Raw genomic sequence first — 56261 nt, forward strand, 5'->3', positions numbered from 1 at the left:
CGCAGACCCAGCACGAGGTGCGCGGTTATCAGCGCACGGCCCATGCCAACGCGCTTCAGGGTGTGCAGACCGAATTTATCGGGCCGGAACGTGTCAAGGAATTGGTGCCGATCATCAATATCGACGGGCCGCGGTATCCGGTGCTCGGCGGTCTCTGGCAGGCGCGCGGCGGCACGGGCCGTCACGATGCAGTGGCCTGGGGCTATGCGCGGGCCTGCTCGGATATGGGCATGGATATCATCCAGAAATGCGAAGTCACCGGCGTGCGCCAGGAAGGCGGCAAGGTCAAAGGCGTGGATACCACCAAGGGTCCGATCGACTGTGACAAGCTCGGCCTCGTGGTCGCGGGCAATTCCGGCGATCTCGCCAATATGGCGGGCTTCCGTCTGCCGATGGAATCCGTGGCGCTTCAGGCGCTGGTCTCCGAGCCGATCAAGCCCTGCATGGACGTGGTCGTCATGGCGAACACGGTGCATGGCTATATGAGCCAGTCCGACAAGGGCGAGATGGTCATTGGCGGCGGCACCGACGGGTTCAACAACTACACGCAGCGCGGCTCGTTCCACCATGTGGAAGAAACTGTACGCGCGCTTTGCGAGACCTTCCCAATCGTGTCGCGCCTGAAGATGCTGCGTCAGTGGGGCGGGATCGTGGACGTGACCGGCGACCGTTCGCCCGTCATCGGCAAGACGCCGCTTGGCAATTGCTTCATCAATGCGGGTTGGGGCACCGGCGGGTTCAAGGCGATCCCGGGCGGTGGCTGGGCCACGGCGGATCTCATCGCCAAGGGCGAGCCCGGTCCGCTTTGTGCCGAATTTGGCATGGAACGTTTCATCGAAGGCCGCTTTATCGACGAGAGCGTCGCGGCCGGTGTGGCACACTAAGGAGAGGGCAAGGACATGTTGACACTTCAATGCCCCTATTGCGGCGTTTGGGCCGAGGAAACGGAGCTTCATGCCGAGGGCGAGGCGCATCTGAAGCGCTTTGGGCCCGGCTCGGAAGACGAGGCTTTCGAAGGCTATCTCTTCATGCGCGAAAACCCCAAGGGGGTGCATTTCGAGCGCTGGCGCCATTCGAACGGCTGCGGCAAGTTTTTTCACGCCGCGCGCTCGACCACGACGCTTGAGGTCTTTGGCACCTATTCGGCACAGACTTTGGAGCCGCCGCAGGAGATCAAGGACAAGATTTCGGCCAAATATCCCGGCTGGAGCTGGAGGGAATTCGCATGAGCACGCGTCTCGCACAAGGCGGCCGTCTGCTGAACAAGGGCAAACAGCTCCACTTCAGCTTTAACGGCAAGCAGTTTACCGGCTACGAGGGCGACACGCTCGCCTCGGCGCTTCTCGCCAATGATCAGCTCATGATGGGCCGGTCGTTCAAATATCATCGTCCGCGCGGGCCGGTGGCGAGCGGGGCCGAAGAGCCCAACGCGCTCGTAAACCTCGGCAAGGGCGGCAACTTCGAGCCGAACCAGCGCGCCACGACGACCGAGCTTTTCAATGGTCTGACCTGCGAAAGCCAGAACCACTGGCCGAGCCTCGAATTCGATGTCGGCGCGGTCAACAACTATATGACCCGGTTCTTCCCGGCGGGGTTCTACTACAAGACCTTCATGTTCCCGCGCGCAGCGTGGAAACACGTCTTTGAACCCATCGTGCGCCAGTCTGCGGGCCTCGGCAAAGCGCCGAAGGATCGCGACGCGGATACCTATGAGCACTTCTATGCCTATGTGGACGTGGTCGTCATGGGCGGCGGTGTTGCCGGTCTTCAGGCGGCGAAGGCCGCAGGTCTTTCTGGGGCCAAGGTTCTCCTGATGGAGCAGACGGCGCATTGGGGCGGCCGCTCTATGGTCGATGGCGGTGAGGTCGATGGTCAGCCGGTGGCGGACTATGTCGATGCTCTCGTGGCCGAGCTTGAGGCAATGGAAAACGTCACCCTGCGCAACCGTATGATGGGCGCGGGCGTCTATGATCACGGCTATGTGCTCGGCTATGAGCGGGTGCGCGATCATGCACCGCTCGAGGCTGGGCCGCGTCATCGCCTGTGGCGCATCCGTGCCAAGCAGATCGTCACCGCAACCGGCGCCATCGAACGGCCGCTTTCTTTTGCGGGCAACGATATTCCGGGCGTGATGCTCGCCTCGGCGATCCGCGATTACGTGGTGGACTATGGCGTGTCCGTTGGGGATCGCACCGTGGTCGTGACCAACAATGATGATGCCTATCGCACCGCGATTGCCATCAAGCAGGCGGGCCTCGAAGTGCCGGTCATCCTTGATGCGCGCGCCGGTGGCGGCGGGGCGCTGGCCGATGAGGCACGGGCGCTTGGCATCCGGGTTGAGAACGGTAAAGGCATTGCCAAGGTCAAAGGCGGCAAGCGCGTCACGGGCGTGGCGATCTGTGCCCAGGCCGGGGAAGGCGCTGTGCTTGAAGAGATCAAATGCGATGCGGTCGCCATGTCGGGCGGCTGGTCGCCGGTGGTGCACCTGTGGTCCCATTGTGGCGGTAAGCTCACCTGGGACGAAGCGCAGGCGCATTTCCGCCCCGACCCTTCGCGCGCGCCGACGAGCCATGATGGCGAGGCCTTCGTGACCGTGGCCGGGTCGGCCAATGGCTATCTCGATCTCGCGCAAGGGGTGAAAGACGCCCATGATGCGGGCAAGGCCGCGGCCAAGGCGGCGGGCTTTACCGCGACGCGCAAGGCGGCACCGAAAGCCGCAGAGGCGCCCGAAGCCGCGATGGAGCCGGTCTGGCTCATGCCGCAGGGTGCAGGCCCGGAGCTTCGCATCAAGGCATGGCTCGACTATCAGAACGACGTGAAGGTCTCGGACGTGCGGCTTGCCGCGCAAGAGGGCTATGAGAGCGTTGAGCACACTAAGCGTTACACCACGCTCGGCATGGCCTCGGATCAGGGGAAACTCAGCAACATCAACGGTCTGGCGACGCTCGCCGGTCAGTTGAACGCGCCGATCCCGTCGGTGGGCACGACCACGTTCCGCCCGCCCTATACGCCGATTTCCATGGGATCGATCGCGGGCGAGGCACGGGGCGACGTGTTCCAACCGCTGCGCCGCACGCCGATCCACGCATGGCACGAAGAACAGAAAGCGTTCTTCGAGCCGGTGGGCCATTGGCGCCGTCCGTACTGTTATCCGCGCACTGGCGAGAGCCACGGCGAGGCGGTCAAACGCGAGATCCTGCAAACCCGCAACAGCGTGGGCATGCTCGACGCCTCGACCCTCGGCAAGATCATTGTCAAAGGGCCGGATGCGGGCAAGTTCCTCGACATGCTCTACACCAACATGATGAGCACGCTGAAACCGGGGCGCTGTCGCTATGGTCTGATGTGTAACGAGAACGGCTTTCTGATCGACGACGGCGTTGTCGCCCGGATCGACGAGGACACCTTCCTCTGCCACACCACCACCGGCGGTGCGGAACGTATCCACGGCTGGATGGAAGACTGGCTCCAGTGCGAATGGTGGGACTGGAAGGTCTTTACCGCCAACGTGACCGAGCAATATGCGCAGATCGCCATCGTGGGTCCGAATGCGCGCAAGGTGCTTGAGAAACTCGGCGGGGATATGGACATCTCGAAAGAGGGCCTGACCTTCATGGGCTGGAAAGACGGCAAGATCGGCGATTTCGATGCGCGGGCCTACCGGATTTCCTTCTCGGGCGAGCTTTCTTACGAGATTGCCGTCCCGGCAAGCCAGGGCCGCGCCTTCTGGGATGCGATCCTAGAGGCCGGCGAAGAGTTCGGGATTATGCCTTACGGCACCGAAGCGCTGCACGTGATGCGAGCTGAGAAGGGCTTTATCATGATCGGGGACGAGACCGACGGGACGGTGATCCCGCAGGATCTCAACATGCAGTGGGCGATCTCCAAGAAGAAGGAAGACTTCCTTGGCAAGCGCGCGCAGGAACGCCCCCACATGGCGAGCCCGGAACGTTGGAAACTCGTCGGCCTCGAGACGCTCGACGGATCGGTCATTCCCGACGGGGCCTATGCGATTGCCGAAGGCGAGAACGCCAACGGCCAGCGCAACACCCAAGGGCGCGTGACTTCGACCTACTATTCACCGACGCTTGACCGGGGCATCGCGATGGCGCTTGTCCATCACGGGACGGATCGGATGGGCGAGGTGATCGAACTCAACAAGGTCGATGGCAGCACCGTGAAAGCGAAAATCGTCGATCCGATCTTCTTCGACAAAGATGGAGAGAAGCAAAATGTCTAATGTCGTCAGTGCATTGAATGGCGTCTCCCAGTCGGGGATCGCTTTGGTCGAGGAAACCGGCCTGCGGGGCATGATCACGGTGCGGGGCGATCTCGCATCCAAGCCGATGGCCAAGGCCCTGAAAGACGTGCTTGGCGCGTCGGTGCCGGAACAGCGCCAGATCGCCAGTGGCGAGAAGGGCGCGGTGGCCTGGATGTCGCCGGATGAGCTTCTCGTGATCTGCGATCACGGGGCCGCCGAGGACATCATCGCGGCGCTCAACGCGGCGCTGGCGGGCGAGCATGTGCTTGTTGTCAACGTCTCGGATGCGCGGGCGGTGTTCAAGGTTTCGGGCGAGTGCGCGCGCGAAGTCATCGCCAAACTCGCGCCGGTCGATCTTGCGCCGGGCGCGTTCGAGCCGGGCATGATGCGTCGCACGCGGTTTGCGCAGGTCGCGGCGGCATTCTGGATGAATGATGATGGCTCTTTCGAGATCATCTGTTTCCGCTCGGTGGCGCGGTATGTATTCGACCTGCTTTGCGTCGCCAGTGTGGACGGCAGCGAGGTTGGCTTTTTCGGCTAGGTCTCTCCCTGTAAGACTTGGAGAAAACGCCGCCTCAGATCGAGGCGGCGTTTTGCGTTGCGGGAGGATCACGAATTCGCCATTCGGCCTGTGTTCTGCGCGAACTGGTTGAGAAGTGCGGGCGGGGCGGGTAGGTCTTTGACGTGTAATTTCTAGAAGGACCGTTCCCCGTGTTCACATCCAAACCTCACTCGTTTCTCGTCGCAGGGGGGCTGAGCCTTCTTCTGATGACACCGGCGCTGGCGCAGACGTATGAGTGCGAGATTCGCCAGCGGAGCTGGGCCGGGTTGATCTCGGAGAGCTACCGTTTCGAAATTGAGGCTGAGAAGGGCCGGGTTCTGGTGCTTGACCCGATTATCCGCTTTGCCGAGGGCAAACCCGTCAAAGGGGCGTTTGAAAGCCTGTCGGATACGGAGACGCGGGTCATGTGGTCGGTCGAGGATGTGCCGATCGCGCCGGAAGGCGGACCGACGGATGCCACGTTTGAAGCGGTTCTGACCAAAGACGAAACCACCACCGTGCAAGTCAAGGCGGTTTGGTCCGATGAGAGCGATGCGGGCAACGGCAAGGGGCGTTGTGTGCTGGCGCAGTAAGGGGTTTGGGGTTTTTCGGTTGAAAACCCGGGCTTTTAGGGCGCTTTGGGGTTGACCTTCCGGGGGTGACGGACCCATTTGTTGTGCAGAACAACCGCACGAACACGAAGGAACCTTACAATGGCTTTTGAACTTCCCGATCTTCCCTACGCTCATGACGCGCTGGCCGATTTCGGCATGTCGGCGGAAACGCTCGAGTATCACCACGACCTGCACCACAAGGCCTATGTCGACAACGGCAACAAGCTGATTGCTGGCACCGAATGGGAAGGCAAGTCGCTCGAGGACATCGTAAAGGGCACCTACGATGCAGGCGCCGTGGCGCAGAACGGTATCTTCAACAACGCGTCGCAGCACTGGAACCACATGCAGTTCTGGGAAATGATGGGGCCGGGCAAAGGTGCGATGCCGGGCGCGCTTGAGAAAGCGATCGTTGAGAGCTTTGGCTCGGTCGACGAGTTCAAATCGCAGTTCTCCGCAGCAGGTGCTGGTCAGTTCGGCTCGGGCTGGTGCTGGCTCGTGAAGAACGCGGACGGCTCGCTGGCCGTGACCAAGACCGAGAACGGTGTGAACCCGCTCTGCTTTGACCAAACCGCGCTTCTGGGCTGCGACGTGTGGGAGCACAGCTACTACATTGACTTCCGCAACAAGCGTCCGGCGTACCTCACGAACTTCCTCGACAACCTCGTGAACTGGGAAAACGTGGCGTCGCGCCTCTGATCGTTTTTCAATCGCATTTCAGAAGACCCCGCAGCCCCGCGCTGCGGGGTTTTCTTTTTGTCCCTTGCCATTCCCGCTGCGCCTCGTCAGCAATGGATCTGTGAGACGAGGGAATTGCGCGATGAATGAGACACGGGCCGGTGTTCTGGCGATGGTGACGGCCTGCGTGGTGTGGGGTTTGTCGCCGCTCTACTACAAGCTCTTGGCGCATATACCGCCGATCGAAGTTCTTGCGCATCGCACCTTCTGGTCCGCAGTGATCTTTACCGGTGTGTTGCTGCTACAGGGGCGTCTTGGCCTATTACGCAGGGCCCTGGGCACGTGGCGCTCTTTCGGGATCGTTGCGGCGGCGGCACTGGCGATCTCGACCAATTGGTTCGTCTTTATCTGGTCGATTGGGGCGGGGCATGCGACCGAAGCCTCGCTTGGCTACTTCCTCTTTCCGCTTGTTGCGGTGTTGATCGGGCGGCTTGTCTTTGGCGAAAGCATGGTCGGTCTGCAGGGCGCGGCGATTCTCATTGCCGGGGCGGCTGTGGCGCTCTTGACCTTTGGCCTTGGCGTGGCGCCGTGGATTGCGCTTGTCCTTGCGTTTAGCTTTGGCATGTATGGGCTCGTGAAGAAGCGCCTTGAGGTCGGGCCGGTGGTCTCGGTGACGGGCGAGGTCGTGGTCTTGGCGCCGATCGCGCTTGTGGTATTCTGGTGGCGCTATAGCGCGGGCGAAGCCGCCTTCGGCGCCAATACACAGGACACGGCGCTTCTCGTCTTCTCCGGCGTGCTCACCGCGACTCCGCTTATCCTGTTTAGCTTTGCGGCCAAGCGGGTTGCCTTGGCGACCGTCGGGCTCATCCAATACCTGAACCCGACGTTACAGTTTTTCTGCGCCGTGTTGGTCTTTGGCGAGCCATTCGGCCTCTGGCACGGGATTGCCTTCCCGATGATCTGGACCGCGCTTGCGCTTTACACGCTTGCCTCGTGGCGTCAGGAAAAAGCGCGTTCGAGCGCGGCTTCCAATGTCGCGAGATCGCCAACCACCTGAAGGAAGTCTTTCAAAGAGGCATCGGCAAAGCCCTGTTCGATCACATGATCGACGAGGCCCACGAGCGGATCCCAATAGCCATTGATATTGGCAAGGATGATCGGCTTTTCATGCAAGCCGAGTTGGCGCCAGGTGAGAACTTCGAAAAGCTCGTCAAGCGATCCCGCCCCACCGGGCAGGACAACGATGGCGTCAGAGTTCATGAACATGACCTTCTTACGTTCATGCATGTTTTCCGTGACGATGAAGCGGGACAGGTCAAGCTTGCCGACTTCACGCTGCATCAGGTGCACAGGGATAACGCCGAAGGTCTCGCCGCCGGCCGATTGCGTTGCATTGGCCACTGCTCCCATCAGGCCGACATCGCCCGCACCATAGACAAGGCGCCAGTTCCGTGCAGCCAAACGCGTCCCGAGATCGGTTGCGAAGCGATGATATGCCGGGTCTTGCCCCGAACGTGAGCCGCAAAAGACACAGATCGATGGGTTGGACATGGCGTGCTCCAGAAAGTTCAATGCTGTTTTGACCAGTGTTAGCGGGGTTGATATGGTCGCTCAACCGGAATGGCGGGCTGAACCTGGGGAAAGGCTGGCATGAGCAAATTTGCATCGCTCCTGAGTGGGAATATCGTTGCTGTGGGGGGCGCTGCTGCAGTTGTGGTCGCGGGCGTCGCAGCGGCTATTATCGGAGGGGTCTTTGAGAAGGATGCTGTTGCGCCTGAACCGAATGCCCCTGTCGTCGAGGCTCCTGTGGTCGAAGAGGCACCGATTGCCGCCGCGCCGGACCCAGAGCCCGTCGTCGAGACGATCTTACCCGCGTTTGACGTGGTGCGCGCCGAGGTGGACGGGACGACGTTGATTGCCGGAAACGGTGCTCCGAAAAGCGAGATCACCGTTCTGATGGACGAGGCAGAGCTTGTCGTCGCCAAGACGGATGCAGCCGGGAAATTCGCCACCTTTACCACCATTGCCCCGAGCGACGCGCCGCGCGTTCTTCAGCTTGTGCAGCGGCGCGCAGAGGGAGACCTGTTTTCCGACGCCAAGGTGATCCTTGCGCCCACACCCGAGCCCGAACAGGAGGTCGTGGCGGAGGCCGCGCCTGAGCCCATCGAGGAGGCCCCAAAGACACCGCGCGCGCCGACCGTGCTTGTTCAGACCAAAGACGGTGTGAGCGTCATGCAGTCTTCTGCGACGCTGGACGCCGCGCCGGACGTGATGGCAAGCGTAGCCCTTGATGCGATCAGTTACTCCGATAGTGGTGAGGTCGAACTTTCTGGGCGCGGCAGGGAGGACCGGTTTGTGCGGGTCTATCTCGACAATAGCCCGATCACGACTTCACGCATCATGGAAGGCGGGAGCTGGCAGATGCAACTGCCGCAAGTGGATACCGGGATCTATACGCTGCGCGTCGATGAGGTGGATGATGACGGCACCGTGGTGTCGCGCATCGAGACACCGTTCAAGCGCGAAGATCAGGCGGTTTTGCAGGCGGCCCCGAAACCGGATGTGCCAGCCAAGGTGGTGACAGTGCAACCGGGATCGACACTCTGGGCGATTGCTGCGGAGCGCTATGGCAGCGGTACGATGTATGTGCGCGTCTTCGAGGCGAACAAGGACCGGATACGTGATCCCGACATGATTTTCCCCGGTCAGGTCTTTGACATCCCCGAGTGATCGACGCACCGCCGGGCGGAAAAGTGGCGGCTGACTCTGGTCTTTCAGCGGGGGCGGGGTTACCTCCAGTGCAAAGACATCCGAAAGGCTTTGCATGAGTAGTTGGCACACGGCATCCGCCGAGGAACTGGCGCGACAGGAACAGCGCTCGGGTATGCGCACGATCCGCAAGGTTCTTCCTTATCTCTGGAATGATGATGAGCCATGGGTGAAACGGCGCGTGGTGCTGGCGCTCGTGGCGCTCATGTTTTCCAAGCTGATCGCGGTCGGCGTGCCGATGATCTATAAGGCAGCCGTGGATAGCCTTGCGGGCGAAGGTGTGTCGCCGATGCTTCTCGGGGCGGTGGGGCTGACCGTGGCCTATGGCATGGCCCGGCTGATGACCGTTGGGTTTCAGCAATTGCGCGATGCGATTTTTGCGCGGGTTGGGCAGCGGGCCTTGCGGTCTCTCGCGCTCGAGACCTTTGAGCATATCCACCGCCTTTCCATGCGTTACCACATTACCCGCAAGACCGGTGGCCTTAGCCGGATCATCGAACGCGGGGTGAAAGGCGTCGATTTCCTGTTGCGCTTCATGCTGTTTTCAATTGGGCCGCTTGTGCTTGAGCTTTTGCTTGTCGCGGTGATCCTGTTCTGGCTCTTTGACGCTTGGTATCTTGCGGCTGTGGCGCTCACCATTGCGCTCTATATCTGGTTTACCTTCAAGGTTACGGAATGGCGCGTGCGTCTGCGGCGCGAGATGAACGATCAGGATACGGATGCAAACCAGAAAGCGATCGACAGCCTTCTGAACTTTGAAACGGTCAAGTATTTCGGCGCCGAGGCTCGCGAGGCGAAACGCTACGATGAGTCGATGGAAGGCTATGAGAGCGCCGCGTTGAAGACCTCTTATTCGCTGGCCTTTCTCAACTTCGGCCAGTCCTTCCTCATCACCAGCGGCCTTGTCGCGGTGATGGTGATGGCGGCGATGGGCGTGCAGGCGGGAGAGCTTACCGTGGGCGATTTCGTCATGGTCAATGCTTACATGGTGCAGATCACCATCCCGCTCAACTTTCTTGGCACGGTCTATCGCGAAATCCGCCAGAGCCTTGTGGATATGGGCGAGATGTTCGACCTACTCGAACAGCCGAGCGAAGTCAGCGACAAGCCGGGTGCGCCCGATCTCAAGGTCGACGGTGGGGCCATCCGCTTTGACAAGGTGTCTTTCGGCTATGATAGCGCGCGGCCGATCCTACACGGTGTCAGCCTCGATGTGCCAGCGGGGCATAACGTGGCCATCGTGGGCGCGTCGGGGTCGGGGAAATCGACCATCGCGCGGCTTTTGTTCCGCTTCTATGACGTGAGCGGCGGCGGCATCGCGATAGACGGGCAAGATCTCCGCGACGTGACACAGGTCAGCCTGCATGATGCAATCGGGGTCGTGCCGCAGGATACGGTCCTGTTCAATGACACAATCCGCTACAACATCGCCTATGGGCGTGACACGGCAAGCGAAGCGGACGTCGTCGCGGCGGCCAAGGCGGCGCGGATTCACGATTTCATCCTGAGCCTGCCGGAAGGATATGACACGATGGTGGGCGAACGGGGGCTGAAACTCTCGGGCGGCGAGAAGCAGAGGGTCGGCATCGCGCGGACACTTCTGAAGAACCCGCCAATCCTGCTTCTCGATGAGGCCACCTCGGCGCTTGATACGCAGACCGAAGGCGAGATCAAGGAAGCGCTTGCACGGGCAGGGCAGGGGCGCACGGTCATCACCATTGCGCACCGTCTGTCGACGATTGCCGAAGCCGACCGGATCATCGTGCTCGACAAGGGCGAGATCGTCGAGGAAGGCACGCATGAGGCGCTCTTGGCCGAACGTGGACGGTATGCGGCGATGTGGACGCGTCAGGCAGCGGCAGAGGATGAGCTCGACGGAGCAGAAGGCGCGGCGTAACGATTGGCGTCAGACATAGAAAAGGGCGGCCTATTGCGGGGCCGCCCTTTTTGGTTTGTCCTTGGCACCAGTTATTCAGCGGCGCGCAGATCCTTGTCGAGAACGGTGCCGTCTGCAAGCACCTCGGGCGCATCGTCGGGGGCGCCTTCGTCATCCCACATCAAGAGCGGTGCCTTGACCTTCTTGGCCTCGCGGCGCAGTGCCCAATCGCGGGCGGCCTTGCTGCCACGGCCCATCGAGAGGCGCGCAAGCACCGACGCGATCCAGTGCACATAGGTGCTCAACCAGACCCGCAAAGCGAGCATCGAAGGCGTGAAGACAAGGGTCAGCACAGTTGCGATCCCGAGGCCGAAGACCACGGCGGTCGCAAGTTGTTTCCACCAAAGCGAGGTCGGGCTGTCTATGGCGTAGCCGCCGTCGATGAAATCGAGCGACAGGCCGAACATCATCGGAGCGAGACCCGCCATCGTCGTTACGGTTGTCAGGAAAACCGGGCGAATACGAGCCTGTGCGGTGCGGGTGATCGCCTCGAGCCGGGGCATGTATTGCGAGTATTCCTGATAGGTGTCGATCAGAACAATGTTGTTGTTCACCACGATCCCGGCAAGCGCCACGATCCCTGTCCCGGTCATGATGATCGAGAAGGCCTGATCCATGACGATCATGCCGATCAGCACCCCTGTTGTCGAAAGGACAACCGCCAGAAGCACAAGCACCGAGTTGTAAATGCTGTTGAACTGGGCCAGCAGGATAATGAACATCAACCCAAGCGCCCCGGCAAAGGCGCTTCCAAGGAAGGCTTGGCTTTCGGCCTGATCTTCCTGATCACCGGTCCATTGCCATTCGATCCCAGCCGGGAATGGTTCGGTCTCGAGCCACTGGGTCAGGGCCTCGATGCGCTCATTGGGGTTAAGGGGCTTGGCGCTAAAGCCCTGCGCGATCAGGTCTTGTTTCTGGGACACATCATTGGTCCAGGTCTCGGTCGAGATAAGCCGCGTTTCTCCGGTTTCGCCATTGGTGAGGATCATCTGACCACTCATGACGTTGGCCTTGACGTCGAAATAGCGTTTCTGGTTGGTGCGGTTGATCTCGGCGAGCTTTTCGACCGGTGTGCGGGTGATGAAGTTCGACAGGGGAACAAGCCCGTCTTGTGTCCGAACCTTGAGGGTGTCGAGCGTCGAGAGTACGCGGTCGTCCTCGGGAAGGCGGACGCGGATCTCGATTTCCTCGTCGGAACTATCAACGCGCATCGTGTCGAGCAGGATACCTCGCGTCACGAGTTGCACCATCGCGCCGACGGTGGCGACGTTGGCGCCATAGCGACCGGCTTTCTCCACGTCGACATTGATTTGCCAGTCGATACCGGGAAGCGGGCGGGTGTCTTCGATCAAGGTCAGCCCGGGGGAGGCGTCAAATTTCTCGCGTGCAACGCGGGTGGCGTCGATCAGCGATTCCCAATCGTCCCCCAACAGGCGCAGGTGCACCGGCTTGGCCGAGGCGGGGCCGCGGCTGGCCTCGAAAATCTCGATCTTCGCGCCGGGAATGCGGGAAAGGGCGACCTCAAGCTCGTCAATGACTGTATTGCCGTCAAATGCCGGGTCTTTGACGTGCCGTGTGACCTCGTAGCCAATCAGCGGCACCGTGAACCAAGCTTCGTCGATGTCCGGGCGATCTTCCCACGGGATGGTTTCGAGGTTGATCTGGCCGATGGCGTCCTTGGGAGCCTGCGCGCCGCCAGTGTTCTGATTGAGACCGCCTTCGCCGGCAAAAGCAAAGGCTGTGTCAACGCCGGGGTGGGCGAGGACGATATCCTCGGCCTGATGCATGAGGTGGTCTTTTTGTTCCAGCGAGAGGTTTCCGCGTGCCAGCACGTAGACAATCGCCTGCTCCGGTTCGGATTCGACGAAGAATTCGGTGCCTTTGTTGTTCTGGCCGTAGTAGGCAAAGACCGAAACCACGAGGAAGATCACGCCGCCTACGGTGACGAGGGGGAGGATCGGGTTGCCTGTGATGAGGTGGATCAGGCGACCGAAGGGCGAATAGCCGCTCTCGGTTTCGATCTTGGTTTTCACGCGTTCGATGCGTGCGGCGTCCAGCGTGATCGAGGCCGCAAAGGCCCCGAGGACGAAGAGGACAAAGCCCGGCAGGAAGCCCATGAGACCACCGCTCGGTGCGGCAGGCCCAAGCAGTAGCGCCGGGTTCAGCGCGACCATGATGCCGAAGAACAAGAGCGCAATGGAAGGCAGTACCAGCACGGCACGAAGCCACCACGAGGTCCGGGCGCGCAACCATTCAGAGGCGAGATGGAATTTGCGGCTCAGTCGGCCCGAGACGCCGCCCATGACGGGCAGGTAGATCAGCGCCACGACGAGCGAAGCCGACAGCACAAAGATCAGCGTGACGGGCAACATACCCATGAACTGTCCCGGCACGCCGGGCCAAAAGAGCATTGGCAGGAAGGCACAAAGCGTCGTCGCGGTCGATGAGACGATCGGCCAGAACATGCGCCGGGCCGCCTCGACATAGGCGTGCATCGGGCCCGTGCCTTCGGAGATACGCTTGTCAGCATATTCCACCACAACGATGGCGCCATCGACGAGCATCCCCACGGCGAGGATCAGGCCGAACATGACGATGTTGGAAATCGAGACATCCATGAGCGCTAGAAGCGCGAAGCAGAGCAGGAAGGAGGTCGGGATCGCGAAACCGACGAGCAGCGCCGCGCGCGACCCGAGTGCCGCAAGCACCACGATCATCACCAGCGCGATGGCGGTCATCACCGAACCTTCTAGCTGTTTCACCATGGATTCAACAACGCGGGATTGGTCATTCGATGTGCCGACCTCAATGGCTGTCTGAAGGCCTTCAGGCCATTCTTCGGATTCCTTTGCCACTTCTTCGCGCACGAGCGCGGCGGTCTCGATCAGGTTGAAGCCCTTGCGCTTGACCACCTGAAGCGCGACCGTGGTTTCACCATTGAAGCGGGCGGTGCCTTCGCGGTCCTCAAAGGTGAGCTTGATCTCTGCCAGATCGCCAAGTGTGACAACGCGGTCGCCATTGGTCTTGACCGGCAGGTTATAGACATCCTGTGGCTCGTCGAAGGACGAGGGGATCTTGACCGAGAATTTACCCTGTGCGGTCTCAACTTCGCCTGCCGCGATCAGTTGGTTGTTGTTGACCACCACATTGATGAGCTCGGTCGCCGTCACATTGTAGGATTCAAGGCGCAGCGGATCGATCGTCACCTCGAGCATCTCGTCACGCCCGCCCGCGATCCCGGCTTCGAGCACGGGTTCAAGGGATTCAAGCCGATCTTGCAGGCCGTTGGCGATCTTCGTCATTGTGCGTTCGGGGATGTCGCCGCTCAGGTTGACGATGATGATCGGGAATTCCGAGAAGTTGATCTCGTTGATGGAGTATTTCTCAAACCCATCTGGGAACTTTGATTCCGCCGTGTTCATTGCATCGCGCACGTCGGCGATGGTCTTGGACTTGTCCCAGCCGAAATCGAACTCGAGAAAAATCCCGGCATAGTTTTCCTGCGCGAGAGAGTTCATGTTGTCGAGCCCGTCGAGGTCGGCCAGCTCGGTCTCCATCGGCTTGATCAACAGAGTCTCGGCATCCGAAGCAGAAATGCCGGGGAAGGGCACCGAAACGAAAAGAGCCGGGATTTGAATGTCCGGCTCGCCTTCCTTTGGAAGGTTCATGTAGGAGTATCCGCCCACGAGGATCGAAAGCGCGATGAAGGCAAGGATCATACGGGCGCGGGACGCGGCCCAATCGACGATGCCGGTCATTGGGCAGGCTCCTCTTGGTCAAAGACCGGTTCAACCTTGACTCCACGGACCACGAATTCCTGGCCAATGGTGATGATATTGGCGGTTTCAGGCAATCCAGCGAGCCAGAGCCCCTCCGTGGTGTCGCGCAGGATCTCGACCTCGGAGAAGCCAACGATGCCATCTGCGTCGACGGTGCGAACGCCTAGCGTGCCGTCATCATTCAGGGTCAGAGCCGATTGCGGCACAAGATGCGCCTTCGTGCCTTCGGCCCCGATAACGATTTCCGCCGTTTGACCATCGCGGATTTCGAGGTCGGGGTTCGGGACGTTGATTTCGACCCGGAAGGTGCGGGTCGCAGGGTCGGCGGACCGGGAGAGGAAGCTCACTGTGCCGGTGATCTCTTGCCCGGTGGTGAGGCGTGCTCCTGCCGGAGCACCGAGCATGACGCGTCCGACCTCTGTCTCAGGTACAAAGCCGACAACGCGGATCGGGTCGAGGCGGATCACGGTGGCGCAGAGTGATCCCGGTTGTAGCAGGCTTCCGAGTTCTGCTGTGTCGGACTCGAGCAAGCCATCAAAGGGTGCGGTGATCGTCAGGCGTTTGATCTCGCGACTGGCCGAGGCCACGGCGGCTTCGGCGGATTCGACACCAGCCTGTGTCGATTGCAGCCCCGATTGCGCGGCGGCAACACCCGCTTGGGCCGAGCGCACGGCGGCTTGGGTCGAGGCGACACGCGTTTCCGAGGCAAACCCATCCTCGGCCAGCTTGCTCGCAGCGTTGAAGTTGATCATTGCCTCGTCGAGTTTGGACTTGGCCTCGTCAAGGCGGGCCTCGGTCTCGGGCTTGCGGGCGCGCGCTTCGAGGAGGCGTGCCTTGGCTTCCGCCAATGTGGCTTCGCGTGTGCCGGGGTCAAGACGGCAGAGCACGTCCCCCGCCGCAACCGTGCTGCCACGGGCGAGCGGCTCTGAGATCACCTGAGCCGAGGTTTCGGCGCGCACATCGACTTGGCGGTCGGCCTCTGTCTGGCCGCGTAGGATAACTGCGCTGGAGATGGTCTTGGCCTCGGAGGCGAGTGCCACAACACGCAGCCGGGCTGGCTTCTCAGCGTCCTTGGCCGGTGTCGGCGCGCTGTTGTCGCTCTGTTCATCGGGGCTCGCCGCAGCAAGCGCAAGCAGCGTGTCACGTTCGACAACAACATAAAAAAGAAAGAGCGTCACCAGAATGGCGGTAAGAATAGGAATGGGGCGCATGTCGCCTCGCCTCGCTTGTGGGTTTGGGTCGCCGAAAGAGCGTAGACCTGTTTCGCGAAATAATCGCCCCGCGCATGATTGCAAGCGATCATTGCTTGTTTCTGAACTGTTCGGTTCAGTTTATGCGGTTTGCGCCTGTGAGGCAAGCTTCTGCCCGGTCAATGAGCAGGGAGTCTTGGCACTTGTCCGGCTTCGGGTTAAGAGGGGGCAAATCAAGGGAGGCCGGGCGTGAGCGACACCGACAGTTTCATCGAAGAAGTCACCGAAGAAGTCCGCCGCGACAAGCTTTTTGCGTTGCTGCGCAAATATGGCTGGATCGGTGTTCTTGCCGTGCTGCTGATCGTTGGCGGCGCGGGTTTCAAAGAGTGGCAAAAGGCGCAAGCGCGCGCGGAAGCCGAGGCCACGGGCGACATGCTCTTTGCCGCCGTTGAAAAGAACGACGATGCCGCGCGTGCCGAGGCGCTGAGCGCGCTTGAAGTGCCGTCGCAAGAGGCCGAGGTGGTTGTCGATCTGCTAACCGCCGCGCATCAGCTTGCATCCGGCGATAAGGCTGCCGCGTCTGCAACGCTTGACGGCCTGGCCGGTGGCGATGCCGAAACGCTCGAGATCTACCGCCAGATCGCATTGTTCAAATCCGTGGTGATCCAAGGTGCTGCGATGCCATCTGACGAACGTCGTGTGCGCCTTGAGTCGCTCGCGACGCCCGGCGCGCCGCTGGCGCTTCTGGCAGAGGAGCAACTTGCGCTCGTGGATATCGAAGACGGCAATACGGAGGCCGCGATTGAGCGCCTTCAGGGCGTGATTGCAGATGCTGCGGTCACGGCGGGCTTGCGTCGACGCGCATCTCAGTTGATTGTAGCGCTAGGCGGTACGCCACAGGCGGCGAACCAGTAACAGACAAGCGGCGAGGGCCTGGGCAGTGAAACGACAGAATTTGATTTTGGCATTGGTCGGTGCAGCTGTGATTGCAGGCTGTTCGGAGCGGGAATTCATTCTACCCGGCAAGCGCGAGAACCTGCGCGGCGACGAAGCCAAGGCGACGGAGATCGTCAATGAGACCCGAGCCATTCGTCTTCCGGGACAAACCCGAAATGCAGAATGGACGCACCGGATCGGTTCGCCGTCCTTCCGTGTCTCCAATGCGGCTCTCTCGCAGACACCGGCCTTGGCCTGGACTGCGAATATCGGCGCCGGGAATGCCAAGCGCAATCGCATCACCGCCGATCCGGTTGTCGCCGATGGGCGCATCTACACGATGGATTCGGAAGGCCAGTTGGCCGCGGTCTCGACCAGTGGCGAGCTTATCTGGACCCGTGACCTCACCCCAGAAGGGGACAAATCCGACGATGCGTCGGGCGGCGGGCTGGCTTACGGGGCGGGCGCGCTTTTCGTCACCACCGGGTTTGGACGGCTTGAAGCGGTCAATCCCAAGGACGGCACCGTCCTTTGGGAGCAACGCCTTGGTGCGATCGGCAATGGCTCTCCGACGGTCTACGGGAACCTCGTTTACCTTGTGTCCGGCGATGACAAGGGCTGGGCGCTGGACGCCAAGACCGGCAAAGTCGTCTGGCAAATCAACTCAATTCCCGATGTCGCCAATGTTCAGAGCCCGGCAGCGCCCGCGGTGAATGAGCGTGTCGCGATCTTCCCGTTCGGCTCGGGCGAGGTTCAGGCCACCTTCCGCCGTGGCGGCTTGCGTCTCTGGGATGCAGGCGTCGCTGGGGAACGCCTTGGCCGTGCCGCGAACAAGATCGGCGATATTTCCGGCGATCCCGTGATCGACGGGAGCGTGGTCTATGTCGCGAACCACTCTGGCCGTCTTGTGGCCTTGGAAACCGAGACGGGCGAGCGCAAGTGGACCGCGGAGCAAGGCTCGCTTGGTCCGGTCTGGCCGGTCGGGGGATCGGTGTTCCTTGTGAATGACAAGAACCAGATCATCCGCCTGAACGCACGTGACGGGAGCCCGGTCTGGGCCGTGGATCTGCCGCTCTTCGTCAAGGATCGTCCCAAGAAGCAATCCGCGATCTTCTCGCATTATGGTCCGATCCTTGCCGGTGGCCGCCTGATCGTGGCGTCCTCGGATGGTGTCTTGCGCAGCTTTGACGCGACCTCGGGCGAATTGGTGCATTCCGTCGAGATCCCGGGCGGTGCGAGCTCCAACCCGGTTGTGGCGGGTGGTGTGCTGTATGTCGTCGGTGGCAAAGGGCAATTGCACGCTTTCCGTTGATCCGGAAATGGTATATCGGGGCGTCTTCTGACGTGTCGGAGGCACAAGATGAGTTTCACTCTCGCCATCGTGGGGCGGCCCAATGTGGGCAAATCCACCCTGTTCAATCGCCTTGTGGGCAAGAAGCTCGCGCTGGTTGACGACCAGCCGGGGGTCACGCGTGACCTACGTGAAGGCGAGGCCAAGCTTGGCGATCTGCGCTTTACGGTGATCGACACGGCCGGCCTTGAAGATGCCACCGATGACAGCCTTCAGGGGCGGATGCGCCGCCTGACCGAACGGGCCGTGGATATGGCCGATATCTGTCTTTTCATGATTGATGCGCGGGCAGGTGTGACGCCGACCGATATGGTTTTTGCCGAGATCCTGCGTAAACGGTCAGCGCATGTGATCCTTGCCGCCAACAAGGGCGAGGGGTCGGCAGCGGATGCGGGTGTGATCGAAGCTTATTCGCTTGGCCTTGGGGAACCGATCCGCCTTTCGGCAGAACATGGCGAAGGTCTCAACGATCTTTATGCGCAGTTGATGCCGGTGGCTGACAAATTCAGCGAAGCCGCAGAGGTCCATGCGCCCGAGGTTGACATCGCGCTCGAGGAAGACAGCGAGCACGAGGAAGATGAGACTCCACAGCCAACCGCCTCGAAACCCTTGCAAATTGCGGTTGTGGGCCGTCCGAATGCAGGTAAATCGACGCTTATCAACAAGATCATCGGCGAAGACCGTCTCTTGACCGGGCCGGAAGCCGGAATCACCCGAGATGCGATCTCGTTGCGGACCGAATGGAACGAGACGCCGGTGCGGATCTTCGACACGGCGGGGATGCGTAAGAAAGCCAAGGTGCAGGACAAGGTCGAGAAGCTCTCGGTGTCCGATGGCCTGCGCGCGGTGAAATTCGCCGAAGTGGTGGTGGTGCTTCTCGACGCGGCGATCCCGTTCGAGCAACAGGATTTGCGTATCGCGGACCTTGCCGAGCGCGAGGGGCGGGCCGTTGTTGTGGCGGTCAATAAGTGGGACGTCGAGGACGAAAAACAGCAGAAATTGCGCGACCTTAAGGAGGCGTTCACACGTCTTCTGCCGCAGTTGCGGGGCGCGCCGCTCATCACTGTGTCTGCCAAGACGGGACGGGGGCTTGATCGCCTACATGATGCGATCCTGCGCGCTTATGATGTGTGGAACCGCCGGGTGCCGACCTCGCATCTGAACCGTTGGCTCACGGGGATGCTTGAACAGCACCCGCCGCCTGCGCCGCAAGGCAAGCGGATCAAGCTGCGTTACATGACCCAAGCCAAGACACGCCCGCCGGGGTTTGTTGTCATGTGCTCCCATCCAGACAAGGTTCCGGAGAGCTATTCCCGCTATCTTGTCAATGGGTTGCGCGAAGACTTTGATATGCCCGGAACGCCGATCCGGCTTTATATGCGCGGGCAGGGGGATCAGAACCCCTATAAGGGCAAGAAGAAGTCTACGCCGTCGCGCCTTCGTAAGCACCTCAAGGGGCGGTCGTCGGACTGAATTCACGCGTCACGCGTTATGCGCTATACTCCGCAGCGCAGGCGTCCTGTCATGTGGCTGTTACGCCTGCGTTTCATGGTCCCAACGGGGGTGTGTGAGCGGGGGTGCGATGGATATTCGCGAGCGTTTAAAGGCCTATACGGTACAGGATGACAGGATCGGCGCGGCGAGTTTCTTCGGCACGTTCGGCGCTTATTTCCTATCGCTCTATCTGGCGATTTTCCATGTGGATCAGTGGCTTATCTTCGTTCCCGCGGGCGTTATAAGCGCTTTTGCGGCGGTGCGGCTCTACGTGTTGCAGCACGATGCCGGGCACGGGACGCTTTTTTCGAAGCGTTGGATGAATGTCGCGGCGGGGCATGTGCTTTCTGTATGGTCGATGGCACCGTTCACGATCATGCGGCACAATCATAATCTGCACCATTCCCATGTCGGCAATCTTGAGGAGCGCGACACGGGCGAAGTGCATACGATGACCGTCGCGGAATGGCAGGCGGCGGATTGGACGACGCGGCTTTTCTATCGGCTTTATCGCAACCCGTTCATCCTTATTCCGCTGGGATCGGCGTTCACCTATTTCATCCGCTACCGCTGGCCGAAGAATGCCGCAGAGATCGGGCTTCGGGGGCTGGCGTTGCACAATCTCGCACTGGCCGCCTGGGTCTCTTTTCTATATTTTTCAGCAGGTTGGACAGGGGTTCTTGTGTGGCTCGGTTGGGGCTTTGTGGGCGGGATGATTGGCGTTTTCCTCGTCTATCTACAGCATAATTTCGAGGACACTCATTGGGATCGCAAGCCGTCGCTCAATCCGCGCGTGGCGGCGCTTGAGGGGGCGTCGGCGCTTGATCTTGGGTGGTGGATGGATCTTGGGTCGGCCAATATCGCCTATCACGACATCCATCATTTCAACGCCCGAATCCCGCATTACAACCTGCGCCGCTGTCATCGGGAGATACGCGAGGCGTATGGTCTCAGGGTGATCCGGTGGCCCGAAGCGCTCAGGAGTTTCACGCTCAAGCTCTGGGATGAGGAGCGCCAGCGGCTTGTTCCGTTCCCTGCGCATTCGCCCGGTGCGGAGGCGATGAAGGCGTAAGGGTTAACCCCGAAATGCCACGTCGGTATTACGTCGGTATTGCATCTGTATCGCGTCCGTGCGGGGCGCGTCGAACCGCCAAACCTTAACAGCGGCTGACCCTCCTCAAGACCGTCAGAGACAGATGAAACCTGCGTCGAATAGATCGGTGCGAGTATTGGAATCGAGGATGCGGACGTTGGAGTATAGGCTCTCGATGCCATCGCGGCTCACCGCCATGATCGCGTAGCGGTGGTTATAGGGGTAGGGCGGGATCACGTCTTCGACCTGTGCGGATGTGCCGATCTGTGGGGCACCGTTCAAGGGGTGCTGGCCCATCGGATAGTTGCCCTTATAGACGGCACGGTAGAGATTGAAGCCGAGCAAGCGATCGCTGCCTTCGTCCGGGTGATGCCAAGCGAGATCGACATAGAAGCCGGCGGGCTTTTGATTGGGGGCAAAGATCGGTCCCGGCTGGGGTCGCAGGATCGCCATGTGCAGGATCGGGCGCTCTGGGAAGATCAGGTCGGGGAGGGCCTCGGAGAGGAATATCTGATCCCCGCCTGCAACAACCACATCTGCAAACCCGTTGCCGGGGATGCGGTCTTCGTCGACATTGCCGCTTTTGGTCATGTGACGCAGGACGACATCCGCCGCGTCGTGATTGAGCAGGCGCAACCGCCCCGGCACGCCTTCATTTGCAGCGGTGATGGTGAGGCGATCAAACTTCTCGAAAATCTGGCTGCTGCCTCCGGCGAGCATCAGGTTGCCCGCCGTCTCGGCGCTGGTTTCGAAGCGGGCAACGATGACCGTGCCCGCCCCGCTATGGTTGGTGATCTCAACCTTTGTCCGTGACATGGATCACTCTTCTTCGCTGGCCATCAGGGTATCGTCCTCCGGGGTGGCCCAGTGGATGTGGTTGGCATGGCGCAGCAAGTATTGGTTCATGCTCACCGGAACCACGATCAAGCGGTCGCCCACGTCGAGATCATAGATATGGGAGGCGCCAACATGTGGGTTGAGGAACTGCTGTTGGATGTTCTGCCCATTGGTGCGTAGGAGGTTGACCTCGTAGAAGCAGGCATTGTGCGCCCGGTTGGTCAGTTTGACCGGCGGATCCTGATGCAGGCGGATGTACCACATGGTCAGGAAGCTGAAGTTCTGCACGGTCTGGGCGCCATGCGGCGGAATGCGCAGCCGGGCCTGTTTGCCGGAAAAGTCGATATGCAGGCCGAGAAGATGCCCTGTCGGGTCGATGTTGCGGATCTCAAGGGAGCTGTGCAGGTGGCGTTCCTTGGCCTCTTGCGCGGCAATCGCGGCCATCTTGGCAATATCCAGCTTGGCCAAACCTGCTTCGAGTTGTCCATAAAGGTCGTCTACGTCGATTTTGGAAATGTCGAAATGTTCAGTCATGGTGTGTCTCCTTATGAAGTCATTCAAATTCGCCGGTGGGAATAAGCATCAGCATCTCATCCTTGCGCAGGCTCAGGCGGCGTTTGCGTGGGCCGATCAAGCTTCGCTGGCGTAGGGTCCGGTTTTCCGAGATGCGATACATGTCGAGCCGGGCGCCTTTGCCGGGCAGGTGAAGCTCGAGCCGCAACACACCGGGCTCAACGCTTTGCACCGCGAGAAAGCGCCATAACGGCAGCGCCTTCTGTTCGTCTTCCGCAAGGTAGATGATTTCGGAAAGGTCGCCCGAACGCCCTTCGATTTCGGCGCTGATGCGGGATAGGTTGGTTACTCTCAAGTAGCTCATAACACCCTCCTTTCGCTCGTAGATTGTACTGCGAAAGCGGAGGGCGCGCCTTGTCTTAGGTCATGTTGGCGCCTTTTCGGGGTGCCAGTGCGACCGGATCAGCGGCGCAAGTTGTCCAAGGCGCGCAGTACGGGCCATGCAAGGAGCAGAAGGCCAAGGCCGCAGAGCGCGACCACGGCACCGTTCAGCGGCGAGACATTGTCCACGAGGATGCCGACCGTGGCCCAGATCACGGCGAGGCCATATTCGGGGGTGTCGGCGACGCGGGTTTGGACCCAGAGCGCGAGGAGAAGGGCGAGGGCGATCATTGCAAGTGCCGCGACTTGTTCTGAGAGGAGGCCATGCCCGGCGAGGACGAGCCCTGTTGCGACGCAAGAGGCCGCGGTCAGCCAGCCGGTATAGAGACCGATGGGGGCGCGCAGCCAGAAATGGTCAGAGCGCCCGGCACGGGCCAGCGCGGCCAGCCCCGCGCCAAGCATGATCCAGATCATCGCGGTGGCGGCGACCGGATCCATATTTGCCGCCGGGATCCAAGCGGCGCCGACCACCAGTGACAGAATCAACGGCCAGCGCATAGTGGTCCAGTCGCGGGCGCGGTCGCGCTTGAAGAGACCGAAGAGCGCGCCCGCCATGAGCCAGAGATAGATCACGCCCCAGATCGAGAAGGCATAGCCCGCGGGCTGAACGGGGGGATCGGTCTGGGGGATGGGGAACTGATCGGCGGTGAAACCGTTAAAGCCAGAGGTGGAGAGCGGCGACAGCAGGAAGGCGAGCGCCGCTGTCACTACGAAGATGGCTTTCATACGTTCCATGGGGGTGTCCTCTTGCCATGTGACTCATGGCAAGAGATAGGGCGGTGTGGCCTGACGAAAAGGGATCAGGCGAGGGTGCCGTCCGCCGTCAGGACCGACTTGCCGCCAAGATAGGGGTGCAGCACTTCGGGAAGGGCGACCGAGCCGTCCTCGCGCTGGCCGTTTTCCAGCACCGCGATAAGGCAGCGGCCCACGGCGAGGCCAGAGCCGTTCAGCGTATGGACAAACTCCGGCTTGCCGCCGCCCGCCGGTTTGAAGCGGGCGTACATGCGCCGGGCCTGAAAGTCGCCGCAGACAGAGACCGAGGAAATCTCGCGGTAGGTGTCCTGACCGGGGAGCCAGACCTCGATATCATGGGTGCGCTGTGCGCCGAAGCCGATGTCGCCGGTGCACAGGGCGACAGTGCGATAGGGCAGGCCGAGGCGTTCAAGGATGCCCTCGGCGCAGGCGGTCATGCGGTCCAGTTCTTCGCGGCTCTTGTCCGGGTGGGTCACCGAGACCATCTCGACCTTCTCGAACTGGTGCTGGCGCAGCATGCCCGAGGTGTCGCGGCCTGCGCTGCCCGCCTCGGAGCGGAAACATTGGGTATGGGCGACGTAGCGGTGGGGCAGGGTTGCCTCCTCCACGGTCTCGCCGTTGATGATATTGGTCAGCGTCACTTCGGCGGTCGGCACCAGCCACCAGCCATTGGTGGTCTGATAGGAATCCTCGCCGAATTTCGGCAGTTGCCCAGTGCCATACATCATGTCCGGCTTTACGAGGACCGGGGTCCAGGTTTCTTGCAGGCCGTTTTCGTCGACATGGGTGTTGATCATGAACTGCGCGAGGGCGCGGTGGATGCGGGCAACGGCGCCGGAAAGGACGACGAAGCGCGAGCCGGAGAGTTTCGCGGCGGTCTCAAAGTCCATGCCCGGCTTGACCCCGTCGAGGTCAAAATGTTCCTTGGGCGCGAAGGAGAAAACGGCCGGGGTGCCCCAGCGTTTGATTTCGACATTGTCATTCTCGTCTTCGCCATCGGGCGTGTCGGCAAAGGGCAGGTTGGGGATGCCCATGAGCATGTCGGTGAGCTTTTGATCGAGCTCTTTCGCTTCGGCCTGCATCGCGGCAACCTCGGCCTTTTTCTCGCCCACGAGGGCGCGCAGGCGCTCGAACTCGGCTTCATCACCGCTCGCCTTGGCGGCACCGACGTCTTTGGCGGCCTTCTTCTGATCGGATTGCGCCTCTTCGGCGGCTTGGATCTTGGCGCGGCGCTCGGCGTCGAGGGCGAGGATCTCGGACGACAAGGGCGCGGCCCCGCGGCGGGCGAGGGCGGCGTCGAAATCGGCCGGGTTTTCGCGGATCGCTCGGATGTCGTGCATGGGTCTTCGTCCTATCGATGGTGAATCACTTTTCAGAGCCAGCTTATGGCGCATTTTTTGCCGGATCGTAAGCGGCTCTGGCGGCTCGGGCGCAAAACTCTCTCGATTGGGACATTTTCGGGACCGTTCCCGCCTTGCAAGTGCGCCCAATGCCTCATAGGTTCCCTGCGACTTGGCGGGGGGTGGCCCCGCACGCAAACGAGGAACACCCACATGGAACAATTCGGCCAGTTTCTGCCGCTTATCCTGATCTTCGGGATCATGTATTTCCTGCTCATCCGTCCGCAGCAGAAGAAAATGAAAGACCATCAGAAAATGGTCGAGGCCCTGCGCCGGGGCGATCAGGTCGTCACGCAAGGCGGTCTCATCGGCAAGGTGGCGAAGGTCAAGGACGACAATGAAATCGAAGTCGAACTGGCCGAGGGCGTCAAGGTGCGTGTGGTCAAGTCGACCATTGCCCAAGTCCTGAGCAAGACCGAACCGGCGAGCGCCGAATAAATCTCCTGCTGACAGGGTTCTGACGATGCTGCAAATCGACCTTTGGAAACGGGTCCTGATCTGGGCCACATGTGCGATCGGCTTGCTTCTTGCGACGCCGAACGCGTTTTACGAAAGGGTCGAGGCGAGCAATGACGCCGTGGCCGCGCTCGAGCTTGGCTATAGCGGCAACGGGTTGGAGGAGCAGGCGGCGCTTTGGCCATCGTTCCTTCCATCGGGCCTTGTCAATCTTGGCCTCGACCTTCGGGGCGGGGCGCATCTTCTCGCAGAGGTGAAGGTCGCGGATGTCTATGACACGCGGATCAAGTCCATGTGGCCCGAAGTGCGCGATCTTCTGCGCGAAGAGCGGGGCACCATCGGCACCATCCGTCTTCAGGACTCGGCCCCCGGCATCATGCGGGTGCGGATTTCCAAGCCCGACCAGGTGCAGCAGGCGGCGTCGCTTGTCCGTGGCCTTGCGCGGCCCGTGGCCTCTGTCGCGGCGGCGGGACAGTCGGATATCACCGTTCGTGTCGAGGGTGCGGATATTATCGTCGAACTTTCGGAAGCCGAGAAACTTGCCACGGACGAACAGACCGTGCGTCAGGCGCTTGAAATCATTCGGCGCCGGATCGACGAGGTTGGCACCCGTGAGCCGACCATCCAGCGACAGGGTGCAGATCGTATCCTGATCCAAGTGCCAGGCATTGGATCTGCGGCGGAACTTAAGGAAATCATCGGCACCACGGCACAGTTGACCTTCCACCCGGTTGTCGGGCGCGGCGCGGATGCCGAGGCAAACCCCGGACCGGGCAATGAGATCGTCCCGGCGCTCGACCAAGAGGGCGTTTTCTACTCGGTGGAGAGCGCGCCGGTCGTGACGGGCGACGAGCTTGTCGATGCACAGCCGTCCTTTGACCAGAATGGCCGTCCTGCGGTGTCGTTCCGGTTCAATGTCGGGGGCGCGCGCAAGTTCGGCGACTACACCGCCGAGAACATCGGATCGCCCTTTGCCATCGTGCTTGACGGCGAGGTGGTGTCGGCGCCGGTCATCCAGTCGCATATTCCGGGCGGCTCGGGGATCATTACCGGCAACTTCACCGTCGAAGAATCCACCAACCTTGCTGTTCTGCTGCGCGCGGGTGCGCTTCCGGCGGGGCTTGAGTTCCTCGAAGAGCGCACGATTGGCCCCGAGCTTGGCCAAGACAGCATCGAGGCGGGTAAGATTGCTTGTATCGTGGCCTTTGCCGCGGTCCTCGTCTTCATGTTCCTCAGCTACGGCACCTTTGGTCTTTTCGCCAATATCGCGCTGATCCTCAACGTGGGTCTGATCTTTGGTCTTCTGAGCCTTGTCGGCGCGACGCTGACCCTGCCGGGGATCGCGGGGATCGTCCTCACTATCGGTATGGCGGTCGATGCCAACGTGCTTGTCTTTGAGCGTATCCGCGAAGAGAGCAAGGCGGGGCGGGGTCCGGCGCGGGCCATCGACCTTGGCTATGAAAAGGCGCTTTCGGCGATTGTCGACGCCAATATCACCACCTTCATCACTGCGGCCATCCTGTTCGCTGTGGGCTCCGGCCCGGTGCGCGGCTTTGCCATCACCCTCGGCCTTGGCATCGTGACCTCGGTCTTCACGGCGATCTACGTGACGCGCCTGATGATCGTGATCTGGTACGAACGCCGCCGACCCAAGACAATCGAGGTATAAGCCATGCGTTTGAGACTCGTTCCGCAAGAGACCAAATGGGATTTCTTCAGCCGGCCTGCGCTCTGGCTTGGCATCTCGGGGTTTCTCATGGTGCTCGCGCTGGTGAGCTTTTTCGTCCAAGGACTCAACTATGGCATCGACTTTCGCGGTGGCACGACGATCCGCACCGAGAGTGCGCAAAGCGTGGATGTCGGGGTTTACCGAGACGCGATCGCGCCGCTTGAGCTTGGCGATGTGACGATCACGGAAGTGTTCGATCCCAATTTCGACGAAAACCAGAATGTCACGATGATCCGTATTCAGGCTCAGGATGGGCAGGAATCGGTGACGGCCGACGTGATCCAGCAGATCGAATCCGCGCTTCGGGGTGTGGTGCCGGATATCAGCTTTGTCTCGGTGGAATCGGTTGGTCCGAAGGTTTCGGGCGAGTTGATCCAGACAGCCGTGGTTGCGGTGCTTCTCGCGATTGGTGCGGTCCTGATCTATATCTGGCTGCGCTTTGAGTGGCAGTTCGCGCTCGGCGCGGTGGCCGCACTTGTGCATGACGTAGTGTTGACCATCGGCGTTTTCTCGGAGCTTCAGATCCGCTTTGACCTTGCGATTATCGCGGCGCTTTTGACCATCGTGGGCTATTCGCTCAACGATACCGTGGTTGTGTTCGACCGGGTGCGGGAGAACCTGCGCAAGTATAAGAAGATGGAGCTCAAAGAGGTTCTCAACCTCTCGATCAACGAGACTCTGAGCCGGACGGTGATGACCTCGGTGACGACGCTTCTGGCGCTGATCTCGCTCTTCGTGCTTGGCGGCGACGTGATCCGCGGCTTTGTCTTCGCGATGATCTGGGGCGTGATTGTGGGGACGTATTCCTCGGTCTTTGTGGCCTCGGCAGTGCTTCTCAAACTCGGCGTGAAGCGCGATTGGTCCAAGCCCTCGAACACCTCGGGCAACCAGTTCGCCAATATTGATGCCTGATCTTCTTGGTGGGGTGGCCTCGGTCGAGGGGCTGCCCTGGCTTATCCTTGCGGCCTTTGTCGCCGGGACGGTGCGAGGGTTTTCAGGCTTTGGTACCGCGTTGATCTACCTGCCCCTCGCGGGGCGGTTCATTGATCCGATCTGGGCCATCCTGACGCTGGCGGTCATGGATATGTTCGGCCCGCTTCCAAACGCCCCGTCGGCGTGGCGCAATGGACATCCGCGCGATGTCATGCGGCTTTGGGCCGGGACGTTGGTGGCGTTGCCCATCGGCCTTATGGTGCTCTACGCGGTCGATCCGGCGGTGTTTCGCTATGGTGTGTCTTTCCTCGCCCTTGGGATGCTTGCGGCCTTGGTTCTTGGGCTGCGGTATCAGGGGACGGTCACGCGGCCCATGGTCTACGGGATTGGCGGTGCGGCAGGGTTCCTTGGCGGCGCGGCGGGCCTGCCGGGGCCGCCGGTGATCCTATTTTACATGGCCAGCCCGCATGGCGCGCGTGTGGTGCGGGCCAATACGATGATCTACCTGTTGGGGTATGACGTGTTGCTCATGGGGGTTCTGGCGCTGCAAGATCGGCTGACGCTGACGCCAGTGCTTCTTGGAGTGGCGCTCGCGGTGCCGAACATCCTTGGCAATCTCCTTGGGGCGCGGATCTTTGACCCAGCGCGCGAGACCCTTTATCGCTGGGTGGCCTATGCCATGATTGCCGCCTCGGCGATTGGCGGATTGCCGTTCCTGTCGGGAGGACATTGAACATGAAAATGAGCGAAGTGCAGTATGACGAGGCCGTGCCGATCGAAGGCTATGGGCCGGGGTTCTTCCGCGTTGGCGGCGAGATCATCGAGGGCGGCGCGATCATTCACGCGACCGGCGCGCGCAGTTGGCAGGGTTATGACGATCTGGACAGTGTCCTTGCGCTCGGGGGGAAGGTCGATGTGATCCTGATGGGGACGGGAGAGACCATGGCGCCGATCCCGGCGACGTTCAAAGAGCCGCTCGAGGCGGCAGGGATCGGGGTTGAACCGATGGCCTCGGCCTCGGCCTGCCGAACCTATAACGTGCTGGTCTCGGAGGGGCGGCGCGTGGCGGCGGTGGTCCTGCCGGTGGGGGCGGCGGACTGAGCGCCCTGCGACATCGCTTCCCGGTCCAAGCATTTCCCTTTTGTCAGGGGGCGCGATGGGGTAAGCGAATGCCATGACTTTGACGGTGACAGACCTGACCATTTCTCGCGGCGGTATCCCGGTGCTGGAGGGGCTTAACTTCACGCTCGCACCGGGGCGAGCGCTCGTGTTGCGCGGGCCGAACGGGGTTGGCAAAACCACGCTTCTGCGCACGGTCGCGGGGCTCCAGCCGCCGGTGCGCGGCACGGTGACGGCCGATCCTGAGAGCATGGCCTATGCGGCCCATAGCGACGGGCTCAAGGCGACGCTGAGCGTGCGCGAGAACCTCTTGTTCTGGGCCGATGTGTTCGGCACCAAGGAGATCGACGCGGCGCTTGACGGGTTTCATTTACGTGAATTGATTGACCGTCCGGCGGGTGGGCTTTCGGCGGGTCAGAAACGCCGCCTTGGCCTTGCGCGGCTACTCGTCACCGGGCGGCCGATCTGGATCTTGGATGAACCGACCGTCTCGCTCGATGTGGAGTCGGTCGCGCTTTTTGCGGATGCCGTGCGCGCCCATCTTGCAGGCGGGGGCAGCGCCCTTATCGCGACGCATATCGATCTTGGTCTTGAGGCAGATGTGTTCGATGTCGGCCCATACCGCGCCAAGGCGACCTCGAACCACGATGCGTTCTCGAGCGATTTCGATGAGGGCTTCTTATGATTGCCCTTTTGATGCGGGATCTGCGGCTTGCGATGCGCGCAGGCGGGGGCTTTGGGCTTGGCCTTGCCTTTTTCCTCATCGTGACGGTGCTTGTGCCGTTTGGCGTCGGGCCGGAGAGCACGCTTCTGGCCAAGATCGCGCCGGGCATTCTTTGGCTTGGCGCGCTATTGGCCTGTCTGTTGTCGCTTGACCGGATTTTCGCCCTTGATTGGGAGGATGGCTCTCTCGACCTTCTGGCGACCTCGCCTTTGCCGATGGAGGGCGTGGTATCAGTCAAAGCGCTGGCGCATTGGGTGACGACGGGCTTGCCGCTCTGCCTTGCGGCGCCGATCTTTGGCGTGCTGCTGCACCTGCCGGATCAAGGCCACACCTGGGTGGTGCTTTCGCTCCTTATCGGGACACCTGCGCTTTCGGTGATTGGCACGTTTGGCGCGGCGTTGACGGTGGGTCTCAAGCGGGGCGGGCTGCTTCTGTCGCTGCTCGTGCTGCCGCTCTATGTGCCGACGCTCATTTTTGGCGCGGAAGTGGCGCGGCGTGGGATTGAAGGCTTGAGCACGACGACACCGCTCTTGATGTTGGGCGGGATCACCTTTGGCACCATTGCCTTGCTGCCCTTTGCCAGCGCCTTGGTGCTTCGGGTCAATCTTCGGTAGGGAAACGTAAATGCGATCCGCATCATTTGATCCGGATCAGGGACGCCGGGGCGGCTCACTGTCATGTGAGATGCAAGAGGCGCAAAGGAGCGTTAGGAGACGATATGGCATCACTCTGGGAATATGCGAATCCGGTCAAGTTCATCCGCACCGCGGAAACCGTTCTGCCGTGGGTGTCCATTCTCGCGACCGTGACTCTTGTTGCCGGGCTGGTCTGGGGGTTCTTCTTTACGCCGGATGATTATCGGCAGGGATCGACCGTGAAGATCATCTATATTCACGTACCGGCCGCCCTTATGGCGATCAACGTGTGGTTTATGATGCTTGTCACCTCGCTTGTCTGGCTCATCCGGCGGCACCATGTTTCGGCGCTTGCGGCCAAGGCAGCGGCGCCGGTGGGGGCGATCATGACGGTGATTGCGCTTGCCACCGGGGCGATCTGGGGTCAGCCGATGTGGGGCACGTGGTGGGAATGGGATCCGCGTCTGACCTCGTTCCTGATCCTGTTCCTGTTCTACCTTGGCTATATGGCCCTTTGGGAGGCGATTGATAACCCGGACACGGCGGCGGATCTGACGGCGGTTCTTTGTATTGTGGGGTCGGTCTTTGCGATCCTGAGCCGCTACGCGGTCAACTTCTGGAACCAGGGGCTGCATCAGGGGGCGTCCTTGTCTCTCGACAAGGAAGAGAACGTGGCGGATGTGTTCTCGACCCCGCTTTATATTTCGATTGCCGGGTTTATCTTGTTGTTCATCGCGCTTGTGTTCTTGCGCACGCGAACGGAAATCTACAAGCGGCGCACGAAGGCGCTGCTCGCTCGGGAGAGACTCGGATGATGCCGGATCTTGGGAAATACGCGGACGCGGTCCTGTCGTCCTATGTGGTGTCGATCCTCTTGTTGGTCGTGCTTGTGGTGATGAGCCTGCGCGCCGCGAAAAAGGCGCGTGCGGAGTTGCAGAAACTGGAGGATCGCCGTCGTGGCTAAGATCTCGCCCCTGATGATTGCCCCGCCCGCGATTTTCGCGGGCCTTGCGGCGTTGTTCTTCATCGGTATGAACCGGGATGACCCTGATGCCTTACCCTCGATGCTTATCGGGAAACAGGTGCCGACCGTAGAGGGGCTTCAACCCTTGTCGGGGACGGAGCTCCTCACTGATGAGGTTCTACAGGGGCCGGGGATCAAACTGGTGAATTTCTGGGGCACGTGGTGCGTTGCCTGTCGGGCGGAGCATCCGACGCTTTTGGTCATTGAGGACAACCTGCCGGTGACGCTTCATGGTGTGAATTTCGACGACACCAAGGCCAAGGCGGAGAAATACCTTGCCGAAGAGGGCAACCCGTTCACCACGCTCGGCGAAGCGCCGACGACGCGGACCAAGATCGATTGGGGCGTCTATGGCGCGCCGGAGACCTTTGTCATCGATGAGGACGGCACGGTGCTCTATCGCTTTGCCGGGCCGATCACCAGCCGGGTGATCGAGACGACGATTGGCCCAATCGTGGCAGAGGCGCTGGCGGACTGATCTTCGCGGAAAACTGGTATTTAGTGGAGTGGCCCCTGTTCGGGGCCACGCTTGTTTGAGCCTTGGTCTTTGCGTGGCAAAGCCCAAGGCGGAAGGCCTGCTCGGAGTCACCAAAGCAGCGGCATTGGGGGAAACGAAAAAGCCCCGCCGGGCGTGGCGGGGCTTTTCTGTGTGTTGGAGGGGGTCAGGACTTGGCGAGGTTGCGCAGCACGTAGTGCAACACACCGCCGTTCTCGACATATTCCTTTTCCGGTGCGGTATCGATGCGGCACTGGAGGGTGATGGTCTTGGTGCTGCCATCCGCAAAGGTGATGTCGCATGGGACCTGATCCTGCGGCTCGATCGTGTCGAGGCCGTGGATGGAGACGGTTTCGTCCCCTGTCAGGCCGAGGGTCTTGCGCGTGTCGCCGCCGGTAAACTCGAACGGGATCACGCCCATGCCGACGAGGTTGGAGCGGTGGATGCGCTCGAAGCTTTCGGCGATGACGGCCTTGACGCCGAGCAGTGCAGTGCCCTTGGCGGCCCAGTCACGCGAGGAGCCTGCGCCATATTGTTCGCCGCCGAACACGACAAGCGGTGTGCCGTTCGCCTGATGCGCCATGGAGGCGTCGAAGACGGAGGTTTGCGCGCCGTCGGGGCCTTTGGTGTAGCCGCCTTCAACCCCGTCAAGCATCTCGTTCTTGATGCGGATATTGGCGAAGGTGCCACGCATCATGATCTCGTGGTTGCCGCGGCGCGAGCCGTAGGAGTTGAACTCGCGCGGCTCAACCTGACGTTCCATGAGGTACTGGCCAGCGGGCGAGGATTGCGCGAAGGAGCCGGCGGGCGAGATGTGGTCGGTGGTGACCATGTCGCCGAGCAGCAGGAGGACGCGCGCCCCTTCGATATTGGTGATCGCGCCTTTTTCCATGCCCATGCCCTGAAAGTAGGGCGGGTTCTGGATATAGGTCGAGGCGGGGGGCCAGTCATAGGTTTCGGCGTCCGTTGTTTCGACCCCGCGCCATTTCTCGTCGCCCTTGAACACATCGGCGTATTTCGACTGAAACGCCTCACGGGTGACGGTTTGTTCGACAAGCTCTGCGATTTCGGCTTGTGTCGGCCAAATGTCCTTAAGGTAGACATCCTTGCCATCCGGGGTTTGGGCGATGGGGTCGGTGGCGATGTTGATATTCATATCCCCGGCCAGCGCATAGGCGACCACGAGGGGCGGCGAGGCGAGGTAGTTGGCACGCACGTCGGGCGAAATGCGGCCCTCGAAGTTGCGGTTGCCCGAGAGCACGGAGGTTGCCACGAGGTCGCCCTCGGCGATGGCTTCGGAGAGCTCTTTCTGGATCGGGCCGGAGTTGCCGATGCAGGTCGTGCAGCCGTAACCGACGAGGTTGAAGCCGATGGCGTCGAGGTGCTTTTGCAGACCGGCGGCCTCGAGGTATTCGGTCACGACTTGCGAACCGGGGGCGAGGGAGGTTTTGACCCAAGGCTTGCGATTGAGGCCAAGCTCGTGCGCCTTCTTGGCCACCAGCCCGGCGCCGATCATCACATAGGGGTTCGAGGTGTTGGTGCAGGACGTGATCGAGGCGATTACCACGGAGCCATCGCGCAGTTCATAGTCTTCGCCCGCGACTTTCTGGGATTTGCGCGGGTCGATGATGGGGTCGGGGGTGGGGCCTTCGGAGGCCATGTCCTCGGCCTCGGCGGTTTGGCTTTCGCCACGATATTCGGAGACCACGTTGAAGAAGGCGTCCGCGGCCTGATCGAGCGGGGTATAATCCTGCGGGCGTTTGGGGCCGGAGACGGCGGGCACGATGGTGCCCATGTCGAGCTTGAGCGTGTCGGTATAGATCGGGTTGTAGCTCGCGTCGCGCCAGAAGCCGTTTTCCTTGGCGTAGGCTTCGACGAGGGCGATGCGGTCCTCGTCGCGGCCCGTGTTGCGCAGGTAGCGCAGAGTTTCGCCGTCGATCGGGAAGAAGCCACAGGTGGCGCCATATTCGGGGGCCATGTTGGCGATGGTGGCGCGGTCGGCGAGCGGCAGGCGGTCGAGACCGTCGCCGAAGAATTCGACGAATTTGCCGACGACGCCTTTTTCGCGCAGCATTTCTACAACCTTGAGAACGAGGTCGGTGCCGGTTGTGCCTTCGACCATTTCGCCGGTGAGTTCAAAGCCGATCACCTCGGGGATGAGCATCGAGATTGGCTGGCCGAGCATGGCGGCTTCGGCCTCGATCCCGCCAACGCCCCAGCCGAGGACGGCGGCACCGTTGACCATGGTGGTGTGGCTGTCGGTGCCGACGAGCGTATCGGGGTAGGCGACCATCTCGCCGTTCTGGTCCTCGTCGCTCCAGACGGTTTGGGCGAGGTATTCGAGGTTCACCTGGTGGCAGATGCCGGTGCCGGGGGGCACGACGCGGAAGTTGTTGAACGCCTTCTGACCCCATTTGAGGAACTGGTAGCGCTCCATGTTGCGTTCATATTCGCGGTCCACGTTCATCTGGAAGGCGCGGGGATTGCCGAACTCGTCGATCATCACCGAGTGGTCGATGACGAGGTCCACGGGGTTCAGCGGGTTGATTTTCTGGGCGTCGCCACCAAGCGCCTTGATGCCATCGCGCATCGCGGCAAGGTCGACCACGGCGGGCACGCCGGTAAAGTCCTGCATCAGCACACGGGCCGGGCGATAGGCGATCTCGCGCGGGTTCTTGCCGCCATTCGCGGCCCATTCGCCAAACGCCTTGATGTCATCGACGGAGACGGAAAAGCCGTCATCTTCGAAGCGGAGCATGTTCTCGAGCACCACCTTGAGCGCGGCGGGGAGGTTTGCGAAATCCCCGAGGCCTGCTTCCTGGGCGGCGGGAATGGAATAATAGGAGATCGTCTTGCCGTTGACGCTCAGGGTCTTGCGCGTCTGGGCGGTGTCCTTACCTACCTGGATTGTCATGGAAAAATCCCTCCGAATCAACGTGGCATCAAGCAACGGCGGCCTTGCCGCTGCCAATTGGCATATAAGCAGTTCATAGCACATTAAAAGCGATCCCGCAGGGCGCGGCCACCCTGATTGGAGGCTTGGGAGAAATAATTCCGGGCTTGGGGCGATCAGGAGGTGCGCTTTGCGGCGACTTGTGAGACATGAAGGAAAACGCCGCATGTCTTGCAACCAAAATGGAGTTGGTATACAGCGGCATACAATTGCATTTCGAGAGTCGGCACGCTCCGGTTTGGGCCGCCTGACTTTCCAGTTTTTCAGACACTAGACCGTAGGGAATGTCATGAGCCTGTACACCGACTACCTAACCGAGATCGAGACCCGCAAAGCAGAGGGTCTGCATCCGAAACCCATCGACGATGGCGCGCTGGTCGAGGAGCTGATTGCGCAGATCAAGGACACGGGCCATGCCGACCGAGCGGACTCGCTTGAGTTCTTCATCTACAACACGCTGCCCGGCACCACGAGCGCGGCAGGTGTGAAGGCGGCGTTTCTCAAGGAGATCATCCTTGGCAATGAGGCCGTGGCAGAGATCACGCCGGAATTCGCCTTCGAGCTGCTGTCGCACATGAAGGGCGGGCCGTCGATCGCAGCGCTTCTTGACATTGCGCTTGGCGAGGATGCGGCGCTTGCGGGGCAGGCGGCCGAGGTTCTGAAGACCCAAGTGTTCCTTTATGAGGCCGATATGGAACGCCTTGCCGAGGCCAACACGGCCGGCAACGCGGTCGCCAAGGATATTCTTGAAAGCTATGCCAAGGCGGAGTTCTTCACCAAGCTTCCCGAGGTTGAGGACGAGATCAAGGTCGTCACCTATATCGCCGCAGAGGGCGATATTTCGACCGACCTCCTCAGCCCCGGCAACCAGGCGCATTCGCGTTCGGACCGTGAACTGCACGGCAAATGCATGATCACCCCCGAGGCACAGGAAGAAATTCAGGCGCTTCAAAAGGCCAACCCGGATGCGCGCGTCATGCTCATCGCGGAAAAAGGTACGATGGGCGTCGGCTCGTCGCGGATGTCGGGCGTGAACAACGTTGCACTCTGGACCGGCAAAAAGGCCTCGCCCTATGTGCCTTTCGTCAACATCGCGCCGGTTGTGGCGGGCACGAACGGCATCTCGCCGATCTTCCTCACCACCGTGGGCGTCACCGGCGGTATCGGCATTGACCTCAAGAACTGGGTCAAGAAGATCGGTGAGGACGGCAAGCCGGTTCTCGATGCCAATGGCGATCCGGTGCTTGAGCAGGTCTATTCGGTCGAAACCGGTAAGGTGCTGACCATCAACACCAAGGACAAGACGCTCTACGATGCCGAGGGCAATGCGCTCGTCGATATCTCAGCGTCCCTCACGGCGCAGAAGGTTGAATTCATCAAGGCGGGCGGGTCTTATGCCGTGGTCTTCGGCAAGAAGCTGCAGACATTCGCCGCTGAAGCGCTTGGGCAGGAATTGAAATCGGCCTATGCGCCGTCTCAGGAAGTCTCGGTGGCAGATCAGGGCCTGACCGCTGTTGAGAAGATCTTTAACAAGAACGCACGTGGCACGACGCCCGGCAAGACGCTTCATGCCGGATCGGACGTGCGGGTGCAGGTGAACGTGGTCGGGTCGCAGGACACCACCGGCCCGATGACGGCGCAGGAGCTTGAGGCGATGGCCGCGACGGTGATTTCGCCTTCCGTGGACGTCGGCTATCAGTCCGGCTGTCACACGGCGTCGGTTTGGGACAAAAAGGCCCAAGCCAACATTCCGCGCCTGATGGCGTTCATGAACAAGTTCGGCCTCATCACCGCGCGTGACCCGAAGGGCGAATATCACGCGATGACCGACGTGATCCACAAGGTGCTGAACGATATCACCGTGGATGACTGGGATATCATCATTGGTGGCGACAGCCACACGCGTATGTCCAAGGGCGTGGCCTTTGGCGCGGACTCGGGGACTGTGGCGCTTGCGCTGGCGACCGGCGAAGCAACGATGCCGATCCCGGAATCCGTCAAGGTCACCTTCAAAGGCGCGATGGCCGATCACCTCGATTTCCGCGATGTGGTGCACGCCACGCAGGCGCAAATGCTCAAGCAGCATGGCGACAACGTCTTCCAAGGCCGTATCATCGAAGTGCACATCGGCACGCTTCTGGCGGACCAAGCGTTTACCTTCACCGACTGGACCGCAGAAATGAAGGCGAAGGCCTCGATCTGTATTTCCAATGATGAAACGCTTATCGGGTCGCTCGAACTGGCGAAATCGCGCATTCAGGTGATGATCGACAAGGGCATGGACAACGCGGCGGGGACGCTTCAGGGCCTGATCGACAAGGCCGACAAGCGCATCGCCGAGATCAAGTCGGGCGAAAAGCCGGCGCTGACCCCGGATGCCAACGCGAAATACTTCGCCGAGGTTGTTGTTGATCTCGACGAGATCACCGAACCGATGATCGCGGACCCGGATGTCAACAACGCTGATGTCTCCAAACGCTACACGCATGACACCATCCGCCCGGTATCGTTCTACGGTGCCGAGAAGAAGGTTGATCTTGGGTTTGTCGGCTCGTGCATGGTGCACAAGGGGGACATGAAGATCGTTGCCCAGATGCTCAAGAACCTCGAGAAGACCGCCGGTAAGGTCGAATTCAAGGCGCCGCTTGTTGTTGCTGCGCCGACCTACAACATCATCGACGAGTTGAAGGAAGAGGGCGATTGGGAAATCCTCGAGCGCTACTCGGGCTTTGAGTTCGACGATCTCTTCCCGAAATCGCAGGCGCGCACCGAGTATGAGAACATTCTCTACCTTGAGCGTCCCGGCTGTAACCTCTGCATGGGCAACCAGGAGAAAGCCGCGAAGGGCGACACAGTGCTTGCCACCTCTACGCGCCTGTTCCAGGGCCGCGTCGTGGAAGACAGCGCCGAGAAGAAGGGCGAGTCGCTTCTGGCGTCGACCCCGGTTGTCGTTCTGTCGGCGATCCTTGGCCGCACGCCCAACATGGACGAGTACAAGGCCGCCGTGGAGGGCATCGATCTCACCAAGTTCGCTCCGCCGCTTGCCAAGCCGGAAGGCGCGCGTTCGGTGCACTTCTAAGATGGCGGCCCGGTGACGGGCAGAGCCGCATATAGAAGGGGCCTCGCGGCGATCCGTGAGGCCCCTTTTTCATGTTTTTCGGATGCGTCTTTGTAACATAGCGCTCGCGAAACCTTTATTGGCCTTTGTGGCGCTGTGAGCCTAGTTTCATCAGCGTTCAGGCAAGGGGCGCCACCACAATGAAATCACTTTTCGCACTTATGACATTCGGTTGGCTCGCGCTCGCGGGCAGCATGGCGACGGCGCAGTCCGGGCCTGTTGTGGTCGAGCTGTTCACTTCGCAGGGGTGTTCTTCGTGCCCGCCAGCGGATGCCTATTTCGCGAAGGAGCTTGCGGGGCGGGAGGATGTGATCGCCCTCGCATTGCATGTGGATTACTGGGACTACCTTGGCTGGAAAGACAATTTCGCCAACCCCGCCTTTACCAAGCGCCAGAAGCAATATGCGCGCGCGTCGGGGCATCGGATGGTCTATACGCCGCAGATCATTGTCGGAGGACGCGATCATGTCGTCGGCAATCATCCCAAGGAAGTCAAAGCGTTGTTGAAGTCGCATCGTGCAGCGCCCTCTGCGGTACGCGTTAATCTCAAGCGTGTCGGTGGCCGAGTTGAAATCAAGGCAAGCGCCAGCGAGACACCGGGGGCGATGGTCGTGCATCTGGTGCGCTATGAGCCAGAAGACGAAGTGGCGATCAAGCGCGGTGAGAATGCGGGGCGCAAGCTCGTCTATGCCAATATCGTGACGGATTGGCACGTGGTGGCGGAATGGGACGGACGTGCGCCGTTGCAAATCGAAGCCCCGGCGGCAGGCGATGCGCCTGTGGTCGCTCTGGTGCAGGGCAAGGGCAATGGCCCGATCTTTGCTGCGGACCGGATCGAGTAGCCTCAGGACGAGGCGCCGGGCTTCTTGCGCAGGTCGATGTCGGCGTATTTCCAGCGGCGGTGAATCCAGAACCATTGATCCATGTTCTCCCGCACGAGGCTTTCCAGCCCGTCATTGACGGCTTGCGTCATGGTGATGGGATCGGAATGGGGGATTTCATCCTGCGCCACGATGCGAAATCCGAAACCGTCGGGATCGCGTAGTCCGTAAACCGGGATCAGCGCGGCGTTGAACTTGAGCGCGAGCTCGGCCGTGACGAGGGAGGTGCGGGCCTTCTGACCGAAAAAGTCGAGCGCTTCGCCGTCCTGCACGTAGAGATCGGTGAGGATGCCGAGGATGCCGCCAGCCCGGATATGGCGCACCATCTCGATCATCCCCTTGCGGCCTTGCTCAAAAAGTGGCGTACCGATGCGCGAGATGGAGCGCACGTAGTGGGCATTGAAATAAGGGTTCGACATGCGCCGATACAGCGCGCCCATATTGTAGCCGCGATGGATCAGGTTGGCGCGCACGGCGTCGTAATTGCCCATGTGGCCGGTGACGAGGATCACCGGTCGGCCCTCGGCGCGGGCAGCTTCGAGCCGGGCAAGGCCGGGGCCCTCGATCGGGGCTTTGATGGCGCGGGCGACAAACTCGGGGCCGGAATAGATTTCGATCAGGGTGCGGCCGACATTGTCAGGCACCGCGCGGCAGAGCCTGTCGACCTCGGCCTGCGGCAGCTCTGGGCAGGTATGGGCGAGGTTCTCGCGGATGCGGCGGCGATAGCCTGCGATCGGTGCGATCACCTTAGCCACAAGCCAGCCCATGAGGCGCACGCGCGTCTCGTAGGGGAGGGCGAGCGCACCGCGGATCGCCCCGCGCAGGACAAGGTTGCTCAGATAATCGGTGCGGCTGCCCTTTGGGCTTTGGATGGGATCGGACATATACGGGACCGGGCCTAGCGGAATGTTTCGCGGTGCCAGACATATGTCCCGGCACCGGCAATCACAAGCGCGCCGACAATCGTCCAGAGATCGGGGACTTCGCCATAGAAGATGAGACCCCAGACCGTGGCAAAGATCAGGCCGGTATAGGCGAAGGGGGCGAGAAGGCTTGCTTCGCCCTCAGAGAGCGCGCGGATCAGCAAGAGTTGCGACAGGGTGCCGAACGCCACGAGAAGACCCATCAGGCCAAGCGCGGTCATGTCGGGGGTCTGCCAGTCGGGCAGGACAATCGCCGAAAGCACGATGGCGCCAAAGAGCGCGGTGTAGAGCATCGAGGTCCAGACGTTTTCATCTTTGCCGACAAACCGGGTGGCGAGGGCGTAGCCTGAATAGAACAGGGCAGCGCCGAGCGGGTAGATCGCGTAAGGCGAGAAGACATCGGTGCCAGGGCGGATCACGATCAGCGCCCCGACGAGCGACACGGCAATCCCGGCGATGCGCCGCGGCCCGAGCCGTTCATGCAGGAAGAGCGCCGCGCCAAGGGTGATGAGGACGGGATTCACATCCATGATCGCGGTCGCCTCGGCCAAACCGATATGGGTAATCCCGGTGAAAAAACAAAAGGTTGCGCACATCAGGAAGACCGAGCGCATGAGTTGCAGTTTCGGATAGCGCGTCTTGAGCACGCCGGGCATGTGCCGCGCCACGAGGATCAGGACGATCAATGTTTGCCCCGCGTAGCGCGTCCAGAGCGCCTGCATCACGCCGATACGTGGCGCGAGCGCCTTGGCGGTGGCATCCATCAGGGAAAAGAACAGGATGGCGCAGATCATCAGCAGGATGGCGCGCGCGTTGGGTGAGAGGCTCTTCATGGCCTCTTCCCTACGGCGGGGCGCGCGGCCTGTAAACTGTTAAGCGGTGTCGGCGTCCTCGTCGTCGGGGTTGCGCAGCGTGATCTCGCCCGCATCGGCCAGAGCGCGGATCGCGCCGACGATTTCGACCATGGCGGCTTCGCCGTCGGGCGGCGGGACGCGGCCGCGCTCTTCAACCTCTTCGCGCAGTTGATCGGCCATTCGGCTCGACATGTTGTCGAGGAGAAAGGCGGCGACCGGCGACGTTTCGGAGGCAGTGGCCGCCCCAAGGGCGGCGATGAGGCGGGCCTGATCCACGTCGCGGATCACGCGGGGCACATCGCGCGGACTGAGCCGGGCGGGGATGTCGGGGAAGGTGAAGATCGCCTTGCGCACGGCCTCGGCAAAGGCGGCGTCGGCCTCGTCTAGGCCAGTGAGCACGTCATCGCGGGTTGTTGAACGGGAGTAGTTCAGGATCGCGCCGACGCGCGAAGAAGGATCGTCAGCGAAGGCGCGGGGCGGTGTGTCGTCAAGTTGCGCGACGAGCGAGAGGCCAATCCGGTCCACCGCGTCCGGGGTCACGGCGCCGGTGAGGGACATGGCATAGGTGATGCGGCGGGCCTTCTCGCCGGGCAATTCTCCGAGAAGTTCGGCGGCGCAGCTCACGTCGAGCTTGGCCAGCATGACGGCGGCAACTTCTGTGCTCTCCCGGTCGCATATTTCGGTCAGTTGCTCCGTAGAGAGCGCCCGCAGCCGTTGCCAGGGATCGCCCGCCTGCCGCACCCCGGCCTCTTTGCGAAGGCGCGCGGCGGTCAACGGTGAGATCCGCCCTTCAAGCGCAGAGAGCGCCCCGCCGATCCCGGCAGGAAAGGTCAGGCCCACGGCCTCCAACTCGCCCGCGAATTCAAGCACCACCTCGGCCAGCGTTTCGCGGTCGATATAGCGCATGTCGCCCATGAGTTTGGTCAGGTCGGCCTGCATATCGTCGGGGAGGTCGGAGAGCGAGACATCGGCGCCTTCGTTCAGCAGGAAGCGCACGATGATCGCCGCTTTCTGGCGGCGAGAGAGGTGGGCAGAAGGGGGAGCGCCCGGCCGCGGGGCGGCCAGGGGAATTGGTGCGGTCTCACTCGGCATGGGCTACCTCCTTTCCGGTCGGAGGCAGTTAACCCACCAAGGGTGAAGAAACCCTTAGTAGCTGTAGGTCGAACCGGAGCGGATCGCCTCGGCGAGGGCGGTCTCAGCCCATGTATCTTGCCCGCCACGGGCGCGGATTTCGCGCAGTTGCGCCTTGGCGAAGGAGATCTGGCCAGACTCGACGAAGGATTGCCCCATATAAGAGCGCACCAGAAGGTTATCGGGATTGGTCTTGAGCGCCTTGTTGTAGAAGCTCATACCAAGCGCGCGGTTGCCAAGTTTGCGGTGCGTAAAGCCCCAATAGGTCAGGACGCGATCATCGCTTTGGTCGGACATCGCAGCAAGGATCGCTTGGGCGGTCTCATATTGCCCGGCGTAAGCATATTCGCGCACCGCACCATAGAGCACATCATCAGAGAGGCGCGATTCACGCGGCGCGACGCATTTCTTCTTGGCAGGATCCCAGACCTCGCCTTTCTTGCAGTCCTTCGTGGTCTGCGTTGGCTTTGGCGGCGAGAAACTGTCGGAGCCTGCGGCAAGGGCGGCCATGGGAAGTGCAAGACAGGTTGCGGCGATCACTAGGGATTTGTGTAGCATGGGGTGTCCTGTGAGAGAGGGATGTTGGGATGCTATTTGGGGGTGTAGAGCGACGTCAAGCGAGGACGCTTCGCGGGGAAAAGCTACCGGCGCAGGGTATCTGCGACGCAGGTTTTCTCTTCTGCATCCCAGTAGTAGCCATCATTACAGTTCTCACGGTTCTCATCCGAGAAGATCGTCAAAGTGCTGAAATGGCCCTTGGGCAGCAATTGGGCCTGGGCGATGGCGGGGAGGCTGGCAAGCGTGGCAATCAGGGCAAGGCGTGTCATCGGAGTCTCCTGTGAATGTTATAGCGCATGTAGCGGGCCGCTTGGGGCGGGCCAGTCGGGGCGTTTCACATTTCCGTCAGAACCAATCCCGTCACCGAGTTGCATTGCCGGGTCTGCGCCCGGCATAGTGGGGCTGCGGGCCTTTTGGGTTCGACGGCAAGAAAGGGAAGACATATGCGGGTCTTTCAAATTCTGATCTCGGACAAACCCGTCACGGAAGACAGGTTCTCGCCCGACCTCAAGCGCAATATCGCCTCGCTCAAGGCGACCTATCCAGAGGCGGACTATGTGCGCTATGGCGATGAAGAGTTGCTTCAGTTTCTGGCGGATGAGTACCCAAAGGAGGTTCTCGAAGCCTATACGGCGCTGACGGCGTTTGCCTTCAAGGCCGATCTCGCCCGGCTTTGCCTGCTGCATCACTATGGCGGGGTGTATTCGGATTTGTCCTATTTTCATCTGCGTCCCATGGCGCTTCCGAAGGACAAGGATATGATCGCCTTTCGAGATATCGCGGGGCATCCGTCTTGGGCGACGAGCAATGGCATGATCTGTGCCCGCGCGGGCGCGCCGCAGCTTGCCCGAGCCATTGATCGGATCGTGGCGCATCACAAGGCGCTCTATTACGGGCAGCATCCGCTAGATCCGACGGGGCCGTTCATGTTCGGCCGGGTGCTTTGCGAAGGCGAGGATTGGCCGCGTGTGGCGTTCGGGGACTCGCGGTCGCTTGGCAAGGACGCAGGCGGGCGCAATCAGATCGCCAAGATCCTACCTGGCGGCGAGATCGTCGCCATCCGCAACAAGGACCGCGATTGCTGTATCGACGAGATGGTGAAGGGGCATTCCAATCACTACGTGAAAATCTGGGAGTCCGGACGGCTTTGGAGCGAGCCGGGGATTGTGACGCGCCTGAGATCGAAGATCTTGCCTTGAACCGGGCGCTGGACTGTGGTCGGGTTTCGTTTTCGCAGGTGCGAATTTCAATGTGACAAGAAGGGGTTAGACGGTGATGTTGCAAGACGCAGAGGCACAAGTTGCAGAACTTGATGCGGAGGGCGTGTGTGTTCTGAGCGGGGCGCTTAATGCGGAGAAGATCGCGGCGCTGCGCGACACCTGCCTTAGGCAACGTGACCTCATGGGCCAGACGCGCGACATCGACCACTCGCAGCACCTTGCCGGGTTTCATCGCTTCGACGCCTTTGCCGGGGTGGATCTGGCGTTTCAGCACTGCGATGCAATCAACGGGTTCCTCGATGCTTATTTTGGTCCCGGAGCATACGCGCCCATCGGGCTGAGCGATATCACGGTCAATCGCTCTCAACACTGGCATACGGATTTGTTGCGCGGCCCCTATGCGCGGTTTCTGGACGGTGTGGACCCGTGGGCATCGACACGAGGTGAGTGCCTCAAGGCTTTGATTTACTTGCAAGATGGCAAGAGCTTGCGGTTCGTGAAAGGATCGCATCGCGCGCCGTCGCCGCTTGACGATGTGGCGCTGGACGAGATGGCGCGGGCGCAGCGGGATACACAGCTCGATATCAAGGCGGGCGACGTGGTGATGATGGATATTCGCGGTTTGCATCGCGGCGCGACCGATGCCGAGATGGCGCGGGCCGAGATGGTCGATGCGCCCAAGATCCTCTTGGCGCATGTGTTCGGAAAACGCGGTGCGCCCTTCGCAGAGGCGATGGAGAAGGGCAATGCGGCGCGGATGCAGGACTGGGACGCCAAGTTCCTGCCCGAAGGTCTTCGCCCCGCATGAGGCATGAAAAAGCCGACCTGCGGGACAGGTCGGCCTTGTTGTTCAGTGACGTCTGTCGGGCTTAGCCGAACACGCGCTTAAAGATCGTATCGACGTGTTTCGTATGATAGTCCATGTCGAATTTCGCCTTGATGCCATCGACACCGAGCGCCTTCACCACGTCCTCATCCGCGAGCAGTTGCTCTTGGAAATCGACGCGCTCTTCCCAGACCTTGAGGGCGTTACGCTGAACCATGGAATAGGCGTCTTCGCGGCTCACGCCGGCTTGGGTCAGGGCGAGGAGGACGCGCTGTGACATGACGAGGCCCGGGAATTTGTTCATATTGTCGAGCATGTTCTCGGGGAAGATCAGCATCTTCTCGACCACACCGGCAAGGCGGTTCAGCGCGAAGTCGAGCGTCACGGTGGCGTCCGGGCCAATGCCGCGCTCGACCGAGGAGTGCGAGATGTCACGTTCATGCCAGAGGGCGACGTTCTCCATCGCCGGGATCACCGTCATCCGCACGAGGCGGGCAAGGCCGGTGAGGTTCTCGGTCAGAACCGGGTTCTTTTTGTGCGGCATCGCCGAAGAGCCTTTCTGGCCCATCGAGAAAAACTCAGCGCCTTCAAGGACTTCGGTGCGCTGCATGTGGCGGATTTCGATGGCGATGTTCTCGATCGAGGACGCGATGACGCCGAGCACGGCAAAGAACATGGCGTGGCGGTCGCGCGGGATCACTTGCGTCGAGATCGGCTCGGGCGAGAGGCCCATTTCCTTGCAGACATGCTCTTCGACAGCCGGGTCGATGTTGGCAAACGTGCCGACTGCGCCGGAGATCGCGCCGGTGGCAACCTCGTCGCGGGCTTGTTGCAGGCGCGCCTTGTTGCGGTCCATTTCGGCATAGAAACGCGCGAAGGTGAGGCCCATGGTTGTCGGTTCGGCGTGGATGCCGTGGGAGCGGCCGACGCGGACCGTCATCTTGTGCTCCATGGCGCGGGTCTTGAGGGCGGCGAGCACCTTGTCGAGATCGGCCAGAAGGATGTCTGCGGCGCGCACGAGTTGCACGTTGAGGCAGGTGTCGAGCACGTCCGAGGAGGTCATGCCCTGATGGACAAAGCGGGCCTCTTCGCTGCCAACATGTTCGGCGAGATGGGTGAGGAAGGCGATCACGTCGTGTTTGGTCACGGCTTCGATCTCGTCGATCCGGGCGACGTCGAATTCCACGTCCTTGGCTTTCCAGACGGCCTCGGCGTTTTCCTTCGGGATCACGCCAAGCGCGGCCTGTGCGTCGCAGGCGTGGGCCTCGATCTCGTACCAGATTTTGAACTTGGTTTCCGGCGACCAGATGGCGACCATTTCGGGGCGGGCATAGCGAGGGATCATGTCTCGGGCTTTCCGTATTGTGTGCGTGGACCTGTTGCGCGCGGTTTAGACCGAAGGGGGCCTGTGGGCAAGGTGCCGGGCGCGCACGGTGGCGAAAGACCTGCAAAAAAGGCGTTCTGCGGCGATCTGTATCGCGTCGGTATCACGTCGGTATTGCGTCGGTGCGCCGAAACGCCCGCTTTGGTTCACGGAGTTTGCCAGAAGGTGACCGCCACCCGGCTAGGCCTCGCCCATGAGACGGGGATCGAACGGGTATTGCGTCAGGTTCTCGTGGCCGGTCTCGGTAATCAGCACCTGATCCTCGAGCTTGATCGAGAAGTCGCCGCCCACGGCGCCGGCGAGCACCTCGACGCAGAGCACCATGCCGGGCTCCAGCTCGTAATCGAACGCGCCTTCGACCATGCGGTCGGGATAGGCGATCAGGGGCCATTCATCGCACAGGCCCACCCCATGCATCATGCAGCCGTACTTCTGATCCTGAAACTGGTCGTCGAGGCGGTGACAGGCGCGGGAGATGTCCTGCATGTTCACGCCGGGTTTCAGAAGCTCCATGTTGGTCATGATGTGCTCATGGGCATGTTGCATGGCATAGATCATGTCGGGGCGGGGGGCCTGATCCCCGATCCACCATGTGCGTGAGATGTCGACGCAGATGCCATAAGAGCCGACGAGATCGGTATCGAAGGCGACGATCTCGTTGTTCTGGACGATGCGGGGGCCGCATTCCTGAAACCACGGGTTGGTGCGGGGGCCGGAAGTCAGGAGGCGGGTCTCGATCCATTCGCCGCCGCGGCGGATGTTCTCGGCATGCAGCACGGCCCAGATATCATCCTCGCTCATCTCGCCGCGCGGCACACCGGCGCGGGCGGCGTGTTCCATCGCGGCAACCGCCGTTTCGCAGGCATGCGAGGCGCAGCGCATGGCAAGGATTTCGTCGGGGCCTTTGACGGAGCGGGCCTTTTCGGTCACTTCCTCGCCTTCCATGATCTCGAACCCCTGCGCCTCGAGCGCGCGAAGCCCGTGGATCATGATCTTGTCGACGGCGAGACGGGTGTTGCCGGGGCTATGCTCGGCGAGGATCTCGCGGACCTCGTTGGAGAACGTATCGGCGGCGATGTCGATCTTATCGCCACGGTCGAAATAGAACAGGTCGGCACCGGAGCGGGCCTCGCGCACGAGCGGGTTGAATTCCGACAGGAAGGGCGAGTTCTTGTAGTCCCAAATCACCATGTAGCCATCGGCGCACAGGAGCAGGGCGCGGAAGGGGTTATGGGTGTTCCAGAGCTGCATATTGGTCGAGTCGGTGGCGTAACGGATGTTGAGCGGGTCGAACATCAAAAGGCCCGCATAGCCGCGCGCGACGATATGGTTGGTCAGCCGTTCCCAGCGGTAGCGGCGCATCGCCTGAAGATCCGGCAGCACCAGCCCCGCCGCGTCCCATTCTGAGAGCGCGAGGAGCGTCGGGCCGATCTCGACTCGGTTCATGTCGTTCGGGGTATTGTCGCGCGTGCGCTCGCCTTGGGTCGGGTCGATCTTGCGGATGTCACGGTAATGATCGCGCATAGCCAGTCCTCCTCTGGGTCGCGAGAAGGGTGGCGCGCGATTTGCGAGCGATCCTATCCGTTTGCGACGTGGTTCATGTCTTTTTTCGGCTGTGACCGGATTTTGGCGGTGCTAGGGTCCGGACCATGAGCGAGATTTTACAGACGACGATCCCCTTTGACGCGCTGTCCGAGGCGCGCTTGCCGGGGATTTCACCGCTGGACCCGACGGATTGGATTGTCATCGACGAGGCCTATGACGGGCAGATGGCGCGGCGCGAGGCGTTGTTGGAGGGGCGGCGCGCGACGGTGCTTGCGATGGACGAGCGCGCGCGTCCTGCGGCGCGGGAATTGCTTGAGACCGTGTTGGCCGCGTTGGACGCGCGGGCGGATTTCATCGCGGCCGGGGCGCAGGTCATTTGTCCGGATGGGCGAAGGGTTGCGATTGATTGGGGCGACCCTCTCGGCACGTTGGGGCGGCTTGTGCAGGAGGATTTCTGTCTGCTTGAAAAGCGCGGCGAAGAGCATGTGTTGATCGGGGCGGTCTTGTGTTTCCCGGCAAGCTGGACGCTGGCGGAGAAGTTCTTGCAGCCGCTCGTCGGCATCCATGCGTCGGTGCCCGAGTATACCGAGGATATTGCGCGGCGGGTGCAGCGGCTCTTTGACGGGGTGCGTCCGGAGCGGCCCCTGTGGCGGTTCAATGCGCTTTGGTATGATGATCCAGAGCTACATCAACCGCGCTCGGCCAAGGAGCCGAGGCGGGTCTCACCCGGCGAAAGCGGCCCCTATTTCAGGTGCGAGAAGCAAAGCATCCTGCGTCTGCCGGAAACGGGCGTGGCGGTATTTTCGATCCATACTTTTGTAGTAGCGCGCGAGAATATGATGGCGGATCAGAACGCGCCCATGGCCAGCCCCGCGCCGAGCGCCTGACCAAGCTCGCGGCATTGGGCGAGAGCCTCCTCGGGGAGGGTTTTCTCGGCGAGGATGGCCTCGGGGGTCTGGGCGGCGGTGTTGATGATAAAGCCGGGCTGCACCTCCTTGAGGCGCCAGCCGGTGGCGATGCGGGCCAGTTGGCGCTTGGCGTTTTCACCATCGGAGCCGGCACAGATCATCAGCGCATAGGGGCGGCCTTCGATGCGGCCCAGCACCGGGTAATAACAGCGGTCAAAGAACTCCTTCATCGCGCCGGAGAGCGCGGCGAGGTTTTCCGGGCCGCAGAAGATGTAGCCATCCGCAGAGAGGAGATCGTCGGGGCGCGCGTCCTCGGCCTTGAGAAGGGTCGTTTCGACCTCTTCCTTGGCGGCCGTGTAGGCCGCCTCGGCCATCTGACGGCTTCCGCCGGTGCGGGAATGATAGACGATCAGCAATTTTGGCATGGGGCCTCCGTTTGGGGAGAGCCTAGCGGGATTGGGGCGGCGAGGGGAAGGTGGGAAATCGGGGGGAGGAGGCAGTGAGGGGCGGGTTTGAGGCCGAAGAGATCAGTGACGGCTTATCCATAGCTGCGCCAGGTGGAAGAACGACAGGCTTTGTCGGCGTCCATTCGCATCTGTTGGTGAAAGCTTGTCTGACGACCAGAAAGTGCTGCGCAGGTCCAGTTTTCCTGACAATGCCGCATCACATATCTCACGAGCCATTTGCCGATCTCCGCGACAGATCCGCTCCACAACACGGGTCATATGGTAGCGGTATGGCTCCTGCGGTTTTTCGCTAGCTATAGCGCGGGCCAGATCATATCCCTGCCAAACTTCTGGCATATGCGAAATACGCTCGGAAAGCTGGACCATATCGCGAGCAATTTCTTCATGTGACGCAGTGTGTTCCAGATCGTGCTGGAGTAGCGCAGGGCTATCGCAAAGGAAGGCGCCGGTGAAACGAAAGCTCACTGGTTCGGTCTCATTTCCTTCAATCTGAAGAATTGACCATAACATGTGGTCCCAAGCGGCGGGCTTCGCCCGGAACTCGATGCGTCCCTTTGACCCTCTGCGTGGATGCACCGCAAGAAAGTAATCTCCTATCCGCCTTGAGAGGATATCTCGCTTCACGGACCAGCCACTGCCTTTTGCTGCGGCCCGAATAGCTTTCGAAAGTAAATCACTCACTGGTAGCACCTCAAATCGACGTAAGCACAGATTGGCGGAATACCAGAACGGCAGCAATGTCCCGCGTAGCGGACTTTCCCCCAACGAAAAAGGGCGCCCCGAGAGGCGCCCTTTTGTTTACTGTCCCGAAGCTGATTAGCAGCTGTAGTACATGCCGAATTCGACAGGGTGCGGGGTGTGTTCGAAAAGCTCGACTTCTTCCATCTTGAGGTCGATGTAGCCGTCGATCTGGTCTTTGGTGAACACGTCGCCTGCGAGCAGGAAGTCGTGATCGGAGGCCAGAGCTTCCAGAGCTTCGCGGAGCGAGCCGCAGACGGTCGGGATGCCTTCGAGTTCCTCTGCCGGAAGGTCGTAGAGGTTCTTGTCCATGGCTTCGCCGGGATCGATCTTGTTCGAGATACCGTCGAGGCCAGCCATGAGCAGGGCTGCGAAGCAGAGGTAGGGGTTCGCCGACGGATCGGGGAAACGCGCTTCGACGCGCTTGGCTTTCGGCGATTCCGACCACGGAATACGCACACAACCCGAACGGTTACGAGCCGAGTAGGCGCGCAGAACCGGGGCCTCAAAACCGGGGATCAGGCGCTTGTAGGAGTTGGTCGACGGGTTGGTGAAGGCGTTGAGCGTTTTCGCGTGCTTCAGGATGCCTCCGATGAACCACAGGGCTTCGTCGGAGAGGTCAGCATATTTGTCGCCTGCAAAGAGCGGCTTGCCGTCTTTCCAGATCGACATGTTGACGTGCATGCCGGTGCCGTTGTCGCCGTAGATCGGCTTCGGCATGAAGGTCGCCGATTTGCCGTAGGACTGGGCCACGTTGTGGATGATGTACTTGTACTTCTGAAGCTCGTCCGCCTGTTTGGTCAGGGTGTCGAAGATCAGGCCAAGCTCGTGCTGACAGGACGCCACTTCGTGGTGGTGCTTGTCGGTTTTCATGCCGATGCGCTTCATGGTCGAGAGCATCTCGGAACGGATGTCCTGAGCGTCGTCGATCGGGTTCACGGGGAAGTAGCCGCCTTTGACGCCCGGACGGTGGCCGGTGTTGCCCATCTCGTATTCGGTGTCGGTATTCCAGGAGGCGTCGATCGCGTCGACCTCATAGGACACTTTGTTGATGGTGTTGGAGAAGCGTACGTCGTCGAAGAGGAAGAATTCCGCTTCCGGGCCCATGAAGGCGGTGTCGCCGATGCCGGATGCCTTGAGGTAGGCTTCGGCTTTTTCGGCGGTGCCGCGCGGGTCGCGCTCGTAGGCTTCGCCGGTGTCCGGCTCGACGATCGAGCAGTGGATGGCGATGGTCTTCTCGGCATAGAAGGGATCGACATAGGCCGAGGTGGTGTCGGGGATGAGCTTCATGTCCGAAGCTTCGATGGATTTCCAGCCCGCGACGGAGGAGCCGTCGAACATGAAGCCTTCTTCGAGGAAGTCTTCGTCAACGAGGTCCACGTCCACGGTGACGTGCTGAAGCTTACCGCGCGTGTCGGTGAAGCGGATATCGACATATGCCGCTTCTTCGTCTTTCAGTAGCTGGAGAACTGCGTCTGCGCTCATTCTCTTTGTCCTTCTGTTACAGATAGAATGGGGGTGACTTAAAGGGCGTCCGAGCCGGATTCACCGGTACGGATGCGGATGGCCTGTTCGACCGTGCTCACGAAGATCTTGCCGTCGCCGATCTTGTCGGTCTTGGCGGCGTCCACGATCGCCTCGATGGCGCCGTCGACCTGATCGTCGTCGAGCACCACTTCGATTTTAACCTTGGGCAGGAAATCCACGACGTATTCTGCGCCGCGATAGAGCTCGGTATGGCCCTTCTGGCGACCGAAGCCTTTGACTTCGATCACGCTCAGGCCTTGGATACCGGCGTCTTGCAAGGCTTCCTTGACCTCATCAAGCTTGAACGGCTTGATGATTGCTTCGATTTTCTTCATCCGGGGACTCTCCTCACCTGACTAATTGCCCCCGACAGATCACTTTCCCCTAGGGGTCTCAATTGACTAGGCTCCGTACAAGGGATGTCGGTCAGCGATTCCGAAGCGTGTGATTAAAATTTAGGCAGAAAGCGCAAAAATGGCGCTGAATTGAATCGCGAAAGGTCAGGGTATGAGCGAATTACTGACAGCTGCACAAATGCGCGCCATTGAAATGGCCGCGATTGAGTCGGGCGAGGTCACGGGGCTCGAGCTCATGGAGCGCGCCGGGCGGGGCGTCGTGGAGGCGATTTTCGAGGAATGGCCGGAGCTGGCGCAGACGTCGCATCGGGCGGTGGTTTTGTGCGGGCCGGGGAACAATGGCGGCGACGGGTTTGTCGTCGCACGGTTGTTGAAAGAGTGGGGCTGGGAAGTGGAGGTGTTTCTCTATGGGGATGGAGAGAAGCTGCCGCCGGATGCCAAGGTGAATTATGAGCAGTGGTGTGAATTGGGGAGTTGCGGCAGGTGGGAAGATGCGTCGGACTCTATTGAGCATTTCCCTGACCTTGTGATTGATGCCGTATTTGGCACGGGATTAACGCGCCAGATCGGCGGAGAAATCCAAAACGTTCTAGCTGCCTTTTCGCAGCAGTTCGTTGTTTCCATTGACCTGCCCAGCGGCACGGATTCGGATTCAGGGAAATTGCTGATAGCACCCGACGCGCGCTCGGACAGACTGGCCCCGGCGATGTCGGTAGTCTTTCACAGGGAAAAGATTGGGTGCCGGCTTGGTGACGGGTCGCGGCAAGCGGACAAGGTGGTTGTGGCGGATATCGGTCTTGGGGACGGGCGCTGCCCTGCGGTGCCGCCGGGCGATATCGTCAAATTGGTTGATGGTCCCTCTGTTCTCCTTGCGAAGGGGGGTCTTCACAAATTCTCCCACGGCCATGCCTTTATACTCACAGGCAGCGCGGGGCGCACGGGGGCGGCGCGGTTGGCGGCAAGGGGAGCGTTGCGTGTGGGCGCGGGGCTGGTGACGCTTGGCGTGCCGGGCGAGGCGATGGTGGAGGTTGCGGCGCAGATCACGGGCGAGATGATGCGCGAGGTCGTGGACGGGGCGGCATTGCGGGAGCGGTTGCAGGACCAGCGGATCAATGCGGTTTGCCTTGGGCCGGGATTGGGCCTGCGGCAGGCGGAGGAGCTGGTCCCCGTGGCGTTGGAGGCCGGGCGCGCGACGGTGCTCGATGCGGATGCGTTGACGGCGTTTGCCGAGGATCCGCAGGTGTTGTTCGACATGTTGCATGGGGCGTGTGTCCTGACCCCGCATGGGGGCGAGTTTGCGCGGCTTTTTCCGGATATTGCCGAGAAACTGGCCGCGCCTGCGGTCACGGGACCGGCCTTCTCCAAGGTCGATGCAACGCGGGAGGCGGCCAAGCGGGCGGGGTGTGTGGTGCTCTATAAAGGGGCGGATACGGTCATTGCTGCGCCGGACGGGCGCTGTGCGGTCCATGCGGCGGCCTATGAGCGCGCGGCGCCGTGGTTGGCGACCGCCGGGGCGGGCGATGTGCTGGCAGGGATCATCACCGGGCTATTGGCGCGGGGTTTTCCGCCGATGCAGGCGGCGGAGACGGGCGCGTGGCTCCATGTCGAGGCGGCGCGGGTCTTCGGGCCGGGGCTGATCGCCGAAGACCTGCCGGAGATGTTGCCGAAAGTCCTCCGCGATCTGGGCGTGGCCTAAAACAATTGTCCGGGACTCATTCTTCCTTTATCATTACGGCATAAAAATAAATCAGGTCGAGCAGGTCCTGTTACATGTCGAAGTATAGTTTCTGGGCTCTGGGAGAGTCCCATATCACCGTGTCTGGCGGTGTGTCCCTCGATGGCATCACGCAGGGGGATGGCTCTCACCTCGTGGGAAAAACCATCACGCTCAATGACAATGCCTGGGAAGAGATCGCGGTCAAGGATGGCGGCAACGATGTCGATTTCGACGACAACGACAGCAACCAGCGCCTTGATGGCGGGCAGAGTTTCGACGGGTCCAGCTATGGCAACAACACCGGGATCGAGGCGGAATACGAGATCCTGTTGCAGGATCCCTCGACGGGGCTGACCTACCGGGCGTTGGCGGTCAACGTCAACAATTCCTCGCCCTCCTACGGCACGATCGAGGGGCTTGCCTTCGTGAATGAATTCCCGCCCATCGGGGTGACGCTCAACGTGGTGTCGGCGACGGAAGGGCCGAGCGGCGGATCGGCCGTGGACAATGTCGATATTGCCGCGCCGCCCTGTTTTACGCCGGGCACGATGATCCTCACGACAGAGGGCGCGCGGCCGGTCGAGGCGCTTGAGGTCGGGGATATGGTGCTGACGCGGGACCGGGGGGCGCAGGCGATCCGCTGGATCGGGCGCTGTGCGGTGTCGCCAGCGCGGATGGCGCGGGAGCCGCAATTCCGGCCGGTGCGAATCCGGGCGGATGCTTTCGGGCCGGGCGCGCCGGAGCGCGACATGCTGGTGTCGCAGCAGCACCGAATCCTGATTTCCGGCTGGCGGGCCGAGCTTTTCACCGGGGAGTCGGAGGTGCTTGTGGCGGCGGCGCATCTCGTGGATGACCGGGCGGTGCAGATCGCGCAGGATGTGCGCGAGACGGTCTATATCCACCTGCAATTCGACCATCACGAGATCGTGCTGTCCGATGGTCTCGAGACCGAGAACCTCAATCCCGGCCCGATCAGCCTCAGCACCATTCCCGAGGCGAGCCGGCGCGAACTGGCGGCGCTGTTTCCGCAGATCGACCTTGGCCGCGAGGTTGCGCTGTCTTCGGCGCGGCTCTTGGTGAAACGCCATGAGGCGAGTCTTTTGCGCCAGCTTTGAGCGCAGTTTGAGCGCAGGGGCGCGTTTTCCTCTCGCATCCTCTGCAAGGCTTTGCTAAGAGGCCGCGCAGTGCGGGTGTGGCGGAATTGGTAGACGCACCAGATTTAGGTTCTGGCGCCGCGAGGCGTGGGGGTTCGAGTCCCTTCACCCGCACCATGCTTTTCCCCAACGACAGTCTGTTTCGCCCCGGTTTTACAGGGTTTTCGTATAGTTATGGGCTGTGCCCGGCGAGAAAGGCGAAACCCAGCAGCAAGGGTAGGGGATTTGCGCTTGCGTCCGGTCGCGCTGGCCAATAGAACGGCGAAAATTTTTGCCCGCGCGCGGTTCATGCGCGCCGTAACCTATGGGGAACTGAAATGCAGGTCACCGAGACTCTGAATGAAGGTCTGAAACGCGCGTATCAGATGATGCTGACCGCGCAGGAGCTGGACGACAAGGTCAACGCCAAGCTGGCCGAGGCGCAGCCGGAAATCGAAATGAAAGGTTTCCGCAAAGGCAAGGTGCCGATGCCGCTTCTGAAGAAACAGTTCGGTCAGCGTCTTCTTGGCGAAGCCATGCAGGAAGCCATCGACGAAGCGATGGGCGCGCATTTCGAATCCACCGGCGACAAGCCGGCGGCCCAGCCGAAAATCGAGATGAAGAACGGCGAAGAGTGGAAAGAGGGCGACGACGTCGAAGTCGAAATGTCCTATGAAGCCCTGCCGGAAATCCCGGAAGTCGATCTCAAGTCCATCTCGCTCGAGAAGATGGTCGTGAAGGCCGACGACGCGGGCGTCGAAGAAGCGCTTGGCAACCTTGCCGAGACCGCGCAGGACTTCAAAGCGCGCCGCAAGGGCTCTAAGGCGAAAGACGGCGATCAGGTCGTCATGGATTTCGTCGGCAAGGTCGATGGCGAAGCGTTTGAGGGTGGCTCGGCGGAAGATTTCCCGCTCGTGCTTGGCTCGAACCAGTTCATCCCGGGCTTTGAAGAGCAGCTTGTCGGCGTGAAGGCCGAGGAAGAAAAAGACGTCACCGTCACGTTCCCGGAAGAATATCAGGCCGAGCACCTTGCCGGAAAAGAAGCCGTGTTCTCCTGCACCATCAAAGAGGTGAAGGAACCGGTTGCGGCAGAGGTCAACGACGAACTTGCACAGAAGTTCGGCGCAGAAGATCTCGACGCTCTCAAAGGTCAGATCAGCGAGCGCCTTGAGGCGGAATACGCTGGTGCAGCCCGCGCCCTGATGAAGCGCGCGCTTCTTGACGAGCTCGACAAGATGGTCAGCTTTGAGCTGCCGCCGAGCCTCGTTGAAGCAGAAGCCGGCCAGATCGCGCACCAGCTTTGGCATGACGACAACCCGGACGTTCAGGGCCACGACCACGGCGAGATCGAGCCGACCGACGAGCACAAGACCCTCGCAGAGCGCCGCGTGCGCCTTGGCCTCCTGCTGGCCGAGCTTGGCCAGAAAGCCGAAGTCGAAGTGACCGACGCCGAGATGACCCAAGCGATCATGAACCAGGCACGCCAGTACCCGGGTCAGGAGCGTGAGTTCTTCGAATTCGTGCAGCAGAATGCCCAGATGCAGCAGCAGATGCGCGCACCGATCTTCGAAGACAAGGTCATCGACTATGTCTTTGAACTGGCCCAAGTCAGCGAGAAAGAGGTCGCCAAGGCCGATCTCGAGAAAGCACTCGAGTCGCTCGAAGACGAGTAAGACCTTGCGTCACATCCTTTGAAAGGCCGCCTTCGGGCGGCCTTTTTTGTTGGCCTGTGCAGGGCGGTGTTCCAGTCTGGGAAAAGACATCAGGAGGACCCCATGCCCTATACCGCGTTTGACAAGGAAGATTTCGAGGCCTTCAAGGCCAATGACCGGCCCGGGCCGATCCATATGCTGAACCTCGTCAAACTGCGCGACAGGGCCGAGTACGAAGACGGGCGCGAAGCCAGCGGCAAGGAGGCTTATGCCGCCTATGGCCGCGAAAGTGCGCCGGTGTTCAAGCGGCTTGGTGGGCGGATCGTCTGGCGTGGGGCGATGGAGCAGATGGTGATCGGGCCGAAGGAGGAAGGCTGGGATCTCTGTTTCATCGCGGAATATCCGAGCCCGCAGGCCTTTGTCGATATGCTCAAAGACCCGGAATATCGCAAGGCCATGGCGCATCGGCAGGCGGCGGTCGTCGATAGCCGTCTTGTCCGCATGGCGCCGATTGAAACGGGCGGCAATTTCGGGGAGTAGCCCCAAAAGAAAACCGGCGCCACGAGGGCGCCGGTTTCAATAGGTTGCGAGAAGAGGGGAGGATTATTCCTCGGTGGTCTCTTCTTCTTCGCCAGCGTCTTCTTCGACAGCTTCGGCAAGATCTTCGT

53 protein-coding genes and 1 tRNA gene (2 of these 54 cut by a window edge) are annotated in these 56261 nt (G+C 61.1%); 33 read left to right on the forward strand and 21 right to left on the reverse strand.

From position 1 onward, the window contains the following. From R1W01_RS11780 to rarD, 7 genes are all read left to right on the forward strand, one after another. A protein-coding gene (locus tag R1W01_RS11780; protein ID WP_297756850.1) for a sarcosine oxidase subunit beta family protein crosses the window boundary here: on the forward strand, positions 1 to 884 show its 3' portion. 364 nt of this gene lie to the left of the window's left edge; 884 of the gene's 1248 nt are visible here — the last part of the coding sequence; its start codon lies beyond the left edge, outside the window; it ends in the stop codon at positions 882 to 884. A 15-nt stretch (positions 885 to 899) separates the two neighbouring features. Further along, positions 900 to 1229: a sarcosine oxidase subunit delta gene (locus R1W01_RS11785; protein ID WP_243612003.1), complete on the forward strand. Its 330-nt coding sequence runs from the start codon at positions 900 to 902 to the stop codon at positions 1227 to 1229. Beyond that, positions 1226 to 4240 (forward strand): sarcosine oxidase subunit alpha family protein, encoded by a 3015-nt coding sequence (locus R1W01_RS11790; RefSeq protein WP_317275236.1) that lies wholly within the window; start codon positions 1226 to 1228, stop codon positions 4238 to 4240. The genes R1W01_RS11785 and R1W01_RS11790 overlap by 4 nt, the downstream gene beginning before the upstream one ends. After that, positions 4233 to 4802 carry a sarcosine oxidase subunit gamma gene (locus R1W01_RS11795; RefSeq protein ID WP_297756854.1) on the forward strand — a complete coding sequence of 190 codons (570 nt, stop codon included), beginning with the start codon at positions 4233 to 4235 and terminating at the stop codon, positions 4800 to 4802. The genes R1W01_RS11790 and R1W01_RS11795 overlap by 8 nt, the downstream gene beginning before the upstream one ends. Positions 4803 to 4972: 170 nt before the next feature. Further along, the gene (locus R1W01_RS11800) at positions 4973 to 5395 is read left to right on the forward strand and encodes a hypothetical protein (protein WP_297756856.1); all 423 of its coding nucleotides are present in this window, start codon (positions 4973 to 4975) and stop codon (positions 5393 to 5395) included. A 120-nt stretch (positions 5396 to 5515) separates the two neighbouring features. Further along, positions 5516 to 6115 (forward strand): superoxide dismutase, encoded by a 600-nt coding sequence (locus tag R1W01_RS11805; protein ID WP_243611999.1) that lies wholly within the window; start codon positions 5516 to 5518, stop codon positions 6113 to 6115. Positions 6116 to 6236: 121 nt separating this feature from the next. Beyond that, positions 6237 to 7151, forward strand: a complete 915-nt coding sequence (gene rarD, locus R1W01_RS11810; RefSeq protein ID WP_297756858.1) for an EamA family transporter RarD — start codon at positions 6237 to 6239, stop codon at positions 7149 to 7151. Here rarD and R1W01_RS11815 read toward each other — a convergent pair. Then, positions 7094 to 7645, reverse strand: a complete 552-nt coding sequence (locus R1W01_RS11815) for a TIGR00730 family Rossman fold protein (RefSeq protein WP_243611997.1) — start codon at positions 7643 to 7645, stop codon at positions 7094 to 7096. The genes rarD and R1W01_RS11815 overlap by 58 nt on opposite strands. Before the next feature lie 99 nt (positions 7646 to 7744). On the opposite strand from R1W01_RS11815, the gene R1W01_RS11820 reads away from it, so the two are divergent. Continuing rightward, the gene (locus R1W01_RS11820; RefSeq protein ID WP_297756861.1) at positions 7745 to 8824 is read left to right on the forward strand and encodes a LysM peptidoglycan-binding domain-containing protein; all 1080 of its coding nucleotides are present in this window, start codon (positions 7745 to 7747) and stop codon (positions 8822 to 8824) included. Between the two features lie 94 nt (positions 8825 to 8918). After that, on the forward strand, positions 8919 to 10760 hold the full coding sequence (locus tag R1W01_RS11825; protein ID WP_317275237.1) for an ABC transporter ATP-binding protein/permease: 1842 nt from the start codon (positions 8919 to 8921) through the stop codon (positions 10758 to 10760). A 71-nt stretch (positions 10761 to 10831) separates the two neighbouring features. Here R1W01_RS11825 and R1W01_RS11830 read toward each other — a convergent pair whose 3' ends face one another. Together R1W01_RS11830 and R1W01_RS11835 are read right to left on the reverse strand one after the other, a co-directional pair. After that, positions 10832 to 14557: an efflux RND transporter permease subunit gene (locus R1W01_RS11830; RefSeq protein ID WP_297756865.1), complete on the reverse strand. Its 3726-nt coding sequence runs from the start codon at positions 14555 to 14557 to the stop codon at positions 10832 to 10834. After that, positions 14554 to 15789, reverse strand: a complete 1236-nt coding sequence (locus tag R1W01_RS11835) for an efflux RND transporter periplasmic adaptor subunit (RefSeq protein WP_297756867.1) — start codon at positions 15787 to 15789, stop codon at positions 14554 to 14556. The genes R1W01_RS11830 and R1W01_RS11835 overlap by 4 nt, the downstream gene beginning before the upstream one ends. Positions 15790 to 16017: 228 nt before the next feature. Here R1W01_RS11835 and R1W01_RS11840 point away from each other — a divergent pair, with 228 nt between their 5' ends. The 4 genes from R1W01_RS11840 (at position 16018) to R1W01_RS11855 (ending at position 20621) form a co-directional block, all read left to right on the forward strand. Beyond that, the gene (locus R1W01_RS11840; RefSeq protein ID WP_297756869.1) at positions 16018 to 16683 is read left to right on the forward strand and encodes a hypothetical protein; all 666 of its coding nucleotides are present in this window, start codon (positions 16018 to 16020) and stop codon (positions 16681 to 16683) included. 25 nt (positions 16684 to 16708) lie between these two features. After that, complete coding sequence (locus R1W01_RS11845; RefSeq protein ID WP_297756871.1) at positions 16709 to 18016, forward strand: PQQ-like beta-propeller repeat protein; 1308 nt, start codon at positions 16709 to 16711, stop codon at positions 18014 to 18016. Between the two features lie 48 nt (positions 18017 to 18064). Next, a complete protein-coding gene (der, locus tag R1W01_RS11850; protein WP_297756873.1) occupies positions 18065 to 19528 on the forward strand; it encodes a ribosome biogenesis GTPase Der in 1464 nt (487 codons plus the stop codon). Between the two features lie 109 nt (positions 19529 to 19637). Then, positions 19638 to 20621 (forward strand): fatty acid desaturase, encoded by a 984-nt coding sequence (locus R1W01_RS11855; protein WP_243611989.1) that lies wholly within the window; start codon positions 19638 to 19640, stop codon positions 20619 to 20621. A 114-nt stretch (positions 20622 to 20735) separates the two neighbouring features. On the opposite strand, the gene R1W01_RS11860 is transcribed toward R1W01_RS11855, so the two are convergent. From R1W01_RS11860 to serS, 5 genes are all read right to left on the reverse strand, one after another. After that, positions 20736 to 21458 (reverse strand): hypothetical protein, encoded by a 723-nt coding sequence (locus R1W01_RS11860; protein WP_297756876.1) that lies wholly within the window; start codon positions 21456 to 21458, stop codon positions 20736 to 20738. A 3-nt stretch (positions 21459 to 21461) separates the two neighbouring features. Continuing rightward, positions 21462 to 22013, reverse strand: a complete 552-nt coding sequence (locus R1W01_RS11865; protein WP_243611987.1) for a hypothetical protein — start codon at positions 22011 to 22013, stop codon at positions 21462 to 21464. A 19-nt stretch (positions 22014 to 22032) separates the two neighbouring features. Then, on the reverse strand, positions 22033 to 22356 hold the full coding sequence (locus R1W01_RS11870) for a hypothetical protein (RefSeq protein ID WP_243611986.1): 324 nt from the start codon (positions 22354 to 22356) through the stop codon (positions 22033 to 22035). Between the two features lie 98 nt (positions 22357 to 22454). Beyond that, positions 22455 to 23168 (reverse strand): hypothetical protein, encoded by a 714-nt coding sequence (locus R1W01_RS11875; protein WP_297756879.1) that lies wholly within the window; start codon positions 23166 to 23168, stop codon positions 22455 to 22457. Positions 23169 to 23233: 65 nt separating this feature from the next. Further along, positions 23234 to 24526 (reverse strand): serine--tRNA ligase, encoded by a 1293-nt coding sequence (gene serS / locus R1W01_RS11880; RefSeq protein WP_297756881.1) that lies wholly within the window; start codon positions 24524 to 24526, stop codon positions 23234 to 23236. Positions 24527 to 24739: 213 nt separating this feature from the next. Between serS and yajC the strand changes: the two genes are divergently transcribed. From yajC to R1W01_RS11930, 10 genes are all read left to right on the forward strand, one after another. Further along, a complete protein-coding gene (gene yajC, locus R1W01_RS11885) occupies positions 24740 to 25024 on the forward strand; it encodes a preprotein translocase subunit YajC (protein WP_243611983.1) in 285 nt (94 codons plus the stop codon). Between the two features lie 25 nt (positions 25025 to 25049). Beyond that, complete coding sequence (secD, locus tag R1W01_RS11890; protein WP_297756883.1) at positions 25050 to 26711, forward strand: protein translocase subunit SecD; 1662 nt, start codon at positions 25050 to 25052, stop codon at positions 26709 to 26711. Between the two features lie 3 nt (positions 26712 to 26714). Further along, positions 26715 to 27683, forward strand: coding sequence for a protein translocase subunit SecF (gene secF / locus R1W01_RS11895; RefSeq protein ID WP_243611981.1), 969 nt, complete (start codon positions 26715 to 26717; stop codon positions 27681 to 27683). Then, a complete protein-coding gene (locus R1W01_RS11900) occupies positions 27676 to 28437 on the forward strand; it encodes a sulfite exporter TauE/SafE family protein (RefSeq protein WP_297756886.1) in 762 nt (253 codons plus the stop codon). Before secF ends, R1W01_RS11900 begins: the two co-directional genes overlap by 8 nt. Before the next feature lie 2 nt (positions 28438 to 28439). Beyond that, positions 28440 to 28805, forward strand: coding sequence for an Mth938-like domain-containing protein (locus tag R1W01_RS11905; protein WP_243611979.1), 366 nt, complete (start codon positions 28440 to 28442; stop codon positions 28803 to 28805). A gap of 73 nt (positions 28806 to 28878) precedes the next feature. Further along, complete coding sequence (gene ccmA / locus R1W01_RS11910) at positions 28879 to 29508, forward strand: heme ABC exporter ATP-binding protein CcmA (RefSeq protein WP_297756888.1); 630 nt, start codon at positions 28879 to 28881, stop codon at positions 29506 to 29508. Beyond that, positions 29505 to 30161: a heme exporter protein CcmB gene (gene ccmB / locus R1W01_RS11915; RefSeq protein WP_297756890.1), complete on the forward strand. Its 657-nt coding sequence runs from the start codon at positions 29505 to 29507 to the stop codon at positions 30159 to 30161. Before ccmA ends, ccmB begins: the two co-directional genes overlap by 4 nt. A gap of 104 nt (positions 30162 to 30265) precedes the next feature. Further along, positions 30266 to 30997 (forward strand): heme ABC transporter permease, encoded by a 732-nt coding sequence (locus R1W01_RS11920; protein ID WP_243611976.1) that lies wholly within the window; start codon positions 30266 to 30268, stop codon positions 30995 to 30997. Further along, entirely contained in the window at positions 30994 to 31146 is a 153-nt protein-coding gene (gene ccmD / locus R1W01_RS11925) for a heme exporter protein CcmD (RefSeq protein WP_243611975.1), read from the forward strand. Before R1W01_RS11920 ends, ccmD begins: the two co-directional genes overlap by 4 nt. Beyond that, positions 31139 to 31684 carry a DsbE family thiol:disulfide interchange protein gene (locus tag R1W01_RS11930; RefSeq protein ID WP_297756892.1) on the forward strand — a complete coding sequence of 182 codons (546 nt, stop codon included), beginning with the start codon at positions 31139 to 31141 and terminating at the stop codon, positions 31682 to 31684. Before ccmD ends, R1W01_RS11930 begins: the two co-directional genes overlap by 8 nt. A gap of 184 nt (positions 31685 to 31868) precedes the next feature. Here the strand turns inward: R1W01_RS11930 and acnA are convergent, their stop codons facing one another. Then, positions 31869 to 34616 carry an aconitate hydratase AcnA gene (gene acnA / locus R1W01_RS11935; RefSeq protein ID WP_243611973.1) on the reverse strand — a complete coding sequence of 916 codons (2748 nt, stop codon included), beginning with the start codon at positions 34614 to 34616 and terminating at the stop codon, positions 31869 to 31871. A gap of 328 nt (positions 34617 to 34944) precedes the next feature. Here acnA and R1W01_RS11940 point away from each other — a divergent pair, with 328 nt between their 5' ends. Both R1W01_RS11940 and R1W01_RS11945 read left to right on the forward strand, forming a co-directional pair. After that, complete coding sequence (locus R1W01_RS11940; protein ID WP_297756895.1) at positions 34945 to 37734, forward strand: bifunctional aconitate hydratase 2/2-methylisocitrate dehydratase; 2790 nt, start codon at positions 34945 to 34947, stop codon at positions 37732 to 37734. A gap of 179 nt (positions 37735 to 37913) precedes the next feature. Continuing rightward, entirely contained in the window at positions 37914 to 38615 is a 702-nt protein-coding gene (locus R1W01_RS11945) for a DUF1223 domain-containing protein (RefSeq protein WP_243611971.1), read from the forward strand. Positions 38616 to 38617: 2 nt separating this feature from the next. Here R1W01_RS11945 and R1W01_RS11950 read toward each other — a convergent pair whose 3' ends face one another. The 5 genes from R1W01_RS11950 to R1W01_RS11970 form a co-directional block, all read right to left on the reverse strand. Beyond that, positions 38618 to 39538: a lysophospholipid acyltransferase family protein gene (locus R1W01_RS11950; RefSeq protein ID WP_297756897.1), complete on the reverse strand. Its 921-nt coding sequence runs from the start codon at positions 39536 to 39538 to the stop codon at positions 38618 to 38620. A gap of 14 nt (positions 39539 to 39552) precedes the next feature. Then, positions 39553 to 40410, reverse strand: coding sequence for a DMT family transporter (locus R1W01_RS11955; protein WP_297756899.1), 858 nt, complete (start codon positions 40408 to 40410; stop codon positions 39553 to 39555). A gap of 39 nt (positions 40411 to 40449) precedes the next feature. Then, entirely contained in the window at positions 40450 to 41523 is a 1074-nt protein-coding gene (locus tag R1W01_RS11960) for a flagellar motor switch protein FliG (RefSeq protein ID WP_297756901.1), read from the reverse strand. A gap of 54 nt (positions 41524 to 41577) precedes the next feature. Next, a complete protein-coding gene (locus tag R1W01_RS11965; RefSeq protein ID WP_297756903.1) occupies positions 41578 to 42120 on the reverse strand; it encodes a tetratricopeptide repeat protein in 543 nt (180 codons plus the stop codon). Positions 42121 to 42203: 83 nt separating this feature from the next. Continuing rightward, entirely contained in the window at positions 42204 to 42389 is a 186-nt protein-coding gene (locus tag R1W01_RS11970; RefSeq protein WP_243611966.1) for a hypothetical protein, read from the reverse strand. A 174-nt stretch (positions 42390 to 42563) separates the two neighbouring features. Between R1W01_RS11970 and R1W01_RS11975 the strand changes: the two genes are divergently transcribed. Beyond that, a complete protein-coding gene (locus R1W01_RS11975; RefSeq protein ID WP_297756905.1) occupies positions 42564 to 43319 on the forward strand; it encodes a glycosyltransferase family 32 protein in 756 nt (251 codons plus the stop codon). Positions 43320 to 43395: 76 nt separating this feature from the next. After that, positions 43396 to 44148 carry a hypothetical protein gene (locus R1W01_RS11980; protein WP_297756907.1) on the forward strand — a complete coding sequence of 251 codons (753 nt, stop codon included), beginning with the start codon at positions 43396 to 43398 and terminating at the stop codon, positions 44146 to 44148. Positions 44149 to 44209: 61 nt separating this feature from the next. Here the strand turns inward: R1W01_RS11980 and purB are convergent, their stop codons facing one another. Both purB and dddP read right to left on the reverse strand, forming a co-directional pair. Next, the gene (gene purB / locus R1W01_RS11985; RefSeq protein WP_243611963.1) at positions 44210 to 45511 is read right to left on the reverse strand and encodes an adenylosuccinate lyase; all 1302 of its coding nucleotides are present in this window, start codon (positions 45509 to 45511) and stop codon (positions 44210 to 44212) included. Positions 45512 to 45730: 219 nt separating this feature from the next. After that, a complete protein-coding gene (gene dddP, locus R1W01_RS11990; RefSeq protein ID WP_297756909.1) occupies positions 45731 to 47074 on the reverse strand; it encodes a dimethylsulfonioproprionate lyase DddP in 1344 nt (447 codons plus the stop codon). 125 nt (positions 47075 to 47199) lie between these two features. Here dddP and R1W01_RS11995 point away from each other — a divergent pair, with 125 nt between their 5' ends. Further along, positions 47200 to 47982: a heme-dependent oxidative N-demethylase family protein gene (locus R1W01_RS11995; RefSeq protein WP_297756912.1), complete on the forward strand. Its 783-nt coding sequence runs from the start codon at positions 47200 to 47202 to the stop codon at positions 47980 to 47982. Here R1W01_RS11995 and R1W01_RS12000 read toward each other — a convergent pair. From R1W01_RS12000 to R1W01_RS12015, 4 genes are all read right to left on the reverse strand, one after another. Then, positions 47943 to 48428 carry a flavodoxin family protein gene (locus R1W01_RS12000; RefSeq protein ID WP_297756913.1) on the reverse strand — a complete coding sequence of 162 codons (486 nt, stop codon included), beginning with the start codon at positions 48426 to 48428 and terminating at the stop codon, positions 47943 to 47945. The genes R1W01_RS11995 and R1W01_RS12000 overlap by 40 nt on opposite strands. 102 nt (positions 48429 to 48530) lie before the next feature. Next, positions 48531 to 49151 (reverse strand): hypothetical protein, encoded by a 621-nt coding sequence (locus tag R1W01_RS12005; RefSeq protein WP_297756915.1) that lies wholly within the window; start codon positions 49149 to 49151, stop codon positions 48531 to 48533. Positions 49152 to 49286: 135 nt separating this feature from the next. Beyond that, positions 49287 to 50693, reverse strand: a complete 1407-nt coding sequence (gene glnA, locus R1W01_RS12010; RefSeq protein WP_297756917.1) for a type I glutamate--ammonia ligase — start codon at positions 50691 to 50693, stop codon at positions 49287 to 49289. Positions 50694 to 50731: 38 nt separating this feature from the next. Then, positions 50732 to 51070: a P-II family nitrogen regulator gene (locus R1W01_RS12015; protein WP_243614841.1), complete on the reverse strand. Its 339-nt coding sequence runs from the start codon at positions 51068 to 51070 to the stop codon at positions 50732 to 50734. Positions 51071 to 51242: 172 nt separating this feature from the next. Here R1W01_RS12015 and R1W01_RS12020 point away from each other — a divergent pair, with 172 nt between their 5' ends. From R1W01_RS12020 to R1W01_RS12040, 5 genes are all read left to right on the forward strand, one after another. Beyond that, complete coding sequence (locus R1W01_RS12020) at positions 51243 to 52787, forward strand: NAD(P)H-hydrate dehydratase (RefSeq protein ID WP_317275238.1); 1545 nt, start codon at positions 51243 to 51245, stop codon at positions 52785 to 52787. 74 nt (positions 52788 to 52861) lie between these two features. After that, on the forward strand, positions 52862 to 53923 hold the full coding sequence (locus tag R1W01_RS12025; protein WP_317275239.1) for a Hint domain-containing protein: 1062 nt from the start codon (positions 52862 to 52864) through the stop codon (positions 53921 to 53923). 71 nt (positions 53924 to 53994) lie between these two features. Continuing rightward, a tRNA-Leu gene (locus R1W01_RS12030) sits at positions 53995 to 54079 on the forward strand. Between the two features lie 200 nt (positions 54080 to 54279). Continuing rightward, a complete protein-coding gene (gene tig, locus R1W01_RS12035; RefSeq protein ID WP_297756923.1) occupies positions 54280 to 55614 on the forward strand; it encodes a trigger factor in 1335 nt (444 codons plus the stop codon). Positions 55615 to 55716: 102 nt separating this feature from the next. Continuing rightward, positions 55717 to 56133: a DUF1330 domain-containing protein gene (locus tag R1W01_RS12040; protein ID WP_243613075.1), complete on the forward strand. Its 417-nt coding sequence runs from the start codon at positions 55717 to 55719 to the stop codon at positions 56131 to 56133. Positions 56134 to 56196: 63 nt separating this feature from the next. Here the strand turns inward: R1W01_RS12040 and rplI are convergent, their stop codons facing one another. Then, positions 56197 to 56261, reverse strand: the 3' portion of a protein-coding gene (rplI, locus tag R1W01_RS12045) for a 50S ribosomal protein L9 (protein ID WP_297756926.1). It continues 565 nt past the right edge of the window; 65 of the gene's 630 nt are visible here — the last part of the coding sequence; the start codon falls outside the window, past its right edge — the gene reads right to left on this strand; it ends in the stop codon at positions 56197 to 56199.

It is taken from the genome of Shimia sp. FJ5, from assembly GCF_032918335.1.
GTDB lineage: Bacteria > Pseudomonadota > Alphaproteobacteria > Rhodobacterales > Rhodobacteraceae > Shimia > Shimia aestuarii_A.

What these genes read in the sequence shown, in the direction of transcription:
- R1W01_RS12020 (WP_317275238.1), top strand. Translation starts at nt 51,243, where the DNA reads ATGAGCGAATTACTGACAGCTGCACAAATGCGCGCCATTGAAATGGCC.
- secF (WP_243611981.1), top strand. Translation starts at nt 26,715, where the DNA reads ATGCGTTTGAGACTCGTTCCGCAAGAGACCAAATGGGATTTCTTCAGC.
- glnA (WP_297756917.1), bottom strand. Translation starts at nt 50,693, where the DNA reads ATGAGCGCAGACGCAGTTCTCCAGCTACTGAAAGACGAAGAAGCGGCA.
- R1W01_RS11955 (WP_297756899.1), bottom strand. Translation starts at nt 40,410, where the DNA reads ATGAAGAGCCTCTCACCCAACGCGCGCGCCATCCTGCTGATGATCTGC.
- ccmA (WP_297756888.1), top strand. Translation starts at nt 28,879, where the DNA reads ATGACTTTGACGGTGACAGACCTGACCATTTCTCGCGGCGGTATCCCG.
- tig (WP_297756923.1), top strand. Translation starts at nt 54,280, where the DNA reads ATGCAGGTCACCGAGACTCTGAATGAAGGTCTGAAACGCGCGTATCAG.
- serS (WP_297756881.1), bottom strand. Translation starts at nt 24,526, where the DNA reads ATGCACGACATCCGAGCGATCCGCGAAAACCCGGCCGATTTCGACGCC.
- der (WP_297756873.1), top strand. Translation starts at nt 18,065, where the DNA reads ATGAGTTTCACTCTCGCCATCGTGGGGCGGCCCAATGTGGGCAAATCC.
- R1W01_RS11905 (WP_243611979.1), top strand. Translation starts at nt 28,440, where the DNA reads ATGAAAATGAGCGAAGTGCAGTATGACGAGGCCGTGCCGATCGAAGGC.
- R1W01_RS11945 (WP_243611971.1), top strand. Translation starts at nt 37,914, where the DNA reads ATGAAATCACTTTTCGCACTTATGACATTCGGTTGGCTCGCGCTCGCG.
- ccmB (WP_297756890.1), top strand. Translation starts at nt 29,505, where the DNA reads ATGATTGCCCTTTTGATGCGGGATCTGCGGCTTGCGATGCGCGCAGGC.
- R1W01_RS11790 (WP_317275236.1), top strand. Translation starts at nt 1,226, where the DNA reads ATGAGCACGCGTCTCGCACAAGGCGGCCGTCTGCTGAACAAGGGCAAA.
- R1W01_RS11965 (WP_297756903.1), bottom strand. Translation starts at nt 42,120, where the DNA reads ATGCTACACAAATCCCTAGTGATCGCCGCAACCTGTCTTGCACTTCCC.
- R1W01_RS11815 (WP_243611997.1), bottom strand. Translation starts at nt 7,645, where the DNA reads ATGTCCAACCCATCGATCTGTGTCTTTTGCGGCTCACGTTCGGGGCAA.
- R1W01_RS11805 (WP_243611999.1), top strand. Translation starts at nt 5,516, where the DNA reads ATGGCTTTTGAACTTCCCGATCTTCCCTACGCTCATGACGCGCTGGCC.
- R1W01_RS11785 (WP_243612003.1), top strand. Translation starts at nt 900, where the DNA reads ATGTTGACACTTCAATGCCCCTATTGCGGCGTTTGGGCCGAGGAAACG.
- R1W01_RS11975 (WP_297756905.1), top strand. Translation starts at nt 42,564, where the DNA reads ATGCGGGTCTTTCAAATTCTGATCTCGGACAAACCCGTCACGGAAGAC.
- R1W01_RS11795 (WP_297756854.1), top strand. Translation starts at nt 4,233, where the DNA reads ATGTCTAATGTCGTCAGTGCATTGAATGGCGTCTCCCAGTCGGGGATC.
- R1W01_RS11920 (WP_243611976.1), top strand. Translation starts at nt 30,266, where the DNA reads ATGGCATCACTCTGGGAATATGCGAATCCGGTCAAGTTCATCCGCACC.
- R1W01_RS11950 (WP_297756897.1), bottom strand. Translation starts at nt 39,538, where the DNA reads ATGTCCGATCCCATCCAAAGCCCAAAGGGCAGCCGCACCGATTATCTG.
- R1W01_RS12015 (WP_243614841.1), bottom strand. Translation starts at nt 51,070, where the DNA reads ATGAAGAAAATCGAAGCAATCATCAAGCCGTTCAAGCTTGATGAGGTC.
- ccmD (WP_243611975.1), top strand. Translation starts at nt 30,994, where the DNA reads ATGATGCCGGATCTTGGGAAATACGCGGACGCGGTCCTGTCGTCCTAT.
- R1W01_RS11995 (WP_297756912.1), top strand. Translation starts at nt 47,200, where the DNA reads ATGAGCGAGATTTTACAGACGACGATCCCCTTTGACGCGCTGTCCGAG.
- R1W01_RS11855 (WP_243611989.1), top strand. Translation starts at nt 19,638, where the DNA reads ATGGATATTCGCGAGCGTTTAAAGGCCTATACGGTACAGGATGACAGG.
- R1W01_RS11870 (WP_243611986.1), bottom strand. Translation starts at nt 22,356, where the DNA reads ATGAGCTACTTGAGAGTAACCAACCTATCCCGCATCAGCGCCGAAATC.
- R1W01_RS11960 (WP_297756901.1), bottom strand. Translation starts at nt 41,523, where the DNA reads ATGCCGAGTGAGACCGCACCAATTCCCCTGGCCGCCCCGCGGCCGGGC.
- rarD (WP_297756858.1), top strand. Translation starts at nt 6,237, where the DNA reads ATGAATGAGACACGGGCCGGTGTTCTGGCGATGGTGACGGCCTGCGTG.
- dddP (WP_297756909.1), bottom strand. Translation starts at nt 47,074, where the DNA reads ATGCGCGATCATTACCGTGACATCCGCAAGATCGACCCGACCCAAGGC.
- R1W01_RS11835 (WP_297756867.1), bottom strand. Translation starts at nt 15,789, where the DNA reads ATGCGCCCCATTCCTATTCTTACCGCCATTCTGGTGACGCTCTTTCTT.
- yajC (WP_243611983.1), top strand. Translation starts at nt 24,740, where the DNA reads ATGGAACAATTCGGCCAGTTTCTGCCGCTTATCCTGATCTTCGGGATC.
- R1W01_RS11865 (WP_243611987.1), bottom strand. Translation starts at nt 22,013, where the DNA reads ATGACTGAACATTTCGACATTTCCAAAATCGACGTAGACGACCTTTAT.
- secD (WP_297756883.1), top strand. Translation starts at nt 25,050, where the DNA reads ATGCTGCAAATCGACCTTTGGAAACGGGTCCTGATCTGGGCCACATGT.
- R1W01_RS12025 (WP_317275239.1), top strand. Translation starts at nt 52,862, where the DNA reads ATGTCGAAGTATAGTTTCTGGGCTCTGGGAGAGTCCCATATCACCGTG.
- R1W01_RS11825 (WP_317275237.1), top strand. Translation starts at nt 8,919, where the DNA reads ATGAGTAGTTGGCACACGGCATCCGCCGAGGAACTGGCGCGACAGGAA.
- R1W01_RS11875 (WP_297756879.1), bottom strand. Translation starts at nt 23,168, where the DNA reads ATGGAACGTATGAAAGCCATCTTCGTAGTGACAGCGGCGCTCGCCTTC.
- R1W01_RS11830 (WP_297756865.1), bottom strand. Translation starts at nt 14,557, where the DNA reads ATGACCGGCATCGTCGATTGGGCCGCGTCCCGCGCCCGTATGATCCTT.
- R1W01_RS12000 (WP_297756913.1), bottom strand. Translation starts at nt 48,428, where the DNA reads ATGCCAAAATTGCTGATCGTCTATCATTCCCGCACCGGCGGAAGCCGT.
- acnA (WP_243611973.1), bottom strand. Translation starts at nt 34,616, where the DNA reads ATGACAATCCAGGTAGGTAAGGACACCGCCCAGACGCGCAAGACCCTG.
- R1W01_RS11980 (WP_297756907.1), top strand. Translation starts at nt 43,396, where the DNA reads ATGTTGCAAGACGCAGAGGCACAAGTTGCAGAACTTGATGCGGAGGGC.
- R1W01_RS11820 (WP_297756861.1), top strand. Translation starts at nt 7,745, where the DNA reads ATGAGCAAATTTGCATCGCTCCTGAGTGGGAATATCGTTGCTGTGGGG.
- R1W01_RS11860 (WP_297756876.1), bottom strand. Translation starts at nt 21,458, where the DNA reads ATGTCACGGACAAAGGTTGAGATCACCAACCATAGCGGGGCGGGCACG.
- R1W01_RS11900 (WP_297756886.1), top strand. Translation starts at nt 27,676, where the DNA reads ATGCCTGATCTTCTTGGTGGGGTGGCCTCGGTCGAGGGGCTGCCCTGG.
- R1W01_RS11970 (WP_243611966.1), bottom strand. Translation starts at nt 42,389, where the DNA reads ATGACACGCCTTGCCCTGATTGCCACGCTTGCCAGCCTCCCCGCCATC.
- R1W01_RS12040 (WP_243613075.1), top strand. Translation starts at nt 55,717, where the DNA reads ATGCCCTATACCGCGTTTGACAAGGAAGATTTCGAGGCCTTCAAGGCC.
- purB (WP_243611963.1), bottom strand. Translation starts at nt 45,511, where the DNA reads ATGATCCCTCGCTATGCCCGCCCCGAAATGGTCGCCATCTGGTCGCCG.
- R1W01_RS11940 (WP_297756895.1), top strand. Translation starts at nt 34,945, where the DNA reads ATGAGCCTGTACACCGACTACCTAACCGAGATCGAGACCCGCAAAGCA.